Here is a 46121-nt window from a genome sequence, read left to right as displayed (position 1 = left end):
GGAAGCCGAATACCCAGATTCAACCTGCAGACTCTCATTATGAATGAGGGACCAGCAGGGGGCAGGTCAGCGCTGAATGCCATCACTTGGCAGATCACCGGTTTCGGTTTGATGTCGCTTGTCGGCTGGTTCTTTCCCGGCTCTTTAACGGCAGGCGGGGGAATTGCGTTCGTCGGGACTTTGATTGGTTTTGTGTCATATTTCGTACACGATCTTTGCTGGTCCAGAGTGTCCTGGAGCAGGCACCAGAACTGAGCTGCTTTGCCGTTGATGCCGGTGAAACTTGGCGAAACTACGCTTTATCCTTGCAGCCAGAAGGCTACCGTCATCCCGAGTCCGATAACGATGACGATTTTCCGGATCAGCGCCACCGACATTTTCCGCGCGATCCGCGCACCCACATATCCGCCGATGGTTGCCGCCAACATCATGATGACCGCATGTTTCAGGAACACGATCCCCGCCAGCAGGAAGGTCACAACCGATGCCGCAGACAAAATAAACGATAGCGCGTTCTTGAGCCCGTTCATCAAATTGATGTCGCGAAACCCCAGCCCCGAAAACAGGGCCAACAGGACAATTCCCAACCCGCCGTTAAAATACCCGCCATAGGTTGTCACAGCCAGCGTAGCGGCGGTTTTCCCGATTGTTGAACGCCCCCTTTCGGGGCGCATCCAGCTGCGTATCTTTTGGTCAAATGCAAAGAGCACCGTAGCAAAAAGCAACAGCCACGGCACAACAAAGCTAAAAATCTCTGACGGGGTAACCAACAGGAGCAACGCGCCGGCAATGCCTCCGACAATTGAAAGCCCCAGAAAATACGCGAGCTCCCTTCTGTCGATGGTTTTGATTTCCGGCAGGAAGCCAAGCGCGCCACTGAGATACCCGGGAAAGACCGCAACCGTGCTGGTGGCATTCGCCGCGATTGGCGGAACCCCGACAAAGACCAATGCCGGAAAGGTCAAGAAACTGCCGCCCCCTGCCACCGCATTCAATACGCCTGCGAAAAATGCCGCGACGGCAATAACTGTCAGGTCAAACATTCTGGGTCAAAAAGTCGTAGGCTGAAAACGCAAATATATCGACCAGCGTGTGAAGTTCTTTGATCATGATGTGTTCGTCCGGTGCCCCCAGATTATACGGCGTTAGCCCGCAGACCACGGTAGGCACATCCGCATAGCGATACAATCGCGCATCAGAGGCCCCTACCCGCATCGTCACCGCAGGTTCCTGCCCCAAAATCCTGGTGCAATTTGCCCGCAATGTTTCAATGACCGGATGATCCGGCGCAGTCCAGGTTGCTTCGAACCGGCGGGTTATTTCAAGCGTGACACCATCAACTTCTGCGCAAATACGTTGCATCTGCGCTTCGATGTCAGCGACGCTCACGCCGATGGGCAGGCGGACATCGCATGTAAATTCCGCACGATCCGCCACAAGGTTTGGCAACCGTCCGCCCGTGAATGTGCCGAACGTCACGGTCACGCTCTTAAGAACCCGGGTTTCGCCCTCCCCCGAGATCGCTTCGGATTTTTCAGACCAGCGGTCGATGAACGGGATCACATTGTTGCTGCTGTCGTCGGTCGGAAACTCCCGCAGGGACTTCATCGCGTCCATCACGGTGGTGAGCTTTTCAATGGCGCTGTCCCCTTTGTGGACATGCGCGGCATGTGTTGATTTTCCGGTTGCCGTGACCTTGGCCCAGACCATTCCCTTTTCACCGAAACGCAATACATCGGGCGATCCGACATCGCCGCAAATCATTGCGTCCCCCTTTGCATGAGGGACGGTATCAAGAAGGAATTGGGTGCCCCTGAGGCCCATGGATTCCTCATCCCCTGCAAAAGTACAGACAATTTCACCGGCAAAATCCGCGCCAGTTTCTGCCATGCATTTCAGGGCCAAAAGGCTTGCCGCGATGCCCCCTTTCATGTCGGAAATGCCCAGACCAAAGGCTTTGTCATCCACAACTTCGCCTTCGGGTTTGCGTGTCCATCCCGTCAGGTCGCCAACGGGAAACGTATCCATATGGCCGTTGAAAATCAGCCGCTTGCCCGGCGCATTGCCCGGCAAACGCAAAACAAGATTGTGAATCGGTTCTTCGGAAATATGCCGTTCAATTTCCACACCGGAAATCGTAGCCGCAAAGGCTTCGATGGCATCCGCAACACCGCGCACGTCGCCTTCGGGCTGGGGGCTTTTGATCCGCACCAAACTTAGGGCAAGGTCCAGAACCTCCTCGCGGTGCTGGCCCAACCATATCTCGATCCTCTCCCGAGTGGTCGCATCAATCTGAGTTATCGTCATTTTCAGGCCCCTACCAGCTGATGTTCATTGGTTTTCAATCGGCGGCGCTGCATCACAATGGTTGCAAGATAGGCCAGTAGACCGAAGATATAGATAATCTCTTTTGGCATCCGGCCGGATTGTTCCAAACCGACTGCGGTGACGTAATCTCCCCATGTGATACCCAACTTTTCTGCAGGCCCGTTGAACGAGAGGTCAGAGACGCTGAAGCGTCCGTCTTCCTCAACGCTCAGGCTCAGGCCCGTCGCCTGTAACAGATTGTCCGAAGATTCAGCCGCGGTAGCCGTAAACAACTTGTAGCGGTCCCCGTATTCGGTTTCGCGCGTGACATAGAGGCGGATCTTTTGACCTGCATAAACCGGTGTCCCCTGGGCAAACACCTGTTCCAACGGCGCGTCACTATAGGCCGGACTAAACCGGTCCAGCACAAAACCCGGGCGGAACAGGCTGACCACAACAAAGACCAGCAACAATGCCTCAACCAGTTTCAGGCGCACGAACATCCATTGCAGGGTGAGCGATGAAAACGCGAAGATCGCTATTAGCGACACCACAAAAACAAGGATCGCGTGCCAGACGCTTTCGACCCCGACAAGCAGCAGTTCAGGGTTGAAAATGAACACAACAGGCAGGATCGCCGTGCGGATCGCGTATTTGAAAGACTGCACCCCGGTTTTCATCGGGTCGGCGCCGGATATGGCAGAGGCAGCAAAAGCTGCAAGGCAGACCGGTGGCGTTGCGTCAGCCATCAGCCCGAAATAAAAGACGTAAAGATGCACGGCGATCAACGGCAGGACGAGGCCCGAAGCATTGCCAAGCTCGACCATGACGCCAGCCATCAACGAGGCGACGACGATGTAGTTTGCCGTCGTTGGCAGACCCATCCCGAGGACAATGCTGACCACGGCGACCAGACCCAGCAGGATATAGATGTTCCCCTGGCTCAGCGCTTCGACGATGCCCAGCATGGCGTTGTTCAAGCCGGTTGACGACACGATCCCCACGATAATGCCCGCGGCCCCGACTGCCGCCGTGACGCCTGTCATGGATTTGGCCCCTGCCACCAGAGAATAGAATACAATGATCGCGCCGGAGCGGATCCCTTTGAACACCGACAACCCGTGTTGGCGCGCCAGAATGATCTGCTGGGCCACGATGATCCCGGCCATCATCATGATGGACCAGAAAACCGCGCTGCCCGGGCTCCAGCGTTTGACCAGCAATAGATAGACCAGCAGGCCAATGGGAATAAGGAAATAGGCCCCTTCCCGCATCGTTTTTCCCATCGCGGGAAGGTCCGCTTTGGGCAGGCCGACCAAGCCCATTTTCAGGCTTTCAAGATGCGAGATGTAAAACAGGGAAAGATAGGCAATGACGGCCGGTATCATCGCGTGAACGATCACATCATAATAAGAAATGCCGATAAATTCCGCGATGATGAAGGCCGAGGCCCCCATGATTGGTGGCATCAGCTGACCGTTGATTGAGGCCGATACTTCGATGGCCCCTGCCTTATCGCCGGGAAAACCGGTTTTCTTCATCACCGGAATCGTAAAGGCCCCCGTGGTCACTGTGTTGGCGATGGAGGAGCCGGAAATCATGCCCGTCATGCCAGATGCCAGAATTGCCGCTTTCGCGGGACCGCCACGATATTTACCAACAGCCGCGAAAGACAAATCCAGAAAAAACTTGCCCGCGCCGGCGGTATCCATGAACGCGCCAAACAAAACGAAAAGAAACACATAGCTCAGGGACACGGCGATCGGGATGCCAAAGACCGCTTCACTTGTCAGCCAATTGTACCCGACAAGGCGCGAAACCGAGACCCCGCGATGCGAAATAATGTCCGGCATATAAGGACCGAACAGCGCGTAAATCATGAACACGCCACACACGATCACCAGCGGCAGCCCGACACCACGACGCGTCGCTTCCAGCAGCAATCCCATCCCGACGGCAGATATCAGAACCTCGATCGGGATGCTGAAACCCAGAAAATCAATGCTCAGTAATATGCCCGCGCGAAGAACAATTCCGTCATATCCAAAATACACGTAAAGCGCGCTTGCCGCAGCGATACCTGCCAGTACCAAACTGATCCACGATTTACCGGGACTATCTTCTTCAAATTTGGTGGGGAATAGCAGAAAACAAAGGAATAATCCGAATGCAAGATGGATGCCTCGGGCAGGGAGATCGACGAAAATACCCCAACCCAACGTATAGGGCAGCGGTGACGCAACCCAGAGCTGATAAAGCGACCAAAGTGCAGCAAAGGCGATGAACGTCTTTGGCCAGGGACCAAAATAGTTTTGCTGCTCTACTTTCAGCGCCTCATCTACGGCGGCCTGTTGCAGTGTTTTCTGGGTCATGGGGGTTTCCGGACGTTAAGGGAAATGCCCCTGCCCAATCGGGCAGAGGCCAGCCTGTATCTCGCAACGGAGAGACGTCGCTACTCGATCCAGCCTTTTTCGCGGTAGTACCGTGCTGCCCCTTCATGAAGAGGTGCGGAGTTCCCGTTATGGATCATGCTTTCCGGTGTGAGGTTGGCAAAGGCAGGGTGAAGGCCGCGAAAATCATCCAGGTTTTCAAACACCGCACGCACCACTTCATAGACCACTTCGGGGTCGACATCTTCATGGCTGACGATCGTGGCGTAGCCCCCAAACGTGGTCACATCGCCTTTCTGCGATGAATAAACACCTGCCGGAATTTCCGTCTTTGCATAGAACGGGCGCTCGTCGATCAATGCTTGTTCCACCTCTGTGTCCAGACTGACGATCTGCGCACCGCACCCTTCGGTTGCGACTGCCACACCAGAGTTGGGAACACCCACAACATAAGTGAAAGCATCAATATTGCCGTCGCAAAGCGCATTGGCATGCTCGGAAGAGGTCATCTCAGTCACCAGCCCAAAGAAGTCCTTGTCGGTGCCATACCGCTGCATCAGCAGCTCTGTGGTGCCACGCTGGCCTGAACCGGGATTGCCGATATTCAGCCGCTTACCTTCCAGATCCATCCAGGAATTGATGCCGGAATCTGCAGCAACAATCAGTTGGAAAGGTTCGGGGTGAACGGAAAACACGGCTCTGAAACCTTCGTCGTTTACGACTTTGTCGGACTCACCTTTGACCGCAAAGTGCTGCCAGTCAGATTGTGAGACGCCGAATTCAAATTCGCCCTGCGAAATCTGGGCCAGGTTATAGGTAGACCCGTTGCTGGACGGGGCCGCACAGCGATAGCCATGCTGCCGGCCTTCTTTGCGACCCTCGGCAGCTTCTTTATGGATCATGCGACAAATCGCGTTACCGGCGACGAAATAGACCCCTGTAGGGCCGCCGGTTCCGATTGTGATGAATTTGGTTTCCGCTTGCACGGACGCTGTCGCGCCCAATGACATCAAGGCAGAAACTGCACCAGCTGTCAGATATTTCTTCATGAAGGTCCCCTTGGCGATCTTTTTTTGATTCCAGATCAGGGTACGAGAAGAAATTACATCATTTCCAATAATTTTACTTCTTGTCTCTATAAGACTTAGTTATAGCGTGGGGCCATGCAGATCCGAGAGATTGAATGTTTTCAGGCGATCATGACGGCGGGAACCATGACCCGGGCATCGCAGATGCTTGGCATTTCTCAACCTGCCGTCAGCAACACCATCGCGACTCTGGAACACCGGCTCGGCTTTAAACTGTTCCTGCGAAAATCCGGCCGCCTCCAGCCCACACCAGAGGCGTTGATTTTCAACGAAGATGCACAGCGGTTGCTGGAAGCAGTCGTGCGCACCAACGAGGCCGCGCTCAGATTGCGCCATGGCGAACGTGGGCACCTGACGATTTCCGCCTTCCCTGGCGTTTCGATCCGGCTACTTCCAAAGATTATCGGTCGCTTCCTCAAAACCCGCGAGGACATCAAAGTCCGGCTGTTGTCACGCAGCTCCCACATTGTGATCGAACAGCTACCCAGCCAGCTGTTCGACATTGCAATCGCCGAACGCCCCTCTCAGTTCGTCGGAGTCGATGCAGAAACATTCTCCTATGAATGTCGCTGCGTCCTTGCCAAGGATCACCCGCTTGCGACCCATGAGGTTTTGACACCCGAATTGCTAGACGGGGCACCCTTCGCCGCGTTGTTCCGCGATCATATGACAACCTACCAGCTGCGACAGGCCTTTACCGCCGCACAAGCCGTTTGGAATGTGACGTTTGAGGCCCAATATTTTTCGTCCTTGATTGAATATGTAAGATCGGGCAGTGCCGTCGCTCTGATTGACCCGGTCAACAGTCAAGGTTTTACAGACGGGCTGGTGGTGAGGCCGTTCAAGCCAGCGGTGCAATATCAAATTGGAGTACTGACTCCCCAAGACAAACCTCTGTCCAAGGTGGCCACTCAATTTCTTGAACACCTCCGCGTCGAACTGCGGAAACAGGGCAGCGCTTGGTCCGATTAACCCATGCCGTGAATGCATGGCTGCCCTGCCAATTTTGAAGTTCTCATTCAAACAGGCCTCTCCTATGTGGCGGCTAACGCAACAACTTGAATCTTGGGAACACTGCAATGACCAACAACCTGAAAATCGCCGCTCAAGCTTCTGTTCTGATTTCCTTGACGATCGCTGTCGTGGCTTTGAACGTTTCATTGCTAGTACTGTAAGCACAGAAGTTAACTGTGCTGTCCCTGAGGGGATAGCGCTACAGAAAAGGCAGGTTACTGATCGTAACCTGCCTTTTCTGTTTCCAGGGCTCGACTGCCTTTCTTCCAAGAACCAGAACACCAACGCGACGGACCTTGGATGAGCGTTCAACTTCCGCTTTTCCTCTGCCGCAACGTCTTCCTGCACCGGCAATAGCGCCTCATTTCGCGCCTCCGATTCTCTTTTTGGCATGCTGTCTTCTTTGGCTGAAGATGGAAGAAACCGGCACGGTAGGCCAGCCCGAACCCGCGAACCGGGAAATCTCATAGCCCCTGTGAAAAACGACCATCGCGCGCGCGGGCTGTCGCAAAATCAATGCCTTAGCCAATCATGGGAAACGCGCTTGCCTAAGTTTTCCGCGCCTCTCCCGCTATAAATCGCCATTGCGCAAACAATTCCTTGCCAGTTGAGCAAATGGGATCCTATTCTTGACCATAGGCATACCTATGTAAAAGGCGCGCCAAAAGATCAAAGCAAAAAACCAACAGGAGGATCAGATACATGTCATTCACGTCCCGTATCACCATGCTAACCACCACAGCCGCCTTGCTGGCATCCGCAGCAGCAGCCGACACACGCCTGCGCATCGCCGGCACCGTTCCCGCAGAGCATTTTGGCAACGCAGTGCTTGAACAGATGGCAAAGGACATCGAAGACGCGGGCGTTGGCCTTGACGTCAAATATTTCCCCGCCGGCCAGCTTGGCTCTGGCGAAGAATTGCTCGAAAGCGCCATCCGGGGCGAAGTGCAGATGGTTCACGCAACCGTCTATGCGCAAAAGGATGCCCGACTGGAAATCAACAGCCTGCCCTTCATGGTCACCACCAAAGAAGAGCTTGATGCCGTCTATGGCGATCAGAATTCCGAATATAACAAAATTCTGGGCGAAATCCTGACATCCTTTGGCATCCAGCCGCTCGGAACCATTGGCGAAGGGTTGATCGGGATGATCGCAACCCAACGTCCGGCGGACCCGACAAAGATTGGCAGCCAGGGCATGAATGTCCGCGCATGGTCTTCGCAAATCGCAAAGCAGACGATGGAAGAGCTTGGCTATAATGTGACAACGCTCAACTGGGCAGAAGTCTTTCCTGCCGTACAGGCAGGCACCATTGACGGCGCGATCTGCTGCACACCCGAATGGGCGTACACCACCTTTGCGGCTAGCGGGGTCGGCAACACATATGTACCCTACAACGCCTTCATCGAAAGCACGATGATCTATGCCAACAAGAAATTCTACGACGGGCTGACAGAAGAACAGCGCGCAGTGGTTGATAAAGAAACCACCGAAGCCGCTGCTGAAATCAGTAAACTGGCATGGGAACGCAGCCAGGGCTTTATGGATCAACTGAAAGAAGCTGATTGGGAAATCGTCGAGTTTTCCCAGGAAGAGCGTGACGCCATCAAAGCGCATATTCAGGCAACAGTTTGGCCCAATGTGGCCGACGTCGTCGGGCAGGACATTCTTGATCGTTTGACCGCCAACTGAAGCCTTGTGAAGCAGGCCATGCTCCCCGGCCTGCTTCACCCATTCCGGAGCGGACCCCGTGATACAACTTGCCGATCATCTGCCCCCAAAGGTCGGGGCAACCGTAAAAAGCCTGTTGAAGATCAAATCAGCCTTTCTGATCTTGTCGACCTTCATTCTGGCGCTGACCTTTTTCTTGGTTGTTGTTTTTCGCTACATTCTGGAAAGCGATCTGTTCGCTTATGAGGAATGGTTGCTGCCCATGTGTTTTTGGCTGTTCTTTCTAGGAAGCGCCATTGGCACTTACGACGACACCCAGATCAAGGCGGATATCCTCGAAGAGTGGTTCAAGAACCCGCGCACGATCTGGTTGCGGCGGGTCATTCTGACGGCGATCGAGCTGGTTATCACAATCTTCCTTGTCTACTGGGGCGTTCTGATGCTGCGGGATGAAATCGTGTCCTACCCGCAATGGCAGACCACAATTGCACTGCGCATTCCCTTCTTTGTCCCGCGTCTGGGTATTTTCATGGGCCTTGTGTTCATGGCGCTCTACAGCGCGCTTCACCTCTACGTGCTACTGAAACTCGGCGTTGATGCCTTTGCCAAACAGCTTGAGGCAAACGCCGAAGAACAGCGCATCCAAAGGGAGGCCGATCTATGATTATCGCTTTATCTGTCGTGCTGGTCTGTGTGCTGCTTTTTGCAGGCATTTCCGTGCCGCTGGCCTTTGGCGGGGTGCTGATATTTCTGGCCTATACGGGCGGTCATGATGTGTCCGGTTTCCTGCCAACGGGCCATTGGAAGCTGAACACGGTTGTGATCCTCGTGATCCCGCTGTTTATCCTTGCGGGCGACATCATGAAGAACGGCCGCATTGCCGCGCCAATTGTTGATCTTGCCGAAATGCTGCTGGGTCGTATTCGCGGGGGCCTTTCGGGGGCCTCTGTTGTTGCCAGTGCGATGTTCGGTGCGATTTCAGGCAGTGGCGCTGCCACGTTGACCTGTATCGGCGCAGTAATGATGCCGCATCTTCGCCGCGCAAATTACCCCGAAGGATTTTCGGCCGCGCTTTTGGTAGCAGCAAGCCCCCTCGGCCTACTTATTCCACCCAGTTCGGCGCAGCTGATCTATGCATGGCTCACCCAGCAATCCGTGCTGAAATGTTTCCTGGCAACCGTTGTGCCCGGCATTATCGTGGCGTCGCTTCTGGTTGTAATCAATCTCATCATGATGCGTAAACAGACAGGGATCATCCTGCCGGTGCATCAGGAACAATTCGTCAAAGCCTTCAGCAAGAAAACCCTTGTGGCCTTTCCTGCGCTTATGATGCCGATCATTATTCTGGGCGGCATCTATGGCGGGATCATGACGCCAACAGAAGCCGCCGGTGTCGCGGTTATCTATGCCATCCCGATCGGGTTCTTTGTCTACAAAGGGCTGAACTGGAAGATCTTTATGGAAACTCTCAAAGAGTCATCCGTGACCATCGGTGTGGTCATGGTGATGATCTTTATGGTGCTGATCGTCAGCCGTTTTCTTATCTTTGAAGACATCCCCGGACTGGCAGAAGAACTGATTTTCTCAATTTCGAAAAACCCGATTGTGGTGTTGTTGATGATCAACCTGACCATGATCCTGATCGGTATGATCATGGATGACTTCAGCGGATTGATCCTGAGTGCGACATTGCTGTTGCCTATTGCCAAAAGCGTGGGCGTGGACCCTATCCATTTCGCGGCGATCCTCGGGGTGAACCTTGGGATGGGGAACATCACGCCCCCCACTGCGCCCCTGTTGTTTCTTGGTGCGCGGGTAACCGGTGCGCCGGTGCAGAAAATGCTTGGCCCGACCATGATCTTTATCATCTTCGCATGGCTGCCAACGCTTGCCTTGACCACCTTCGTGCCCGGTGTGGCGCTGTGGCTCCCCGACCTGTTGCTCGGCTAATAGATAGAGGAACTGATGACACGACACTTTTCAGCATTCAGCGTTCTGAAAGAAGGTCTTAAGGGGCATACGGGCTGGGCACCGCTCTGGCGCAGCCCGACCCCGAAAGCCGAGTATGACGTGGTGATCGTCGGCGGTGGCGGGCATGGGTTGGCCACCGCCTATTACCTCGCCAAAAACCACGGGGTGAAACGCGTTGCCGTCATTGAAAAAGGATGGCTTGGCGGCGGGAACACAGGGCGCAATACCACTGTTATCCGCTCAAACTACTTCTATCCCGAAAGCACCGATCTCTATGATTTATCCGTGCGGCTGTATGAAGGCCTGTCGCGCGACATCAACTACAATGTGATGTTCTCGCAGCGCGGGATGATGGTGCTGTCCCATTCCGAAGCGGAGATGGAGATTGCCGCCAGAACCGTGAATGCCATGAAGCTGAATGGTGCGGATGCGGAACTTTTGGACATTAAGGATGTCAAAAAGAAAGCACCGATCCTGAACTATCGTGACGATGCGCGCTATCCGATCCACGGTGCCATCTGGCAAGGGCGCGGCGGCACAGGGCGCCACGATGCGGTCGCATGGGGTTATGCCCGTGCTGCAGATCGTTATGGCGTTGATATTATCCAGAACTGCGAGGTCACGGGTTTTGTCATCGAAGGCGGGCAATGCAAAGGCGTGGAAACAACCCAGGGGGTGATCCGCGCAGGGCGCGTCGGTGTCGCAACAGCGGGGCATTCTTCCGTTCTGGCACAGATGGGCGGATACAAACTGCCGCTGGAATCCTATGCGCTGCAAGCCTTCGTCACCGAAGCGATCAAGCCGGTGATGGATACGGTTGCTTTCTCGCCGATGACAGGAAGCTACTTTAGCCAATCCGACAAAGGCGGGCTGGTGATCGGTGGCGGGCTGGACCGTATCCCTTCTTATGCACAGCGGGGCAACACGCCGGTTCAAGAGGCCGTGCTTGGGGGCATCATCGACATGGCCCCTGCCCTCGCCAAGGTCAAACTCCTGCGCCACTGGGCCGGGATTGTGGATGTCAGCCCCGATAGCTCTCCGCTGATCGGCCCATCGGGCACCGACGGCATTTTCGTCAACTGCGGCTGGGGAACCGGCGGGTTCAAGGCGATTCCCGCAGGCGGCTATCTGTTTGCGCATTTGCTGGCCAATGGTGCCCACCACGACATCAGCCGCCCCTTCGATCCCGACCGGTTCCGGCGCGGCCAACTGATTGATGAGGCTGCCGGTTCCGGCATCGCCCACTGACAAAGAGACAAGAATGCAAATATTTCCTTGCCCCTTTTGCGGCCCGCGCGACGAACGCGAATTCCATTTCGCGGGCGAAGCCGGAAAAACCCGCCCCGACACGACGAAGGACATCAGCGATGGTGACTGGGCGGACTACCTCTTTCTTGCAGAGAACCCCAAAGGCGCATCCAGCGAAATCTGGGTGCACACGACCTGTCAGGAATACTTCGTCATGACCCGCGACACCGCGACCATGGAAGTCCTGGACACAACCCAGATGAGAAAGGAAAACGCATGAGCGGACGGCGCATCACCCGCACTGGGCTTGTCGATCGCAGCAAGGCGATTTCTTTCAGCTACGATGGTCAATCCTACACCGGTTTCGAAGGCGACACGGTTGCCTCGGCGCTGCTGGCGTCAGGGGTGCGTATCCTTGGCCGCAGTTTCAAATATCACCGCCCCCGCAGCGTTTGGGGCGCATGGTTTGATGATCCCAACGCGATTGTTGATATCCGCGTGGGCGATGTGTCCTTTCCCAACTGTCAGGCGACCACAACCCGCCTTGCAGAAGGGATGCGGGTGCGCTCTGTCAACGCATGGCCAACGGCACAGAATGATGTGAAAGGCGTGCTTGATCTGGCACAGCGGTTTTTGCCCGCAGGTTTCTACTACAAGATGTTCATGTGGCCCAACTGGCACCTGTTTGAACCCGCGATCCGCAAACTGGCCGGTCTTGGCACGCTCAGCGACGAGGTGCAGGAGAATTTCCAGTCGCTGATCATGCACGATACTTGCGAAACGCTTGTGGTCGGCGGCGGTGTCGCCGGTCTGGCAGCAGCATCGGCCGCGTCCGAAGCCGGACAATCCGTTCTGCTGATCGACGACCACGCAGATTTCGGCGGCAGTGTTTACCGCAACGGCGAAACGCTCGGGCAACCCGCGGATGAGTGGGTTGCAGAGAAGTTAAACGCGATCCAAAAAGCAGGAGGCCGGGTTCTGGCGAACACGACAGCCACCGGTATTTACGATCACAATGCGGTTTCTGTGGTGACGGAACGCGGCCTTGGCACCGCGCCCGTCGTGCGCAAGCTGCGCCCGCGAAAGTTGATTCTTGCGACAGGGGCCATAGACCGGCCTGTGACCTTTGCCAACAACGACCGCCCCGGCGTTATGTCGTTGGAAGCGGGCGCAGAGTATCTTGCCCGATATGGCGTTCTGGTTGGCAAGGAAATCGCAGTTCTGACAAACCGACCAGAGGCCGAGACGCTCTCAAACGTCTTGGGCGATGCCGGGGCCAATGTCACCTTGCTGGATGCGTCGGGCAAAAAGGCTGAGGCCATCGGCTCCAAAACCCTCAAAGGCCTTCGGCTGAACGGGCAGTTGCACAGCTGCGATACCATCCTTGCCTCTGCCGGTCTGACGCCGGTCATCCACCTGTGGCGTCATGCAGGGGGCAAGCTGGACTGGGACGCGGGGCGACAGACCTTTGTGCCCTCCACTGGCCCTGATTGGATGCAGGTGATCGGTGCCGCCAACGGTACATTTGATCTGACCGCCACACTGGAAGAAGCCCAAAGCGCCGCATTGGATACACCCGCCCCGCCGCGCGCGGCCTATGACATACCGGCCATGCTACCGGAGGCATTCGGCTCCAAACGCCAGTGGGTCGATTTCCAACATGATGTGACCCTCAAGGACATCACGCTGGCGCACCGCGAAAACATGGTCTCGGTCGAGCATCTCAAACGCTACACGACCCTTGGCATGGCGGGCGATCAGGGCAAGACCTCAAATATTGCGGGCCTTTCAGCGATGGCCGAACTGAAGGGTCAGTCCATTCCCGAAGTCGGAACAACCACATTCCGCCCGCCCTTTGTGCCGGTGCCGCTTGAGGCCTATTGTGGTGCCAAGCGCAATCGCCAGCTGGCACCGCTGAAACGGTTGGCCCTGGAACCCGAACACCGCGCGCTTGACGCTGCATTGGGCGAATACGGCGGCTGGCTGCGCCCCGCGTGGTATGGCGGTCCGGACGAGGCAACCGCCGTTGCCCGCGAGCACAAAACAGCACGCGACGCTGCCGCGATCATGGATGGTTCCGCCCTTGGCACAATCGAAGTCATCGGGCCGGATGCCCGCGCTTTCGTCAATTTCGTCTATTACAATACGATGTCGAACCTGAAATCCGGGCGTATCCGCTATGGGTTCATGCTGACGGAATCGGGATTGGTTTTTGATGACGGGGTTATGGCCTGTGTCGATGACACAAGGTTCATCATTTCCTGTTCGTCCTCTCATGCGGATGCGGTTATGGCGCATCTGGAAAACTGGCGACAAGACAGCTTTGATCCTGACCGTGTCCATATCCATGACGCCACGCAAAACTGGTCAACGGTCACCGTGGCAGGCCCCAAGGCAAAGCAGATCGTAACCGAATTGGGGGTTCTGGAAACACTGGATGATTTTCCGCATATGTCGTTGAAATTCGGCACATTTCAGGGCCAGGAAGCACGCGTAGCGCGTGTAAGCTTTACAGGGGATACAAGTTACGAAGTATCCGTTCGCAGCACGCTCGTCGCGGCGCTTTGGAAACAAACCATCCGCATCGGCAAGCCACTCGGTGCCGGTCCTGTCGGGGCGGAGGCGCTGACCATCCTTCGGGCCGAAAAAGGGTATATCCTTGTTGGTAAAGATACCGACGGGGAAACCATGCCACACGATCTTGGCTTCGCTGCGCCGCGCCTCAAGAAATCAGCGGCATTTGTTGGCGACCGTAGCCTGCACACAGAAAACGCCAATCGAAGCGACCGCAAGCAACTGGTGGGTCTGGGCGTTGACGCGGGTCATGCCCCATTGCCGGTTGGCGCTCATATTGTTGCGGATGCCAAAGGCAAGAAAAAGTCCCTTGGTTATGTCACGACCAGCCATGACAGCCCGGCGATTGGCAAACCTGTGGCGCTCGCATTGATGAGCGGCGGAATGGACGCCGTCGGACAAACAGTAACTGTTTGGCATATGGGAAAATCGTGGCAGGCCACGGTGGAATCCTCCTGTGCATTTGACCAAGAAGGAACACGAATAGATGCGTGACGATCGAAACAGATGGCCCCCCCTTCAGGGTGACGGGCGCGCGCCGCTCTTTGGTCAGGGGGTTCAGGCCCAGGTTATCAAGCTGCAGCAGCAGACCGTCATTAGTGGTGCCTTCAATGATTGCCTTTCGGCATGCGGCCTTGATACCGCAGCCGGAAGTGGGCCGGATATTGCAACCGGAGACACCTACGCGGTCCGCCAAAGGCGTGACCGCATCGTCGTTGTTAATGGTCCCGCTTTGACCGATGGCTGGAACGACAAACACAACGTTGCCGTTTCGGACATGACAGCGGCCTATTGCGTGATCTCCCTTTTGGGACCAAACGCAGAGCGGGTGATCGCGACCGGAACGGAATTTGACAGCAACCTGCCCTCTCCCTCAGTCTCGCGGCTATGGCACGGGTTCGGCATATTACTTTATCAACACGAGAAGCCGAACAACTACCGGATCCACATCCGCTCTGCGCATCTGGAATCGCTGTGGGAAATGCTGGCCCGCCAGATTTCTGCGCTTGTTGGTCTTTTGGACAAGCCCGCTGCATATGCTGATCTGGAGCAGAAACGAACTGGCACCAAACGTGAAAATGCAAGAGTAAGTTAAAGAGCCAAACAAATGAACGGACAGTAGATTGAGCGAAAAGAAGAGAGCCCCGAAGGCAGGTTCGATCTCTGCCGAAGACTGGATCGCCCAAGCGCGGAACATGATTATCAAACGTGGAATATCCGCGGTCAAAATTGAACCGATAGCGCGTAAGCTGGGCGTGACTCCGGGAAGCTTCTACTGGCATTTCAAAAACCGGGATGCGCTTTATCGGGCTTTGCTTAAGGAATGGCTGGCGACCAATGTTCATCCCTTTCTGGATGTACTTGAAGAAGCCGCAGATGATCCCAAAGCGCAATATCTTGCCCTCGCCTATGTCTGGGTTCTAAGCCCGCAGTTCGACGCGCAATTTGATGTTGCTATTCGCGAATGGGGCAAGACATCAAAGCTGGCCGCGCGCACCCTGCGGTTTATCGATCGCAAACGTATCTCGCTTTATCAATGGGTTTTCGAGGGTTTTGGACACGACCCGATGTCGGCCTTGGTCAGAGCGCGCACGATGTATTATCATCAGATCGGCTATTTCACGATGCGCATTGACGAAGCACCGGTCGATCGCCTGCTCCAGATTCCGCATTACGCAGAAATCATCGCGGGCGACAGCTGGCTGAAAGAGCTGACCACGGCTGACGAGATCAAACACGCATTGGCGAATTTCCCTCGAAGAGAGCGTCTGACGGATCGTATCGCACGCCGCCGTATCGGCGGGTTCGGTTAAGCTTCGATTTCGGGAAAGACATGGGCGTGTTTGACCACCCCATATACAAAGCTCGTGTCGATTGACCTGATGTGGCCGATCTTGTGCAGACGCTGTCTGACAAAACGTTCGTAGTCTTCAAGATCTGATGCAACAACGCGCAGCAAATAATCCGCAGCACCAGTCATAACATAGCATTCCAATACTTCGGGAATGCTGCGCACTTCTGCCTCGAATTGACCAACGATATCACCCGTGTGACCATCAAGCGCAACCCGCACAAAGATCGTAACAGGAAGCCCGTAAGCGGCCGGATCCACGTCCACGCTATAGCCCTGGATCACCTTGTTCTTTTCAAGATTGCGCAGCCGGCGCAGGCAGGGTGAGGGCGACAGGTTCACGCTTTCAGCCAGCTCCAGATTCGTCATTCGACCATTCTTTTGCAGGGCGCGGATCATTTTGCGATCTGTGCGGTCAATTTTCGGATGTTTTGGCATATTATTCCAAATTCACTTCTCACAGGGGTCACCTTAGCAACCAAATGCCCGCTGACCTATCCCAATCTACCCTTAGCTAAGGAGAGTGGTGAGAATGAAAAACGAGACTGCTGGCTTTTCCACACGCGCGATCCACCATGGATACGACGCCCGTGAACACCAAGGCGCGTTGAACCCGCCGGTCTATATGACATCGACGTTCACCTTTGAAACGGCCCAGGCCGGCGGACAGATGTTTGCAGGTGAACAGGAAGGGCATTTTTACAGCCGCATTTCCAACCCGACCCTCGACCAGCTTGAAAAGCGTATTGCGAACCTCGAAGGGGCCGAAGCCGGCCTTGCAACTGCGTCAGGCATGGGGGCGATTAGTTCGGTCTTCTGGACCTTCATTGAAGCGGGTGACGAAGTCATCATCGACAAGACCCTTTATGGCTGCACCTTTGCCTTCCTTAGCCATGGCCTGACCAGGTTCAACGTGACGGTCAAACCGGTTGATATGACGGACCCAGCGAACCTTGAGGCGGCGATTTCCCCCCGTACCAAGATCGTGTATTTCGAAACACCGGCCAATCCCAACAACCGCCTTGTCGATATCGCTGCGGTCTCTGCGATCGCGCATTCGGCCGGCGCGCGTGTCATCGTCGATAACACCTATGCCACACCGGTCCTGACCCGCCCGCTGGAACATGGCGCGGATATCGTGCTGCACTCCGCAACCAAATACCTTGGGGGGCACGGCGATCTGGTGGCGGGGCTGATTGTCGGATCCGCCGAAGATATGCAGCAGGTGCGGCTTGTTGGTCTGAAGGACATGACCGGCGCGGTGATGGCACCGCTGACGGCGATGCTCATCTTGCGGGGCCTCAAAACGCTCGAGCTGCGCGTGGAGCGCCATTGCCAGTCCGCCCGCAAAGTCGCCGAAGCCTTGCTGGCGCATCCGGCCGTGTTGAATGTCTCATATCCGGGGCTCGACTCCTTTCCGCAGGCGGCACTTGCCCGCAGGCAGATGTCGGATTTCGGCGGCATGATCCCCTTTGAGGTCAAAGGCGGCAAAGCAGGTGGCATCGCTATGATGAACCGCCTGAAGCTGATCCAGCGCGCCGTCAGCCTGGGCGACGCTGAAAGCCTGATCCAGCACCCCGCCAGCATGACCCATTCCACATACTCCCCCGAAGAGCGTGCAGAACATGGCATCGCCGAAGGGTTGGTGCGTCTTTCAGTGGGTCTGGAAGCCGCTGATGACATTATCGACGATTTGATGACTGCCTTGTCCCAGCACAACGCGATTGCCGCCTGAGCCACCCCAGAACGGGAGACAAAAATGACCAAGAAACCGCTATATGGCGATGCCACCAGCCAATCATCTACCCGCCTTGCCGGCGGATGGATCAATGACCTTGACCGGTCACGAAAGTCCGGGCCATTCCTTGCGGCGCATCCGATGGGCGGCATGGGCATGTCCACCAAGGCGGTACATGCAGGCACCCATGACGATCCGCGTACCGGCGCAGTTGGCACTCCGATCTATCAAACCTCGACATTCATCTTGCATGAAGAAACCTATGGGTCGATCGAAGAAGGCTTCGGGCGCGACCGGTTTATCTACACCCGCTATGGCAACCCGTCACAATGGGCCGTGCAGGAAAAGCTTGCTGCATTGGAAGGTGCCGAAAGCGCGCTGGTGTTCAGTTCCGGCATGGCGGCGATTTCTGCAGCGGTTCTGGCCCTGGTCGACAAGGGCGCGCATGTTGTCGCGGCCAGTGACCTTTATGGCGGCACCTACAACCTGTTCAATCAGGAATTCCCGTCACTTGGCATGTCCGCAACCCTCGTTGACAGCTACGACATCCAGGCCATCGAGGCCGCAATCCAGCCCAACACCCAGATCCTGTATTTCGAGACGATCACAAATCCCGTGCTCAAGGTTGTGGACATCCCTGCCCTGGTGGACATCGCGCGTCGGCACAATCTACGCCTGATCATGGATTCGACCTTTGCCCCGCCTCCGGTGATGAAGCCGCTGGAAATGGGCGTCGATCTGGTTGTGCATTCCGCCTCGAAATACCTCAACGGCCATTCCGATCTGATTGCAGGCGTGGTCTGTGGGCCGCGCAAGCTGGTTGATATGATCTGGCCGCGCTTGTTGAACTACGGCGGCCAGCTTGACCCGCACGCGGCATTCTTGCTGGAACGGGGGATCAAGACACTCGACATCCGGATGCGCGCGCATGAACAAAGCGCAACGGCGCTGGCAAAGTTCCTTGAGACACACCCCGGCGTGGACAAGGTGCTGTACCCGATGCTGCCCAGCCACCCCGATCACGCCCGTGCCAAAGAGCTGATGAAGATGGGCACCGGCAACGTGACCTTCTTTGTCAAAGGGGGCGATCAGGCGGCACTGCGTCTTCTGGATCATCTGCATTTGCCCAAACAAGCCACAAGTCTGGGCGGCATCGAAAGCCTGATCAGCCTGCCATTCAACTCTTCACAGGCCAGCATGACCGCCCGGCAACGCGCGGACATCGGCATCCATCCCGGCTGTGTCCGGCTCTCGGTCGGCATCGAAGACGCTGACGATCTGATCGCCGATTTCGACCAGGCCCTGAACGCCGTTACAGATATGAAAGGTGCCGCATAATGCGCAACTCCATCCCCACCGCCGCCCTCAGCGAGTTCGTCAATGAAGTCGCAGCCAACCCCGAAGAAGGCCTGATGAGCTATGGTATTGAGATCGACTGGGAAAGCGGCACGCGCGCGCGCACCTCGACCAAGCCGATGTTGGTCGGGCCCCACAAGGTCAGCCGTTCCTTTGTCTGGAAGGCGGATGAACCGCGCCAGTTGATGGGCAACAATCATGGGCCAAACCCGCAGGAGCTACTGCTTTCGGGCCTCGGTTCTTGCATGATGGTGGCCTTTGTTGCCGGTGCGACAACCGAAGGCATCCAGCTTGAATCCGTGAAAATCGACTTTGACGGCACGCTGGACCTGCGTGGTTTCATGGGGCTCGGCACCAACGCGCCCGTGGGCTTCCCGGAAATCCGTTACACGATCCATGTGACCGGTGATGGCACACCCGAACAGTTTGAAGAGCTTCACAAGAAGGCCGTCAAACACAGCCCGAATGCCCAGACGATTATCAATCCTGTCTCTTTGTCAGGCGATATCGTTGTGAGCCAGATCAAAGACTAAGACCCGACCGGGAGTCCCGCCATGACCGTTTCGCGCACCCATCTGAAGACCGTAGAACAACTGTTGCTGTGGCATTCGCATTGGATGATCCACCACGCCAACCATATCCGGCCCAAGGTCGACGGGATCAAGATCGGCGGGCACCAGGCCTCGTCGGCGTCCATGGTGTCTATCATGACGGCGCTCTATTTCTCAGCCCTGCGGCCCGAAGACCGGGTGGCTGTCAAACCCCACGCGTCGCCCGTGTTTCATGCTGCGCAATACCTGATGGGCAACCAGACCCGCGAGAAGATGGAAAACTTCCGGGGTTTGGGGGGTGTGCAAAGCTATCCCTCGCGCACCAAGGATATCGATGATGTGGATTTCTCCACTGGGTCCGTTGGCCTTGGCGTGGCGATCACGTCCTTTGCCTCCATCATTCAGGACTACATCGCGGCCAAGGAGTGGGGCAAAGGCGCGCCAATGGGGCGCATGGTTGCCCTGGTTGGCGATGCGGAGCTGGATGAGGGCAACATCTATGAAGCCCTGCAAGAGGGCTGGAAGAATGACCTGCGCAACACATGGTGGATCATCGACTACAATCGTCAGTCGCTGGACGGGATCGTGCGCGAAGGGCTGTTTGAACGTATCGAAAAGATCTTTGATGCCTTCGGCTGGGATGTGGTGCGCGTCAAACATGGCGCTTTGCAACGCGCGGCCTTTGAGGAACCGGGCGGTGACAAGCTGCGCGACTGGATCGATGCCTGCCCCAATCAGGAATATTCCGCACTGACCTTCATGGGCGGCGCTGTCTGGCGCAAACGGCTTATGGATGATCTGGGCGATCAGGGAGACCTTTCATCTCTGATCGACCGCCGCAGCGATGACGAATTGGCTGCGCTAATGGAAAACCTTGGTGGGAACTGCGTCTCCACGATGGCAGACACCTTCGATGCCATTGACCACGACCGCCCGACCTGTTTTTTGGCCTACACGATCAAGGGCTGGGGCACGCCCATCGCCGGGCACAAAGACAACCACGGCGGCCTTATGAACAAAACCCAGTTCGCTGAGTGGCAAAAGCACATGGGTGTGGCCGTGGGTCAGGAATGGGACCGCCTTGCAGGCGTGAAGGACGTCGCGGCGATTGAGGCCTTCCTCAAAGATGTTTCCTTTTTCGCCGACGGACCGCGCCGTTTCAACGATGCCAAGGTTGCCGTTCCTGCAATCGACTTCAGCAGCGACCGCGAAATCTCCACTCAGGCTGCCTTCGGTAAGATCCTTGATGATCTGTCCAAGGGCGACAGCGATTTGGCCGCACGGATCGTGACCACATCGCCGGATGTGACGGGCACGACTGGCTTGGCGTCCTGGGTCAATCGTCGCAAGCTGTTTGCACGCGCGGAACAGGCGGACGCCTTCATCGAACACCGCATCCCTTCCACGGCGAAATGGGCCTTCACACCGGAAGGACAGCATATCGAGCTTGGCATCGCCGAAATGAACCTGTTCCTGCTTTTAGGGGCCGCAGGTTTGTCTCATTCGCTCTTTGGCAAGCGCCTTTTGCCCATCGGCACGGTTTATGACCCGTTCGTGCATCGTGGTCTCGATGCGCTGAACTATGCCTGTTACCAGGACGCGCGGTTCATGATCGTGGGCACGCCTTCGGGCGTAACGCTTGCGCCCGAAGGCGGTGCGCACCAGTCCATCGGAACACCACTGACCGGCATGAGTCAGGATGGTCTCGCGAGCTTTGAGCCGGCCTTTGCTGATGAACTGGCCGTGATCATGGAATGGGCCTTTGACTATATGCAGCGCGACGGCGAAGGCGATCCGGATGAGCGCACATGGCTTAGGGATGAGACCGGCGGCAGCATCTATCTACGCCTGACGACAAACCCGATTGAGCAGCCTGGCAAACGTCACGACGATGCCTTCCGGCAAGGTGCCATTGATGGGGCCTACTGGCTGCGCAAACCCGGGCCGAACTGCGAAGTTGTGATAGCCTATCAGGGTGCGGTGGCCTCTGAAGCGATCAAGGCGGCGGGAATGATCGGCGAAGGACGACGCGACATTGGCGTTCTGGCCGTGACCTCGGCAGACAGGTTGAATGCAGGTTGGACGGCTGCGCAACGCGCGCGGTCGCGGGGTAACTACCGGGCAAAGTCACATATCGAAACACTTATGGGAGACCTACCCCCTCACTGCAAGATCGTCTCGGCGATTGATGGCCATCCTGCGACACTAGCCTGGCTGGGTGGAGTGGCCGGTCATCAGACCATTTCACTGGGTGTGGAGCACTTTGGTCAAACCGGGACAATCGGCGATCTCTACAAACATCACGGGATTGATGCCGCCTCCATCGTGGAGAAAGTACAAGGGCTGACGGACGGTCGCCATATCCAGATTTCCGCGGCTGTTTAAGCGCGCCTACATCATTGCCTGTTGGCCTAGGGGAAAGGGGGGCTGTTTGAACCGCGCTGGGTTTGCCGGTGGCTCCAACTCTTGAGTAGGATGGAGAATCATGAGCAAGACAACGAACAAGTATTCCTCCAAAGTCCGCGAACGCGCTGTTTGTGAACAGGCGTGCAATTTTGAGCTCTGACTCAGAGTCGATGCACTTTGCTGATTGTGATGCGGTGACGGGGCGGGCCCTGAGCAGATCGATGTTCGCGCGACCATACATCTGCCCATTCGACCATGGTTCTCGCAAGGCGGCGGCAACGGCGGCGTAGTCACGCCGGAGCCCGAACTCTGCGCAGAAACGTGTCTTTGCTCACCGGCAACACAAGCCGTCTTGCAAGCGCCTGCGCGGGGCGTCCACCAAGAGCCAGGCCGCGGTGACGCACCAGCCCCTGAGGGCGCGACCTGCGCCGCGAATGCGGCCGGGTCACGTCTGGCGGAAAACGCTCCGCAAATATCTTGGCTGGGCAATGCAGAGCACGACAGCGAAAGCGACGATAGGCGCAGCGCCATTGGCGCGATCAGTGGAGCCTTAGGTCGGGCCGTTGTTGTCCATGTCGAGGAACATCTTCCACGCGCCCGTTTCATCGCGTTTGTAGCCAAGTACCAACCGGCCTTCGGGGCTTTTGACCTCGCCGGAATCGCGCATTTTCATCGTGCCGTAGAAGCGACCGGACACGATGACGGTATCGCCATAGTCCTGAAGTTCTTCGATATCATAGCCCGAGGTGATTTCAGCGGCTGCGATGCGCGGGCTGTACTTGTCGCGAATGGCTTGCGTGCCAACTGTGACAGGCTGGCGTTCGTTGATGGTCATAACGTCCGGATGGCAGGACGCCACCATGCGCTCGATGTCCCCGCTGTCGAGGCCATTGTTCCACTCATTAATTGCGGCTTGGATTTCGTCACGTACAGTCATTGTCTTACTCCGATGGTTTGGGTTGATAGGCAGTGAAGAATTGGCCAACGACGATTTCTTCGATTTGACCAAGGAAAGCCTGGGTCGCAGGACGTTTGGCGAACTCCGGCGTCACCCGCTTGGCTGTCTCGTGATCTGGAAATGTGAAGATGTCTGCATAGAGGGTTTTGCGAGATTCATCTGTCGTCACCAAGGTTTCCCATGATGTCACGCCATCAAGGGCGACAAAGTCTTTGCGGGCAGCTTCGCGGATCGCATCGACTTGTGGGTCATCTTTCATCTTGAGAATGAAAATCTCGGTGATCTGCGCCATTGGTTTGTCCTCGTTTTGTGTCTTGCTGAGAACTTATGACGCTGCTACCGTAAGGATAACCCACCTAATACCTAACTTAGTGATCGGAAAATCGAACAATGGCCCGTGATGGTTTTGGCGATATCCGCGTCTTTGTTGAAGTGGCGCGGCGCGGCGGTTTCCGCGCGGCAGCAGAACACCTTCAATTGGCCCCGGCATCGGTTAGCGAAGCTGTGCAACGATTTGAGGATCGTCTTGGCGTCCGGCTATTGGAGCGATCATCTCGGTCGGTTGCACTCACACCCATTGGCGAACAGTTCTACGCAAAAAGCCTTCCGGCAATCATCGAGCTTGAAGGGGCGATGAATGACTTGGATGAACAGAAGGATGAAGTCACGGGCACTCTTCGCCTGACAGCCCCGTATAGCGCAGGTCCGTTCTTTCTGGATGATCTGGTCGCGCGGTTTGCGCTTGAGTATCCGGGCGTCAATGTTGAGCTCATTTATGACGACAAGAAAGTTGACCTTCTTGCGTCCGGCGTTGATGCGGCCATTCGGTCGAATACGCTGCTTGGGCCAGACACCCACGCCGTACCGGTCGGGCCAGAGTTGGCAATGACCATTGTCGCATCGCCGCAATATCTGGACGAGAACGGCAGGCCGGAAGAGCCGAAGGACATCTTGAATCATGACGCGATTTGCTACGCCTTCGGTATGGGAGGACAAAACGCGCCCTGGGGCTTTGATGGGCCGGACGGGGCCTATACGATGCAACCGAAACCACGGATGGTGGCGAACGATATGCGGTCCTTGGTCCACTATGCAAAGCAAGGGCTTGGGTTGGCCTACCTTTATCGAGAAATTGCCGTGCCACATCTGGGCGAAGATGGCTTGACCGAAGTGTTAAGCGATCACCTCGTTCAATTGCCGCGATACTCTCTGAACTATCGCAGCAAACGCAATATGACGCGTCGGCTCAGAGCTTTTGTGGATATGGCAAAGGCATCGCCAGCAGGGAGATAGCGGACATTACCGACCTCGGTCCGTTTTGAATAATGGGCTGGTTTTGATTGGCTTTATGCTGAGGTCGAATTTTACTCTGCATTTGACACTAGAACCGAAATCGTTAGCATCAAGCGCACAACAGGGGCATCCGGCATCGGTCGGGTTGAGACGTACCCTTTGAACCTGAACCGGCTCATACCGGCGTAGGAAGTTGTGTTTGCCCCTGTGATTAATTGGGTCAAACCGATTCCCTTCGTCTTAGAAAGGGATGCATATGAACCAACCTTCACACGATCTGAACGCCATGCGTGCGGCGGCACCGCTGGTGCAAAACATAACCAACTATGTGGCCATGAATGTGATGGCCAACATCATGCAGGCGGCGGGGGCCTCGCCTGCCATGGCCCATGCGCGGGGCGAGGCCGCTGAATTCGCAGGCCTGGCGTCTTCGTTGAGCATTAACATTGGCACACTTGATGATGAATGGGCCGCCTGCATGCAGATCGCGGCCAAGGCGGCTGGTGAAAATGGAAAACCGTGGGTTCTGGACCCTGTTGCCGTGGGCGCGACAGAGTTGAGACGCGAGCTTGGCACACGCTTGCTGGCATTGGGCCCAACGGTGATCCGCGGGAACGCGTCTGAAATTCTCGCCTTGTCAGGCGCTTCGGCGCAGGGACGAGGTGCCGATGCCGCTGATCCCGTCTCTGCCGCCGAGATTGCCGCGCGTGATCTGGCAATACGCACAAACGCCGTTGTGGCGGTGACAGGAGAGGTCGATTTCGTCACGGATGGTACACAGTCAGCACGTATCGCGAACGGCGATCCGATGATGCCCCGCGTCACTGCTTTGGGGTGTTCGTTGACGGGCGTTGTGGCCGCGTTTTGCGCAGTTGCCCCACCGTTTCAGGCAACAGTTTCCGCGCTGGCCTATTACGGTGCCGCAGGCGAAGTGGCGGCGCAAACTGCCCGTGGTCCCGGCAGTTTTCAGGTGGCGTTTCTGGATGCCTTGTTCGCAATGACCGGCGACGAGCTGGATGCAATGGCGCGGATCGAGGCCGCATGATCCCGCCCCTTTGCTTCATCACCGATGCCGATGCACCGTTGCCCATTGTGGATCAAGCCGAACAGGCCGCGCGCGGTGGGGCGGTCTGGGTTCAGTTGCGCCATAAGACACTTGACGACGCAGGTTTTGCCGATCTTGCAAAGGCCCTGCGCGCGCGGCTTGATCCTTTGGGTGCGAAGTTGATCTTGAATGATCGTTTGGAGATCGCCTGCACCTTGGGGTGTTTTGGCGTGCATGTCGGTCAATCTGATGGCGACCCTGCCGAAATTCGCGCGCGGATCGGGCCGGATGCTGTACTTGGACTGTCGATTGAAACGCCGGCGCAGATGGCGGAAGTCCCTCTTGATTGTGTCACGTATCTGGGCGTCGGTCCGGTGCGCGCAACAGCCTCCAAGCCCGACCATGCCCACCCGTTGGGCTTTGATGGTCTGGCGGATATCACCCGTGCGGCGGCGTTGCCCTGCATGGCCATCGGCGGGCTGACCGCAGCGGACGTGGCCAGCGTGCGTCGCGCGGGATGCACAGGCATCGCAGTGGTATCGGCTATTTCCCGCGCGCGAGAGCCGGAACGTGCAGCCCGTGGCTTTCTTGATCAATGGAGCGACATATGATCCCCAATATCCTGACCATTGCGGGATCGGACCCTTCAGGCGGGGCCGGCATTCAGGCTGACATCAAAGCGATTTCCGCCAACGGCGGCTACGCAATGGCGGTCATCACTGCGTTGACGGCCCAGAACACAAAGGGCGTGACAGCGGTCGAAATGGTGTCCGGCCCAATGATCGCAGCCCAGATTGCCGCGCTCCGCGCGGATATCGACATTCACGCGATCAAGATCGGGATGCTGGGGGATGTCGCGACAATCGAAACCGTGGCGAACGCGCTTGAAGGATTGGATGTACCCATTGTGCTGGACCCCGTCATGGTGGCCAAAGGCGGTGACAGGTTGCTGGCGGCAGATGCCGTTATGGCCCTACGCGAACGCCTTTTGCCGCGCGCCAGCGTGTTGACGCCAAACCTGCCCGAAGCTGCGGACCTTTTGCAAACGACTGAGGCCACAACCCTGGAAGAGATGAGAGACCAGGCTTTCCAGCTCAGGGCGACGGGCTGTGATGCCGTTTTGATCAAAGGCGGGCATCTGGCGGGTGCTATGGCGACGGACCTGCTGATCACGTCACTCGGCGAAACCGCACTGCCTGCCGAGCGGTTTGAGACGTCAAACACACATGGCACCGGCTGCACATTATCTTCTGCGTTAGCGACACAAATCGCGTTTGCCCACGCGCTGCCCGACGCGGCCCGTCGTGCCAAGGCCTATATCACGGGTGCGATTATGGCCGCCGGCGACCTCTCGGTCGGTGGTGGTCACGGCCCGGTTCATCATTTTCACCCCCAAGCCGAGAACCAGACATGAGCTTTACCCAAGACCTGTGGTCCATGACTGCCGACCTCCAAGACGCAATCCGCACGATGCCGTTCAATACTGAATTAGCGCAAGGTACCCTGCCACCAGAGACGTTTCGTGAATACATCATTCAGGATGCACATTACCTGGAAGGTTTCGCACGTGCGCTCGCCCTGGCGGCCTCTCGTGCGCCGGATGCAGAAAATATAGCAAGACTGGCAGGGTCCGCCAACGGGGCGATTGCGGTGGAACGGCAGTTGCACGGTGAATACATGAGGCTATACGGCGTCTCCCCCGCAGATTTCGCGACAACTCCACCCTCGCGGGCCTGCGATCACTACGTCAGCTTTCTCATCCGCACGGCGGCAGTTGATCCGTTTCCGATCGCGGTCGTGTCGCTATTGCCATGCTTTTGGATATATCAACGCGTTGGCGCCGCGATCCACGCACAAGCGGCGGCAGATCATCCCTATCGCGCCTGGATTGATACCTATGCCAGCGAAGCATTCGAGGCCTCGGTTCAAGGCATGCTTGATCTAACGGACGTTCTGGGAAAGACCGCCGACACGTCAACACGAAACGCCATGCAGAAAGCCTTTGCAAAAGCGTCTTGGCATGAGTGGAAGTTCTGGGACAGCGCATATCATCGGAGTGGATGGTGATCGCCGAACAGCACGCATAGAACCAAACCACATGCGTCTGTTTGCAAGTGTTGACCGATTACATCTGACCTGGGTCTAAACTGGGACTACAAATATCGCCCTTCACGCACTGCGCGACGTCGGTCGCTTTTGGCTCAAAGCCAACCTGCGGCGGCGAGGCTTGCATCGCAAGCCCCGCCCTCAGACCGTCAGGAACGGCCCAGATCGTACATTGAGCCTGGTGTACGAATGCTGCAGAACCAGCCCCGTGTTACGCTTCTGTCTGGTTTTCAAAAATTCGACCGATGGCATTCAGCAGAATTTGTGCGGCCAGAATACTGGTTGTGCCTGTGTGGTCATAATCCGGCGCAACTTCGACAAGATCAATTCCAACGATTTTCCCACGTTTGGAAAGACCGTCCACAAACTCCAAGACCTCATAGTACAAGAAGCCACCGTGACTCGGTGTGCCCGTTCCTGGCGCAATCGAAGGATCAAATCCGTCAATATCAATCGTCAGATAGTAACGTTTCCCCTCTGGAATGCGCTCCAGCATCGCCTCCACGCCCATGGTTCGGAACTGGCGCACGGACACGATATCTGAACCCATTTTGCGCGCGTCATCGTACCCTTCTTTAGCGGTGGAAGAGACATTGCGTATACCGACTTGAGACAGGCCCGTGACCCAGGGGCGCTCGGCGGCGCGGCGCATCGGGTTGCCGTGACCATTGCGCACACCGTGGCGCTCATCGACGAAATCCAGGTGGGCGTCGATCTGTACGATGTGGATTGGATCCTGGTCCGAAAATGCAGCGACGCAAGGAATATTGATCGAGTGATCGCCGCCTAGAACAACCGGTAACGCGCCGGCATCCAGAATAGCGCGTACGCCTTTTTCGATATTGGCATGGCTGCTCTTGGTATCGGTGTGCACGATGTCGGCATCACCAATGTCCACAATCCGTGTGTCTGCAAGATAGGTCACGTCATCTTCGTGATCATAAGCCCCAGCATGGCCAAACGAGAACAATGTGGAGGCATCACGAATGCCGCGTGGGCCAAATCGTGCGCCTGCACGCCACTGGGTGCCAAAGTCAAAAGGCGCACCCAAAATGGCGACATCGGCGTCAATTCTGGACCAATCCGGCTCATAAGGGGATTTTGCAAACGTCGCGATTCCGACAAAAGGCAGGTCCAAGCGACCGGTTTCGTATCCGTGGCTCATTTCTATTCTTCTCTTGTTGTTGAAGACGCCCCGATGGTGGGACACACTGTTCAGATCGCGCGCTCACGCGAGGTTTCCAAAAATTGGCGCAGTCGTTCGCTTTTGGGATTGCCAAAAATTTCGGCTGGTGGGCCGTCTTCAACGACGGTGCCATGATCCATGAACACCACACGGTTTGCCGCCTGAGCAGCGAAGCCCATTTCGTGGGTGACAATCACCATTGTCATACCGTCATCGGCCAGAGCACGCATGACGTTCAGAACTTCCCCCACCAGTTCAGGGTCCAGAGCTGAGGTAGGCTCATCAAACAGGATGGCCATGGGAGAGACCGCAAGTGCACGTGCGATGGCAACACGTTGTTTTTGACCGCCGGACAATTGATGGGGATGTTTGTAGGCATGTTCGCCAAGACCAACCTTTTTCAACGCATCAAAGGCAATGGTCTCTGCTTCCAAAGCAGATTTTCCGTGCACCAGTTTCAACGCCAAAGCCACGTTGTCGATGGCCTTCATATGTGGCCATAGATGAAAGTGCTGAAAGACCATACCCAGAGGCGCACGTGCCTCGGCCAGCTCTTTTTCACTTTGCTTGACCTTTTGCTCTGCGCCACCGTTCCAGCCGATCTCGCGTCCGAAAATGTGGATATCTCCACCGTCGTGAGGGGCCAGAAACGCAAGCGTTCGCAGCAGAGTGGATTTCCCTGAACCGGACGGGCCGATAATACAGACCACCTCGCCCTCATCGACTGTCAGATCGACATCGCGAAGAACGGTCTTGGTTCCATAGGCCTTGGTGACTTTGCGGGCACTGATGGCATGTTCGGTATTGGGCATCTCAGTGGCCTCCTATTTGGTAGTGCCGCTCAGCGGCGAGTCCAACCTGTGCAATTGCTTCGACGAGCGCCCAATACAGAAGCGCCGCGACGATAAACGGTTGCACAGAAAAGGTGAGGGTCGCCAATTCGCTGGCCGCTTTGGTGAGTTCGGCGATGGTTATGACGGATAAGACGGCAGATTCTTTAACCAGGATAATAGTTTGGCCAAAGATCGGTGGAATGACGGTTCGGGCGGCCTGTGGGATCTCAATATGCACAATACATTTGAGGCGATTGATGCCCAACATGGATGCCGCCTCGACATCTCCGGTCGGAACTGCATTCAGGCCGGCCCGCAGGATTTCCGCGAATGCCCCAGCTCCGAAAAAGCCCAGGCCGACAATGCCGGCCACCGGTGCAGATAGGCGCAATCCAATCTGTGGCCCCCCGTAATACAGCAAAAACAACAACAGAACGAGCGGAGCCCCGCGCATCACTTCGACGTAGATGCGTGCGGGTGCACTGATCCAGAAACGGTTGGAACGCAGGCACAACGCAAGGGGAACTGCGAGCGCCAGAGCAAGAAGCGTGCCCCACAGCGTCATCCATGCCGTGAGACCAAGCCCCTGAACTAGGAGCCCTAAATCTGTAGAAGTAAGGCTCATCAATGCGCCTCCTGTTGTTTCAGGCGGCGCTCCAGCAACATGCCAATGGCCGATAGAACCAAGGCGATCGCGACATAGAGGATCAATGCGATCATGTAGCTGTCCAGCGGCTGAAAGGTAGACGAAGCGATTTGCTGCGCACGTCGTGTCAGGTCGGTGACGGCGATGACGGAAATCAGTGAGGAATTTCGCACCAATGCCAGCGTTTCACCAACCAATGCAGGCAGCATGATGCGGATGGCCTGAGGCGCTTCAATTTTCGCAAGGATTTGGCGGCGGGACAATGCCAGCATCTGGGCGGCTTCTACTTCGCCCTCAGGCACAGCGGCAAGTCCAGCGCGATAGATTTCAGACTGGAAGGCAGCGGTATTGCAGGCGAGCGCCACCACCGCAGCCAGCGTTGGCGGTAGGTTGATGCCAATTGCTGGCAGAAGATAGAAAATCAGCAGGAGCTGCACCAAAATTGGCGTGCCCCGCCAAAACGAAACGTAGACTCGTGTTGATCGACGCACCAGCCCGTTATTCTGGCGACTAGCAGTCGCCAGAATAAGACCAAGGGGGGCGCCAAGCGCGATAGCAAGAAAGCTGACCCCAAGGGTTGTCAGCACGCCTTCGATCAGGACAGCCTGGTTGTCGATCAGCAGATCAAGCATGTCGATTTACTGCGCAGGGAGTGCGCTTGGCAGGTTCATCGCACCGCCGAACCACTTTTCTTGCAGTTGGGCCAGAGTGCCATCTTCAATCAGGCGTTTCAGTTCGGCGTCAAACAGTGCGTTCAAGCTGGCACTGTCTTCGTCGGTGCGTCCGGCCCAAGAGAAATACTTTGGCTCACCAAAGGTCGGCGCAACAACTTCAAAGATGTCAGGACGTTGGCGCGCGGCTTCCAGCAGGTTTGGCAGCGAGTTCACCACGGCATCAATGCGGCCAGCGGCAAGATCGGCGTAAGCTTCGGAGAAGTCGGTGTAGGTCGAAATCTTTGGCGTATCACCCAGAGTGTCAGCATACCCTTCCAAAGCAGCCAATTGTGCAGAACCCGCCTGTGACCCCACTGGTTTGCCTGCCATATCAGCAGGGGCACCAATGCTGTCATCACCTGCGCGTTTAAGGACAGCCATGGTTGCATCCGCAATTGGCACAGACAGGTAATAGGCGTCGCGACGCTCTGGCGTCACAGTCACCGAGGTGACAACATAGTCAAAACGCTCTGCCGCAAGACCAGGAAGAATACCCTGCCATGGCAGATCCAGACGCTTCAGCTCCACCTCGGGCAATGCAGAATCCATAAGGATTTCCATGATGTCCGCCGAATAGCCAACGATCTCGCCATTCTCGACAAATTCGAACGGTGGAAAACGCGCTTCGGTGCCAACGGTCAGGACACCGTCCGCTTTGATGCGGGATAGCAAATCTTCGGCAACGGCTGAAACTGGATTCAGCATCAGGGTGGCAGCGGCGGTCAGGAGAAGGTGTTTCATGGAATCCCTATTTCATGGTCAAAGCAGTGTTGAGTTGACCGTAGGGCTTCTAAAGCATCAGTAAAATAGCTATGAGTTAATCTTCATATCGAAGGATTAGATGTATTGAATTTCGCAAATTCAGATCTAAGATCACTGGCCGTCTTTCGCGCGGTTGTTGAACGGGGCGGTTTTGTGGGGGCGCAGGCGGAGCTTGGCATGTCTCAATCGACGGTCAGCTTCCATATGAAGGCCCTGGAAACGCGCCTTGGGTTTACATTGTGTGAACGCGGTCGTGGCGGGTTTCGCCTGACGGAACGCGGGAAGCTTGTTCATCAGAAATCTACAGAACTCTTCATTGCTCTTAACGATTTTGAAGGCGAGATTGGCAGCTTGAGAGATCGGGTGGTTGGCACCCTACGGCTGGGTATTATCGACAACACCTTATCTTTTGATGGCCTTCCGTTGCCAAGGATCATCAATCGGCTGCGCAGACTGGCCCCTGAAGCTGAGATCCAGATTTCTGTGGATGACCCACAGGTGCTGGCGGCCGATGTTTCAAGCGGGAATATTGATGTGGCCATCATGCCGCAAACACGGCCTGTCGCCGGTGTGAAAATGTCCAAACTCTATGTCGAACGGCACTCGCTATATTGCGCGAAGGGTCATGCGCTGTTTGATGTCCCGGATCGTGAAATCTCTGAAAGCTTGGTGGCAAATCAAACCTTCGTTGCCCGCAACTACGGGAATTTGATCGAACTGGATCGCTTCCCAAATGCACATGTCGGTACCTTGGCAGATCATATGGAAGTGCAGGCCATGTTTATTCTTTCAGGGGACTACATAGGATACCTTCCCGACCACTTTGTGATGGATCGCCTGGACCGTGGCAATTTGAGATGCCTACTGGGTGAGGAGGCGGCACTGAATTCTCAGTTCGTCCTCGCGACCCGGATCGGTCGGCGCTCAACCGGGTTGATGGATCTGTTCGTACGAGAATTGGTAGGATCGCTGTCAGAAGTGTACCATCGTGCCACGTGAGGGCGCGTAGGTGTGCGCGATGAGGAACTCACTTGGAATAAGTTTCCTTCGTGAAAACAGAGTGCCGCATTTTGCAGTTTGACCCGCCGCGGGTTTACCGGAGAGGTTTTAGTTCAATGGTTAGGCTGCTTTTTCGTCCTCGTTCAAGCTGTCGTAGAAAGCCTGCTCTGCTTTTTGTGGCGTGACATATGCGATAGGGCTATGCAGCCGGTCGGTGTTGTACCAGTCGACCCATTTCAGGGTTTCCCATTCGACCTGACCCACCGACTTCCAGGGGCCGAGGAACTTGATGACCTCGGTCTTGAACAGGCCGATGATGCTTTCGGCCAGAGCATTGTCATAGGAATCCCCGACGGCCGCCGAGGAACGCCATCGGTCCGAGAGACGATGGCGGCGACCGACGTGTCGATCCCGGCCTCGGCCAAGCGCTCGGCGTACCTGATCGACAGGTATTTCGACCCGCGGTCGAAGTGATGGATCAGATTGCCTCCTCGGACGGTGCCCGCTGGCAGATGGCCTGGTTCAGAGCGTCCAGCACGAAGCCCGTTGTCATCGAGGTTGAGACCCGCCAGCCGACAATCTTGCGGGCGAAGACGTCGATGACGAACGCCACATAAACCATGCCCTTCCAGCTTGAGACATGGGTGAAGTCGTCACCCATTGGGCTCGGACCAATGGCGCCGCAATGAACGACCCCAGAGCTGGTTGGGCATCTGTGCCACGAAGGCCCGGTTCACCTTGTCGTCCGGGCATGGCTGGGCCGCATCGGGATTGGTGGTGACCACCTTCTTGCCCCGGTCAACGCCTTGTATTTGCAAGACCTGCATCAGTCGTTCCACCGTGCAGCGGGCAATGTCCTGGCCCTCCAGGCGCAAGACGTGCCAAACCTTGCGGGCGCCATAGCGTCCCCGGCTGGCTTCATGGACGCGCTTGATGGCATCTTTGTCCAACAGGTCGCGCTTTGCCCGTGCCGATGCCCGATCCGGGTCACGCTCGACAGCTTTATGCGCATAGAAGGTCGAAGGTGCGATCCCCAGAACGCGGCAGATCGGCCCGACACCAAAGACCCCACAGTGATCGTCGACAAAGGCAATCATCGCTTGAACGGGCGGTCGAGCTCCACCGCCGCAAAATATGCGTTCGACCATTGTCCTCGGACCAATGGCGGAAAATGGTCTCACCCTTCTTCAGGGTCTCATTGGCAGTGCGAAGTTCACGAACCTCCCGCTCCAATTCCTTGATCCGATCCTTCTCGGCGCTTGTCAGCCCCGCCCGCTGCCCAGCTTCGGCGCGATCGCGCGGTACGCTGCGGTATCGCTGGTGTAATCTGCGCGGTTCTCTCGAAACAGCCGAACACCGCGTTCGCGAAGCTCAACCGGAGAGGCGGGGGTGAATCGTCTCTTCGTCATGGGGCTCATCCTTTGAGTGTTTTACTCTCCGGTAAACCCGGGGCGGTTCAATATGGCGAACTGACACACATTCAAACGTGCTGAAACGCTTCAGCATGACAAAGACCAGATACCAAATCAGCCAGTCATTCCGCGCATAGGACGTTGTCCGACCTGATGTAGGCTGGAGTACCGCGTAGGATAAATAGGCCTGTCAGAACGTCGATGACCTCAGTCGCGTTTAGCTTTCGATTCACCGGTTCGCCAGGCATTCCCGGCTGTGCTCATCCAGAATGTTCAGTGCTCTGAATGCCCTGCCATCGTCTGTCCGGTGGTGTACGAAGTCGTACGACCAGACGTGATTACGATACTCAGTGCGCAGCCGGACACACGACCCATCGTTCAGCCACAGCAGCCCCTTCTTCGGTTGTTTCATCGGCACTTTAAGCCCCTCACGTCGCCATAGCCGTTCGACACGCTTGTCGTTGACCTGCCAGCCAGTATCTCCCAAGGGGACTGTTGCATTAATCGGACTGAAACTGCCGATTTCTGTTCGCGAAATGTAAAATGCGCCCTGTCCGTTGGACAGGGCGCTTCGGCCAGCTGGAAGAAATCTGACCGGCAGTTCTTAGAAAGCTTCCGGCAGAAGGGCGTCCGGGAAGTTTTGATAGCTGACCGGGCGCAGGAAGCGTCGGATCGCCAGCGTCCCGACGGACGTCGCGCCGAAGTTTGTCGAGGCGGGATAGGGGCCGCCATGAACCATGGAATCCGCGACCTCGACCCCGGTCGGGAAGCCATTGACCAGCAAGCGTCCGGCTTTGCGTTCGATGATCGGGACCAGTGGCTTGGCGGCCTCGATGTCGCCCTCATCCATGTGCAATGTCATGGTCAGCTGGCCTTCGAAGCCTTTGGCCAGTTCCAGCATCTCTTCCACGTCAGAGACCCGGACCACGAGACCCAATGGGCCAAAAACCTCTTCCCCCAACGCATGGTCCTGAAGATAGTTTTGCGCGTCCGTCTCGTAGAGGTTCGGCGAGGCGTTCCGACCTTCATCAGTGTTGGTCAGCACCGGCTTCACGGCGTTGCGGCCCTCAAAGCGGGATTTTCCGTCTTGGTAGGCTTGCGCAATGCCATCTGTCAGCATGGTCTGGGCGGCAACCGCCTCCAATGCGGCTTTGGCCGCAGCGACAATAGCGTCACCTTCCGCGCCCTTCTGAATCACGGCAATGCCGGGGTTTGTACAGAACTGACCCGCGCCCATGGTCAGCGACCCGGCCCAGCCGGTGCCGATGGCTTCACCGCGGGCTTTGGTCGCCTCTGGCAGCACAAACATCGGGTTCACGCTGCCCAATTCCCCAAAGAAGGGGATAGGCTCGGGCCGTTGAGCGCAGAGATCGAACAGAGCGCGACCACCACCGAGCGAGCCAGTGAAACCCACCGCCTTGATCAGCGGATGTTGCACCAGACTGGTCCCGACGTCACGCTTGCCGCCCTGAATCAGGCTGAAGACGCCCGGATGCTGGCCGGTCTTCTGAATGGCTGCGTGGATCGCTTCGGCCACAATCTCGCCCGTGCCGGGGTGGGCCGAATGGCCTTTGACCACGACAGGGCAGCCCGCTGCAAGCCCGGCGGCGGTGTCGCCACCAGCGGTGGAGAACGCCAGAGGAAAGTTGGATGCGCCGAACACGGCCACTGGACCTATGGGCCGCTGCACCATCTTCAGGTCGGGACGCGGCAGGGGCGCGCGATCCGGCAGCGCATCATCATGGCGTTTGTCCAGATAGGCACCATCGCGGATATGCGATGCGAACAAGCGCAGCTGGCCAACGGTTCTTCCGCGTTCGCCTTGCAAGCGCGCCTCCGGCAAACCGGTTTCCTGTGTTCCGATCTCGGTGATCGCGTCGCCGCGCGCGTCGATTTCGTCGGCAATGGCCTCCAGAAATACGGCGCGTTCTTCGCGCGTGCTGTTACCATAGCTGAGAAACGCATCCTCAGCCGCTTGACAGGCCTGGTCCACCAATTCGACCGTGCCGACCGAAAACGCGTGAGAGGGGCCATGGGCCGGGCTGCTGTCAAACGTGGCATCATTGGCGACCCATGCGCCGGCGATGAGATGTTTTCCATGAGGTGTGAATGTCATATCTTGCTTTCTCTTTCCGCTTAGTAGGAGTCTTCCAGCATTGCCATGTAGTCATCGGCGCTGGCATCTATTGGATTTGTCTTGTGGCTGTGATCCGCCAGCGCACCTGCAATGATCCGGTCAAACAGGTCTTTGGTGACGCCCATTTCAGACAGTGTTGTGGGCAGGCCAATGGCGGCGGTCATATCCTTGATGGCCATCTCGATGTCATCGCCCGAGGACAGGTTCATGGCGTTTGCCATGATGGCATATTTGTCTTCAGACACCGAGGTCGGCGCGGCTCGGTTGAACTTTAGGACCGCTGGCATGAAAACGGCGTTGAGCGTGCCGTGATGCAATTTCGGGTTAATACCGCCAAGCGCATGGCTGAGACTGTGCACACATCCCAGACCCTTTTGGAACGCCATGGCGCCCATGGTTGCGGCGATGGCCATATTGCCGCGTGCGTCTTTGTCATCGGGGGATTCAGTGGCCTTGCGAATGTTCGCCCAACTGCGGCGCAAACCTTCCAGTGCAATTCCATCCGCTGGCGGATTGAAAGACGGGGCAAGGTAGGTTTCGATGCAATGCGAAATCGCGTCCATCCCAGTGGCCGCGGTCAGCATGGGCGGCAAACTCATGGTCAGCGCCGGGTCAACGATCGCGGTCTTCGGGATCAGATAGGGCGACAAAAGACCCACCTTGCGGCCATCATCCAGAATGACGATCGCCGCGCGCCCCACCTCGCTGCCTGTCCCGGAGGTTGTCGGAACGGCGATCATCGGGAAGGTTTTTGCGGTAATCTTCTCCAGCCCGCCTTCGATCAATGCATAGGTCTTCAGTTCGCCGCCATGGGCCGCCAGGATTGCGACACCTTTGGCCAGATCCAAAGCAGAGCCACCACCAATGGCAATGATACCGTCTGCATTGGATGCGGTGAAAGCTTCGGACGCGGCGCGCACCGCTGCTTCGTTTGGGTTGCCAGGGGTCTCGTCATAGACGCCCACAGGCGACGTCGAGATTGCGGCTTCTATCTTGTCAAGAAAGCCAAGAGCGCGCACGCCCTTGTCCGTGACAATGAAGGGGCGTTGAATGCCAGCCAGGGCAAGCTCTGCCTTTAGAGTGGCCAGTTCGCCAAACCCGAATTGCACTCGGGTGATGTAGTTGATCAGCCCCATGGGCTACTCCCTGTTTCCAAAAAGAGATGCCGGATTTGCGATCCGGGCCTCGTCTGCGCCAGAATCACGGCGCCCAATTGCTTCGGTCGCCGAAAATATGGACTGAATCCGGCTTGTAAATCCGATGAGTTGGGATAGGCATATAACAAAAAGGAAACCCCTCATCGTGACGAAGCCCAGCAAAAGCCTGCGCCAGCTGTCTCTCAGGCATCTCTCTTTGATCTCTGCCATCGACGACACTGGCTCGCTCAAGCAGGCGGCGGACAAGATCGGGATGAGCCAGCCGCGCGCCACCAAAGCCCTGCAAGAGGCCGAAGAGACATCCGGGCATATGTTGTTTCACAGGTCGAACCGGGGACTCAAATCCACTGTCGCCGGTGACATGGCAATCCGACATGCCAAGAACGTGCTGGCACAAATGCGCAGCATGGAACGGGAATTCCGCAGTTTGTCTTCTGGATCAGGGGTGCGTTTGCGCGTCGGCACAATCATGGGCGCGGTGCCATATGTATCGGAGACGCTTCAACGGTATTTGCAGACCTATCCGCAATCGACCGTTGAGATACAGGAAGACACCAGCGCCGCCTTGCTGCGCCAATTGGATCTGGGCGCATTGGATGTTGTAATTGGTCGCCACCTTTTCGGCGAAAACCCGGACGATTACGTCGCCACGCCCTTTCATGACGAGATTCTGCGTGTCGTCACCAGCCCGGACAACCCGTTGATACGAAAGTCACGAGTCGCGCTGGAGGATTTGTCCGAAGCGCGCTGGATCGTGTACACGGAAGGCATGCCCATGCGGCTGTCGCTCGAACGAGAATACCGGACAGCGGGATTGCCTCTGCCGACATCCCTGATCGAAACACAGTCCGTCCTGACGACCATTTCACTGATGCGCGGCGATCCACATGCGGTTGCGCTTCTGTCCGGGGATGTCGCAGAGTTCTTTTCCAATGCATCGCTTGTTGTCCCGATGAGCGTTCATTTGCGGACGAAAAGCGAACCTTATGAGGCTATCGTTCTGAAAGGCCGGGACCGGACAGAGCATGTGCAAAAGTTCCTCGACGATCTGATTTCCTGGGCTTCAAACTAGCTGTCGCGCAGCCCCAATTTGGGAATTGATGCTGTAACCGTCCCGGCGGCACACCTCGGCAGTTTCAGCCCGGCCCATAAACTCAGTCGCTAGGTGACAAGGTATCCTCCGTCGATTGGAAGTACCGTTCCGGTAATGTACTGGGCAATCGGAGAAGACAGAAAAACGGCACCACCAGCAATGTCTTCTGGCGTACCCCAACGGTTCAAGGGCGTTCGGTCCAGAATGGCCTTGCTTCGAATTTCATCAGCTTGAAGCGCCGCCGTCAGAGGGGTCGCAATCCATCCCGGCGCAATGGCGTTCACCCGGATCCCATCGGGGGCATAGGCGATGGCAAGCGATTTGGTCAGCTGGGCAATCCCACCTTTGGATGCAGAATATGCAGGAACCAATCCCCCGCCAAAAAACGACAACATCGAAGCCATGTTCACAATGGTTCCTTTCGATGTTTTCAGAAGGTCACGGGCGGCGGCGCATACGCGCATTGTGCCCGTGAGGTTGATATCCACCACATCGGCAAAGACCTCGGGTTGGTGCTCATCATTGCGGCGAATAATACCGGCACAGTTTACCACATGGTCCAGACGCCCGAACGACCCTATCAACGCCTTCACTTGCCCGTCGTCGCGCACATCCAATTGCCGCACATCAAACGCAGGGTGTTTGCCCTGCGCCGTGTCGACTTCGCCCTGGATCGCCCCCGTGACGGTCACGCGCGCACCCGCCTGTGCAAAGGCCTGCGCGATCCCCTCACCGATGCCGGATGTGGCACCGGTGACAAGGACATTGGCATCTTCAAAACACTTATCTGGCCAGATCATCTCAGCACCCTAACGAATGAATTGATCAACATAATCCCCGCCGAGGCCAACCGCCTCATAGTGTTTGCGGCAAAGGTCTATTTTGGTGAAGACATCTTCATATCCGATGCCTTTGCCCCAGGGATCAACGTAGTACATCACGCCCTGAACCTGAAACAGAGTGATCATTTCCTCCACATCGTCAGGCACAATCAACGTGTGCGTCTCGCCGGGAGGTTCGTAGACAAACCCGCCTTCGCGCGCTTCCCAGTCGTGCTCAAGATAGTGCCAACGGCCCTTGAGAACCCAACCATGTACCGCTTGTGGGTGGCGGTGGCGCGACAGAACGCCGGATTTGCGCACGCGCAGCAGGTTCATCCAATACCCCTGGCTGCGGTTAAGGATCAGCGGCCTGAATGAGACGTTCTCGGCTTGTGGAACCCAGACACGTTCATCTTCGGGAATGCCATCAGGGATGACGATATCGGGCAGACATTCTGCCGGATTGTCGTACTGATAGGGCATCCGTGGGTCGGTTCCTGTGTCTTCGATCGGCATTTGATTTCTTTCATTTTGGGGCCAAAACCTGTCTCACTGCAGGCTCTGACATTTTGAAGTATTCCGAACTGGGTTGGCTGGATGTGCGGCGTCAGCCCCGCGTCACACCCAGTCGATAAACGCGGTCAGCAGTCCCGATAAACAGATCGTTTTGCTCATCGACAGAGAGGTCCGCCACGGCCGCCTCATAGGCCGCGTAATAGGCGTCAAAGCTGTTGTACGCCTTGTCGACGGGGAAGTTGCTGGCAAACATGGTACGGTTTGGGCCAAAGATTTCAATGATGTCGCGCACCATTGATCCCATGGAGTGCGGCGTCCAATTCCAGTCGGTTTGCCCCAATCCCGAAGCCTTGATCGTCACGTTTTCGTTTTCGGCAAGCGTGCGAAGACCAGAGCGCCAAAAGGCAAGCCCCTCGGCGCTGCGATCATGGGGCATTGCGCCATGCTCCAGGATGATCTGCGTATCCGGGAAGGCCGCAGCCAGATCTGCCGCATCGCCAAGCTGATGTGGGTAGACCAAGAGATCAAAGGTCAGCCCAAGCCCTTCAAGCCGGCCAAACCCCTCTCGCCACTGGGCGTCGCGCATCAAATCCGCGCGGTCAATGAAGCTATAGGCGGGGTTCTCGTGGTTGCACAGAATTTGACGCACGCCTCTGATCCGATCGCCAAAGCCAAGATGTTGATCCAGCACCTCCTGGACATTCGGGGCCTCCAGCGGCGCATAGACAACAATGGCCTCGGGGCCGCCAAATTCATCGGCAACTTCTGTGAGCCATTCGGTTTCTTCCACGGGAACAGAGCGGTCAAAATGGGCCTCGACATGCACCGAAGCGAGCAGGTTATAGGTCTTCGTATCCTCGCGGTAATCGCTCAGAAGGTAGTCTTTCGAAATGCTGTCGATATTGCCATAAACCCCGCGCGCCATTGGTTTTCGCAGCCAATGATACTTGTCCTTGTCCAAGGACCAGATGTGGTGATGTGGGTCGATGATATCCCGTTTTGTCATATTCAGATCCTCTTGATTCAATGGGTCAATGCGCGGCCAGAACGGCCAGCTTATCCATGCAAAGCGTGACGTTCGAACGCGGCCCAAGCGCTGTCTGACACGGGTTCGGCAAGGGCGTTGATGTTGCTATGAAGCTTGTCGACACTATCAACCCCAAGCAACATGCTGGCCACTTCCGGCGCTTGAATTGGGAACTGGAGGGCCGCCTGGACGAGGCTATGACCATGCGTCTCGGCGATAGCCCCGATGGCCTCAACACGTGCTTTGACGTCAGAGCTGGCGGGCTGATAGTCGAAATGGGCCCCATCCGTCGCCCCCGTCGCCAAGATACCGGAGTTGAAAATCCCGCCGGCGATAATTGCCACATCACGGGCACCGCATTGGGCCACAAGCTCTGCCCCCGACCGATCCAGCAAGGTATAGCGCCCGGCCAAAAGGATGCAGTCCAAATCTGCGCGCGCCATAATGTCGTGGCACACGGCAACCTCATTGACCCCAATGCCCCACGCCTTGATCGCGCCGCCAGAGCGCAGTTCGTCCAAAGCCCGAAAGCCACCGCTTTCAAGTTGGGCGATGTAGTGGTCGTTCATCGCGGCGGAATGCGCAAACCGACCGATATCATGCACATAGGCCACATCAATTTTGGCCAACCCCAGACGCGCATAGCTGTCTTCGATAGAGCGCATGATCCCGTCATAGGTATAGTCGAACACCGCCCCGAATTTCAGCGCATTGACGAAATCCGCGATCTCGCCCGCAGGGCCAGAGCCCGGCTTGAGCAGCCGCCCGACCTTGGTCGACAAGGCCCACTCGTCGCAGTTCTTGCCTTGCAGGAAATCCCCAACCCTGCGCTCTGCCAGGCCGAAACCGTAAAATGGCGCCGTATCGAAATAGCGTATGCCGCTTTGCCAGGCAGCCTCCAGGACTGCCATGGCTTGATCGCGCGGGCTCTCTGCATAAAGCCCGCCCAAGGGGCCCGTGCCCAAACCAATCTGAGACAAATCAAGTCGACCGTTTGCGATTGTGTTGACCTTCATCTGAACCGCTCCCTAACCCGAAACCGCAGCGTTGACGTGGTGCAATTCGTCCTCTGTATGATGGATATGTTCCATCACAGATTGGCTTATCTCCTTGTAATCCCCTGTATTTCTGATGTCGCCCTTGATGACGAATTCATCCATCACCAAGATCCGATCCGCGAGCGAGATCATTTCCGGCAAATCGCTTGTGATCAGCAAAACAGCCGTTCCATCATTGGCAAGTTCGTGAAGCAGCTCATGCAGATAGGCTTTGCTTTTGACATCAATGCCGACTGTGGGCTCATCCACAATCAACACTTCCACCCCCGCCGCGAGCCATTTGGCCATGGCGATTTTCTGTTGATTGCCGCCGGAAAGATTGCCGACCTTTTGGGTCAGAGAGGGCGTTTTCACCGCGAGTTTGTCCAGGAACGGAACCGTTCGTTTCTTGACCGCTGCGCGCGTCAGCCATCCCAAACGGTTGGCGGATTTGCGCCAAACCGTGATGCCCGCGTTTTCCAGAACGGAATGCTCCAGGATCAGCCCCTCGTCTTTGCGGTTCTCACTGACGTAGCCGATCTTGTGCCGATGCAGCGCGTCTGTTGGATTGTCGATCCTGACGGTGTGACCGTTGCGAAGGACCTCTCCTCCGGTGATCGTCGCAGCCCCCATGATCGCCTTGGCCAACTCTGTACGTCCCGCACCGACCAGCCCGTAAAGACCGACGATTTCGTGGCGTTTGACATCCAGATTGATGTTCTTGTGCCCTAGGGCGGTCGACACTTTCTTCAGCTCCAGAGCGACCGATTGCCCCGCTGCCCGACTGTGACGTGGCTTTGCTGCGCTTTCTTCACGCCCGATCATCAGCCGGATCAGGTCTTGCCGTTCGAGGCTTTCCATCGCGATGTTTTCACCCGCATTTACCCCGTCGCGCAGGACGCTGACCGTGTCGCAGATCTCTTTCACTTCTTCGAGCTTGTGACTGACGAACAGCATGCTCACCCCATCGTCGCGCAGACGGTGCAACACATCGAACATGGCTTTCGATTCCATCGGCGTGAGCGAGGCTGTCGGCTCATCGAGCAGCAACACACGCGTTTGCAACGAAAGCGCCTTTGCGATCTCGACCATTTGCCGCTGGGCAACGCTAAGCCGCGAAACCTGTGTTGTTGGGTCGATATCAATGCCGAGCATATCGAGCCAGGGTCTGGCTTGCGCGTTCAGGTCGGCATAGTCGATGGGTGTGATCAGGCGGTCGGCAAGCTGGCTCAGGGCCATATTTTCGGCCACTGAAAACCGGGGGATCAGGTTGCGCTCTTGGTGAACGACCCCCACACCTGCGGCGATGGCGTCATGCGGGCGGGTGAAATTCACCGGTTCAGAGCCTGCAAACAATTGCCCTTCATCCGGGCGATACACGCCCGTGACCAGTTTGATAAGCGTGGATTTACCGGCACCGTTTTCCCCCAACAGCGCATGGATGGATCCTTCGCGCATTTGCATGGAAACGTTTTGCAACGCCTTCACGCCCGGGAAAAACTTGCTCACAGAGCGCGCTTCGAATGCGATATTGGACATGATTTACCCCTGCCCTGCGCGCTGCAAACGAAGCTCGCGCCATTGGTTGACACTGACCGCCGCCAAAATCATCAGACCCAAAACCACCTGAACGAAGAACGGATCAATGTGAAACAGGACAAGCGCCTGTGTGATCTGGGCCACGATCAGAACCCCAAATACGGTTGCGACCGTACTGACATGACCACCCGCAAGGATCGCGCCGCCGATAATGGGCGCTGCGAAGGACATGATGAGCCAATCGTCCCCGATTGTCGGTTGTCCGAGCTGCAGACGTGCCACCAGCAAAACACCGGCGCAGGCCGCCAAAACCCCCGAGAGACAATGGGCGATGACCACGGTCTTGATCGTCGAAATGCCAGATAATTCCGCCGAATGGGCATTGCCGCCCACAGCAAGAAGCCAACGGCCAACCGGCAACCGATTGAAGAACACCACCAACAGAACCACGATCAGGGCCGCAGGGACAAAGATGATCGGGAAAGGCCCAAGAAGCGTCGCATTACCAAAAAGTTTCACCGCGTCTGGAATTTCATAGAACGGCTGGGCCTGCGTTATCGCGAGATTGAGACCTTTGAAAATCGACAAGGTCGCAAGCGTTATCACAAAGGCGGAAATCCCCGTCAGCCCGATAAGCAATCCGTTCAGCAACCCACCCACAAGCCCAACGCCAAGCGCCAAAGCGCCTGCCAAAATCGGTGGAATGCCAAAGACTTCCATCAATCCGGCGAAGATCACCGCAGCCAATCCGCCCAAGGCGCCAACCGAAAGGTTCATCTGGCCAATCGCAATGATTACCATCTGGGACAATGCGATCAGCACGTTGATGGAAACGGCTTCCAAAAGCACCTGGATGTTGAACGTAGAGAGAAAGGCCGGATTGAACAGGCTGATGAGCACACCAAGTGAAAACGCCACGATCATGGGCGTCACCCAGTCGCTTTGTACAAACAGACGAGACATTATTGTGCTCTCCTTTCAATGAATTTCCGGCGCGCCAGATCAAGAAGCACAGCAAGCAGCAGCGTGGCACCAAGGGTGGCCTGAAGCCAAAAATCACCGATTTGCATCAACAACAGACCGTTGCTGAGAACCGTGACAAGCACTGCGCCCAGAAACGCGCCAACCACCGAAATTTTGCCGCCCGTCAGAACTGCGCCACCAAGCACCGGGCCGAGGAATGCAATGAGCAGCCAATCCTGGCCTTGTTGGCCCGCCATCGACGGAATGGCCGCGCCATTTCGGGCGACCAGCAAAAGTGCGGCAATCGCGGCCAATCCGCCGGAAAGCGCGTGGGCAAGCACAATCATGCGCCCGACACGCACACCAGAGAGCATGGCCGCCTGCGGCTTTGCGCCGGCCGCCAGCATCTCTTTGCCGACGCGAGTGAAATTATACAAAATGATGAGTGCTACAGCGACAATCAAAGTCGGCCCAAGCGTCGCCGACAGCCCCATGACCTTCATGCGGCCAAAACTGACGAAGGACGCGGGGATGCCGCGATAGGTCTGGGCCTGCGTCAAAAAGATCATGATCCCGAAAAAAAGGCTCATGGTGGCCAGCGTCACGATAAAACTATGGAGCCGTGTTTTCACCTCGATCATGCCGTTGATCGCGCCCAAAAGCGCGCCCGCGGCAATTGCCGCGACGAGGGCAAGGGGCCAAGGCAGGTCGATTTCCTGCAACAACCACCCGCAAACCATTGCCGAACACACGCCGATCGCCCCCACGGCCAAGCTCAACCCACCCGTCGCGATGACCGCCATCATGGAAAACCCGATCATGACATTGATCGCGGCTGCGCGGCTCATTGAATTGAGATTGAAAGAGGACAGAAACCCGGACGACACCGAATAAAACAGCGTGCCAAACACCACAATCAGCAAGAGCAGGCCAAACTCGTTCGTCAACAGAAGGCGCCTCAATTCGGGCCATCGCACCGGTCTTGGAGCGTCAGAAGTTACAAGGGACATTTGATTATCCTAGTCTTCGGTCTGGAACGACCGCGTGAAAGAGCCTTTGCTCTTTCCTCCACATTGCACAGAGAAGGACGGGCACCCAAGCGCCCGCCCCCGTCGATCATCAGCTACAGCTCAGGAAATCTGCCTCGACCTTGCGCATCAACTCTTCGGTCATTGCGCGATCAACATCTGCACGGGTTTCGACATTGCTGGCGTTGACGTATGGCGCCCCGGAATCGATGAACCGTGCCGTCAACGGATGGCTGCTAAAGGGCGCATTGGCGCTGACTTCGCAGCCATTCAATAGCTTGTCCGCAGCAAAGGCCGCGACGTAGGCTTGGCCAAATGGGTTTTGCAACATCGAGCCAACGACATAGCCATCGCGGATCGCATCCATCACCACTTCGTCGTGGTCAATCGCAACCATCTTGATCCGCTTGTCCCCGATGCGCCGCATGGCGTTGGACGCCACAACGGCAGGAACCCAAGCCGTGGTGATCACACCGTCAATCTCTGCGCCATGTGCGGCGAGATACGCGCCAATCTTTTCCTCGGCAGGCTCGGGCGCATCAATATCGGCGATGACTTGCACGACTTCCACACCGGCCTCGGCGGCGGCCTTTGCCACACCATCAATACGCAACTGCGTATTTGGCTCGACCAGCCAACCGGTGAAATGCGCGATCTTTTTTGTGCCCGGGCCCATGGCTTCGA

Annotated in this window: 43 protein-coding genes, 2 pseudogenes, 1 riboswitch and 1 other annotated feature (1 of these 47 only partly in view); of the genes and pseudogenes, 21 read left to right on the top strand and 24 right to left on the bottom strand. The window is 56.7% G+C overall.

The features are described from left to right. Positions 1-255, top strand: a 255-nt coding sequence (locus Q4577_RS17725) for a DUF2061 domain-containing protein (protein ID WP_303471264.1), incomplete at its 5' end; no start/stop codon positions are given. Positions 256-299: 44 nt separating this feature from the next. Here the strand turns inward: Q4577_RS17725 and Q4577_RS17720 are convergent. The 4 genes from Q4577_RS17720 to Q4577_RS17705 form a co-directional block, all read right to left on the bottom strand. Continuing rightward, on the bottom strand, positions 300-1043 hold the full coding sequence (locus Q4577_RS17720; protein WP_303471261.1) for a sulfite exporter TauE/SafE family protein: 744 nt from the start codon (positions 1041-1043) through the stop codon (positions 300-302). Beyond that, positions 1036-2307: a M20/M25/M40 family metallo-hydrolase gene (locus Q4577_RS17715; protein WP_303471258.1), complete on the bottom strand. Its 1272-nt coding sequence runs from the start codon at positions 2305-2307 to the stop codon at positions 1036-1038. Before Q4577_RS17715 ends, Q4577_RS17720 begins: the two co-directional genes overlap by 8 nt. Before the next feature lie 2 nt (positions 2308-2309). Next, the gene (locus Q4577_RS17710) at positions 2310-4679 is read right to left on the bottom strand and encodes a TRAP transporter fused permease subunit (RefSeq protein ID WP_303471255.1); all 2370 of its coding nucleotides are present in this window, start codon (positions 4677-4679) and stop codon (positions 2310-2312) included. 80 nt (positions 4680-4759) lie between these two features. Further along, a complete protein-coding gene (locus Q4577_RS17705; RefSeq protein WP_303471253.1) occupies positions 4760-5746 on the bottom strand; it encodes a TAXI family TRAP transporter solute-binding subunit in 987 nt (328 codons plus the stop codon). Between the two features lie 114 nt (positions 5747-5860). On the opposite strand from Q4577_RS17705, the gene Q4577_RS17700 reads away from it, so the two are divergent. The 9 genes from Q4577_RS17700 to Q4577_RS17660 all read left to right on the top strand — a co-directional run bounded on the left by Q4577_RS17700 (position 5861) and on the right by Q4577_RS17660 (position 16077). Beyond that, a complete protein-coding gene (locus tag Q4577_RS17700) occupies positions 5861-6757 on the top strand; it encodes a LysR family transcriptional regulator (protein WP_303471251.1) in 897 nt (298 codons plus the stop codon). 744 nt (positions 6758-7501) lie between these two features. Further along, positions 7502-8491 (top strand): TRAP transporter substrate-binding protein DctP, encoded by a 990-nt coding sequence (gene dctP / locus Q4577_RS17695; protein WP_303471248.1) that lies wholly within the window; start codon positions 7502-7504, stop codon positions 8489-8491. A gap of 58 nt (positions 8492-8549) precedes the next feature. Continuing rightward, entirely contained in the window at positions 8550-9134 is a 585-nt protein-coding gene (locus Q4577_RS17690) for a TRAP transporter small permease (protein ID WP_303471245.1), read from the top strand. Beyond that, positions 9131-10420 carry a TRAP transporter large permease gene (locus tag Q4577_RS17685; RefSeq protein WP_303471243.1) on the top strand — a complete coding sequence of 430 codons (1290 nt, stop codon included), beginning with the start codon at positions 9131-9133 and terminating at the stop codon, positions 10418-10420. Before Q4577_RS17690 ends, Q4577_RS17685 begins: the two co-directional genes overlap by 4 nt. A 15-nt stretch (positions 10421-10435) precedes the next feature. After that, positions 10436-11689: a sarcosine oxidase subunit beta family protein gene (locus tag Q4577_RS17680; protein WP_303471240.1), complete on the top strand. Its 1254-nt coding sequence runs from the start codon at positions 10436-10438 to the stop codon at positions 11687-11689. Positions 11690-11702: 13 nt separating this feature from the next. Next, positions 11703-11969 carry a sarcosine oxidase subunit delta gene (locus Q4577_RS17675; RefSeq protein WP_303471238.1) on the top strand — a complete coding sequence of 89 codons (267 nt, stop codon included), beginning with the start codon at positions 11703-11705 and terminating at the stop codon, positions 11967-11969. After that, positions 11966-14758: a 2Fe-2S iron-sulfur cluster-binding protein gene (locus Q4577_RS17670; protein ID WP_303471236.1), complete on the top strand. Its 2793-nt coding sequence runs from the start codon at positions 11966-11968 to the stop codon at positions 14756-14758. The genes Q4577_RS17675 and Q4577_RS17670 overlap by 4 nt, the downstream gene beginning before the upstream one ends. After that, entirely contained in the window at positions 14751-15359 is a 609-nt protein-coding gene (locus tag Q4577_RS17665) for a hypothetical protein (RefSeq protein WP_303471233.1), read from the top strand. The genes Q4577_RS17670 and Q4577_RS17665 overlap by 8 nt, the downstream gene beginning before the upstream one ends. Positions 15360-15387: 28 nt before the next feature. Beyond that, positions 15388-16077, top strand: coding sequence for a TetR/AcrR family transcriptional regulator (locus Q4577_RS17660; RefSeq protein WP_303471231.1), 690 nt, complete (start codon positions 15388-15390; stop codon positions 16075-16077). Here the strand turns inward: Q4577_RS17660 and Q4577_RS17655 are convergent. After that, on the bottom strand, positions 16074-16553 hold the full coding sequence (locus Q4577_RS17655; RefSeq protein WP_303471229.1) for an Lrp/AsnC family transcriptional regulator: 480 nt from the start codon (positions 16551-16553) through the stop codon (positions 16074-16076). The genes Q4577_RS17660 and Q4577_RS17655 overlap by 4 nt on opposite strands. 94 nt (positions 16554-16647) lie before the next feature. Between Q4577_RS17655 and Q4577_RS17650 the strand changes: the two genes are divergently transcribed. From Q4577_RS17650 to Q4577_RS17635, 4 genes are read left to right on the top strand one after another with little or no spacing between them, the layout of a single operon-like run. Further along, positions 16648-17850, top strand: a complete 1203-nt coding sequence (locus Q4577_RS17650) for a methionine gamma-lyase (protein ID WP_303471226.1) — start codon at positions 16648-16650, stop codon at positions 17848-17850. Positions 17851-17874: 24 nt separating this feature from the next. Then, the gene (locus Q4577_RS17645; RefSeq protein WP_303471223.1) at positions 17875-19191 is read left to right on the top strand and encodes a PLP-dependent aspartate aminotransferase family protein; all 1317 of its coding nucleotides are present in this window, start codon (positions 17875-17877) and stop codon (positions 19189-19191) included. Then, entirely contained in the window at positions 19191-19742 is a 552-nt protein-coding gene (locus Q4577_RS17640; RefSeq protein ID WP_303471220.1) for an OsmC family protein, read from the top strand. The genes Q4577_RS17645 and Q4577_RS17640 overlap by 1 nt, the downstream gene beginning before the upstream one ends. Before the next feature lie 21 nt (positions 19743-19763). Next, positions 19764-22145, top strand: coding sequence for a 1-deoxy-D-xylulose-5-phosphate synthase N-terminal domain-containing protein (locus Q4577_RS17635; protein WP_303471217.1), 2382 nt, complete (start codon positions 19764-19766; stop codon positions 22143-22145). 571 nt (positions 22146-22716) lie between these two features. Here the strand turns inward: Q4577_RS17635 and Q4577_RS17630 are convergent. Together Q4577_RS17630 and Q4577_RS17625 are read right to left on the bottom strand one after the other, a co-directional pair. Then, positions 22717-23103 carry a DUF4440 domain-containing protein gene (locus tag Q4577_RS17630; protein WP_244689245.1) on the bottom strand — a complete coding sequence of 129 codons (387 nt, stop codon included), beginning with the start codon at positions 23101-23103 and terminating at the stop codon, positions 22717-22719. Positions 23104-23107: 4 nt separating this feature from the next. Next, the gene (locus Q4577_RS17625) at positions 23108-23416 is read right to left on the bottom strand and encodes a hypothetical protein (RefSeq protein WP_303471213.1); all 309 of its coding nucleotides are present in this window, start codon (positions 23414-23416) and stop codon (positions 23108-23110) included. A 98-nt stretch (positions 23417-23514) separates the two neighbouring features. On the opposite strand from Q4577_RS17625, the gene Q4577_RS17620 reads away from it, so the two are divergent. From Q4577_RS17620 to Q4577_RS17600, 5 genes are all read left to right on the top strand, one after another. Continuing rightward, entirely contained in the window at positions 23515-24417 is a 903-nt protein-coding gene (locus Q4577_RS17620; RefSeq protein WP_303471210.1) for a LysR family transcriptional regulator, read from the top strand. A gap of 112 nt (positions 24418-24529) precedes the next feature. After that, a riboswitch (TPP riboswitch) is annotated at positions 24530-24626 on the top strand. Positions 24627-24673: 47 nt separating this feature from the next. Next, positions 24674-25462 (top strand): hydroxyethylthiazole kinase, encoded by a 789-nt coding sequence (thiM, locus tag Q4577_RS17615; protein ID WP_303471208.1) that lies wholly within the window; start codon positions 24674-24676, stop codon positions 25460-25462. Next, the gene (gene thiE / locus Q4577_RS17610; protein ID WP_303471205.1) at positions 25459-26073 is read left to right on the top strand and encodes a thiamine phosphate synthase; all 615 of its coding nucleotides are present in this window, start codon (positions 25459-25461) and stop codon (positions 26071-26073) included. Before thiM ends, thiE begins: the two co-directional genes overlap by 4 nt. Next, the gene (gene thiD / locus Q4577_RS17605; RefSeq protein ID WP_303471203.1) at positions 26070-26876 is read left to right on the top strand and encodes a bifunctional hydroxymethylpyrimidine kinase/phosphomethylpyrimidine kinase; all 807 of its coding nucleotides are present in this window, start codon (positions 26070-26072) and stop codon (positions 26874-26876) included. Before thiE ends, thiD begins: the two co-directional genes overlap by 4 nt. After that, entirely contained in the window at positions 26873-27529 is a 657-nt protein-coding gene (locus Q4577_RS17600; protein ID WP_303471201.1) for a TenA family protein, read from the top strand. The genes thiD and Q4577_RS17600 overlap by 4 nt, the downstream gene beginning before the upstream one ends. Before the next feature lie 250 nt (positions 27530-27779). Here Q4577_RS17600 and speB read toward each other — a convergent pair whose 3' ends face one another. From speB to Q4577_RS17575, 5 genes are read right to left on the bottom strand one after another with little or no spacing between them, the layout of a single operon-like run. Beyond that, positions 27780-28733, bottom strand: coding sequence for an agmatinase (speB, locus tag Q4577_RS17595; RefSeq protein ID WP_303471199.1), 954 nt, complete (start codon positions 28731-28733; stop codon positions 27780-27782). 50 nt (positions 28734-28783) lie between these two features. Further along, a complete protein-coding gene (locus Q4577_RS17590) occupies positions 28784-29566 on the bottom strand; it encodes an amino acid ABC transporter ATP-binding protein (protein WP_303471197.1) in 783 nt (260 codons plus the stop codon). A gap of 1 nt (position 29567) precedes the next feature. Further along, positions 29568-30212: an amino acid ABC transporter permease gene (locus tag Q4577_RS17585; RefSeq protein ID WP_303471195.1), complete on the bottom strand. Its 645-nt coding sequence runs from the start codon at positions 30210-30212 to the stop codon at positions 29568-29570. Further along, positions 30212-30865, bottom strand: a complete 654-nt coding sequence (locus tag Q4577_RS17580) for an amino acid ABC transporter permease (RefSeq protein ID WP_303471193.1) — start codon at positions 30863-30865, stop codon at positions 30212-30214. Before Q4577_RS17580 ends, Q4577_RS17585 begins: the two co-directional genes overlap by 1 nt. A gap of 6 nt (positions 30866-30871) precedes the next feature. Continuing rightward, entirely contained in the window at positions 30872-31687 is an 816-nt protein-coding gene (locus Q4577_RS17575; RefSeq protein WP_303471190.1) for a transporter substrate-binding domain-containing protein, read from the bottom strand. A gap of 105 nt (positions 31688-31792) precedes the next feature. Between Q4577_RS17575 and Q4577_RS17570 the strand changes: the two genes are divergently transcribed. Continuing rightward, positions 31793-32707 (top strand): LysR family transcriptional regulator, encoded by a 915-nt coding sequence (locus Q4577_RS17570; RefSeq protein WP_303471187.1) that lies wholly within the window; start codon positions 31793-31795, stop codon positions 32705-32707. A gap of 120 nt (positions 32708-32827) precedes the next feature. On the opposite strand, the pseudogene Q4577_RS17565 reads toward Q4577_RS17570, so the two are convergent. The 4 genes and pseudogenes from Q4577_RS17565 to Q4577_RS17550 form a co-directional block, all read right to left on the bottom strand. Then, positions 32828-34116, bottom strand: a pseudogene (locus tag Q4577_RS17565) (IS3 family transposase). Continuing rightward, positions 33730-33846: a sequence feature (AL1L pseudoknot), on the bottom strand. It overlaps the preceding pseudogene by 117 nt. A 143-nt stretch (positions 34117-34259) precedes the next feature. Further along, positions 34260-34594: pseudogene (locus Q4577_RS17560) on the bottom strand (DDE-type integrase/transposase/recombinase); the annotation flags it as partial. Between the two features lie 129 nt (positions 34595-34723). Continuing rightward, complete coding sequence (locus Q4577_RS17555; protein WP_303471182.1) at positions 34724-36235, bottom strand: aldehyde dehydrogenase (NADP(+)); 1512 nt, start codon at positions 36233-36235, stop codon at positions 34724-34726. A gap of 20 nt (positions 36236-36255) precedes the next feature. Further along, positions 36256-37392, bottom strand: a complete 1137-nt coding sequence (locus Q4577_RS17550) for an iron-containing alcohol dehydrogenase (RefSeq protein WP_303471179.1) — start codon at positions 37390-37392, stop codon at positions 36256-36258. A 166-nt stretch (positions 37393-37558) separates the two neighbouring features. On the opposite strand from Q4577_RS17550, the gene Q4577_RS17545 reads away from it, so the two are divergent. After that, the gene (locus Q4577_RS17545) at positions 37559-38485 is read left to right on the top strand and encodes a LysR family transcriptional regulator (protein ID WP_244689100.1); all 927 of its coding nucleotides are present in this window, start codon (positions 37559-37561) and stop codon (positions 38483-38485) included. Between the two features lie 89 nt (positions 38486-38574). On the opposite strand, the gene Q4577_RS17540 is transcribed toward Q4577_RS17545, so the two are convergent. The 8 genes from Q4577_RS17540 to Q4577_RS17505 form a co-directional block, all read right to left on the bottom strand. Then, the gene (locus tag Q4577_RS17540; protein ID WP_303471173.1) at positions 38575-39306 is read right to left on the bottom strand and encodes an SDR family NAD(P)-dependent oxidoreductase; all 732 of its coding nucleotides are present in this window, start codon (positions 39304-39306) and stop codon (positions 38575-38577) included. Between the two features lie 9 nt (positions 39307-39315). Next, the gene (locus tag Q4577_RS17535; RefSeq protein ID WP_244689096.1) at positions 39316-39843 is read right to left on the bottom strand and encodes a 2,4'-dihydroxyacetophenone dioxygenase family protein; all 528 of its coding nucleotides are present in this window, start codon (positions 39841-39843) and stop codon (positions 39316-39318) included. Positions 39844-39934: 91 nt separating this feature from the next. Next, positions 39935-40849, bottom strand: coding sequence for an amidohydrolase (locus Q4577_RS17530; protein ID WP_303471169.1), 915 nt, complete (start codon positions 40847-40849; stop codon positions 39935-39937). Between the two features lie 50 nt (positions 40850-40899). Continuing rightward, complete coding sequence (locus tag Q4577_RS17525) at positions 40900-41886, bottom strand: aldo/keto reductase (RefSeq protein WP_303471166.1); 987 nt, start codon at positions 41884-41886, stop codon at positions 40900-40902. 12 nt (positions 41887-41898) lie between these two features. Beyond that, positions 41899-43446: a sugar ABC transporter ATP-binding protein gene (locus Q4577_RS17520; protein WP_303471163.1), complete on the bottom strand. Its 1548-nt coding sequence runs from the start codon at positions 43444-43446 to the stop codon at positions 41899-41901. 3 nt (positions 43447-43449) lie between these two features. Continuing rightward, a complete protein-coding gene (locus Q4577_RS17515; RefSeq protein WP_303471159.1) occupies positions 43450-44409 on the bottom strand; it encodes an ABC transporter permease in 960 nt (319 codons plus the stop codon). Further along, on the bottom strand, positions 44409-45356 hold the full coding sequence (locus Q4577_RS17510) for an ABC transporter permease (protein ID WP_303471156.1): 948 nt from the start codon (positions 45354-45356) through the stop codon (positions 44409-44411). The genes Q4577_RS17515 and Q4577_RS17510 overlap by 1 nt, the downstream gene beginning before the upstream one ends. 172 nt (positions 45357-45528) lie before the next feature. Then, a protein-coding gene (locus Q4577_RS17505) for a sugar ABC transporter substrate-binding protein (RefSeq protein WP_303471153.1) crosses the window boundary here: on the bottom strand, positions 45529-46121 show its 3' portion. 424 nt of this gene lie beyond the right edge of the window; the window shows 593 of its 1017 coding nt (coding positions 425-1017); the start codon falls outside the window, past its right edge; the stop codon is at positions 45529-45531.

Origin of the sequence: Marinovum sp. 2_MG-2023 (assembly GCF_030548265.1) — a bacterium.
Classification (GTDB): Bacteria; Pseudomonadota; Alphaproteobacteria; order Rhodobacterales; family Rhodobacteraceae; genus Marinovum.
Note: the sequence above shows the minus strand (reverse complement) of the source record. Positions and strands in the feature narration are given on the sequence as shown.

Excerpts from the sequence above, each read along its gene's own strand:
- Q4577_RS17720 (WP_303471261.1), bottom strand. The coding sequence starts at position 1,043 with ATGTTTGACCTGACAGTTATTGCCGTCGCGGCATTTTTCGCAGGCGTA.
- Q4577_RS17715 (WP_303471258.1), bottom strand. The coding sequence starts at position 2,307 with ATGACGATAACTCAGATTGATGCGACCACTCGGGAGAGGATCGAGATA.
- Q4577_RS17710 (WP_303471255.1), bottom strand. The coding sequence starts at position 4,679 with ATGACCCAGAAAACACTGCAACAGGCCGCCGTAGATGAGGCGCTGAAA.
- Q4577_RS17705 (WP_303471253.1), bottom strand. The coding sequence starts at position 5,746 with ATGAAGAAATATCTGACAGCTGGTGCAGTTTCTGCCTTGATGTCATTG.
- Q4577_RS17700 (WP_303471251.1), top strand. The coding sequence starts at position 5,861 with ATGCAGATCCGAGAGATTGAATGTTTTCAGGCGATCATGACGGCGGGA.
- dctP (WP_303471248.1), top strand. The coding sequence starts at position 7,502 with ATGTCATTCACGTCCCGTATCACCATGCTAACCACCACAGCCGCCTTG.
- Q4577_RS17685 (WP_303471243.1), top strand. The coding sequence starts at position 9,131 with ATGATTATCGCTTTATCTGTCGTGCTGGTCTGTGTGCTGCTTTTTGCA.
- Q4577_RS17680 (WP_303471240.1), top strand. The coding sequence starts at position 10,436 with ATGACACGACACTTTTCAGCATTCAGCGTTCTGAAAGAAGGTCTTAAG.
- Q4577_RS17675 (WP_303471238.1), top strand. The coding sequence starts at position 11,703 with ATGCAAATATTTCCTTGCCCCTTTTGCGGCCCGCGCGACGAACGCGAA.
- Q4577_RS17670 (WP_303471236.1), top strand. The coding sequence starts at position 11,966 with ATGAGCGGACGGCGCATCACCCGCACTGGGCTTGTCGATCGCAGCAAG.
- Q4577_RS17665 (WP_303471233.1), top strand. The coding sequence starts at position 14,751 with ATGCGTGACGATCGAAACAGATGGCCCCCCCTTCAGGGTGACGGGCGC.
- Q4577_RS17655 (WP_303471229.1), bottom strand. The coding sequence starts at position 16,553 with ATGCCAAAACATCCGAAAATTGACCGCACAGATCGCAAAATGATCCGC.
- Q4577_RS17650 (WP_303471226.1), top strand. The coding sequence starts at position 16,648 with ATGAAAAACGAGACTGCTGGCTTTTCCACACGCGCGATCCACCATGGA.
- Q4577_RS17645 (WP_303471223.1), top strand. The coding sequence starts at position 17,875 with ATGACCAAGAAACCGCTATATGGCGATGCCACCAGCCAATCATCTACC.
- Q4577_RS17640 (WP_303471220.1), top strand. The coding sequence starts at position 19,191 with ATGCGCAACTCCATCCCCACCGCCGCCCTCAGCGAGTTCGTCAATGAA.
- Q4577_RS17635 (WP_303471217.1), top strand. The coding sequence starts at position 19,764 with ATGACCGTTTCGCGCACCCATCTGAAGACCGTAGAACAACTGTTGCTG.
- Q4577_RS17630 (WP_244689245.1), bottom strand. The coding sequence starts at position 23,103 with ATGACTGTACGTGACGAAATCCAAGCCGCAATTAATGAGTGGAACAAT.
- Q4577_RS17625 (WP_303471213.1), bottom strand. The coding sequence starts at position 23,416 with ATGGCGCAGATCACCGAGATTTTCATTCTCAAGATGAAAGATGACCCA.
- Q4577_RS17620 (WP_303471210.1), top strand. The coding sequence starts at position 23,515 with ATGGCCCGTGATGGTTTTGGCGATATCCGCGTCTTTGTTGAAGTGGCG.
- thiM (WP_303471208.1), top strand. The coding sequence starts at position 24,674 with ATGAACCAACCTTCACACGATCTGAACGCCATGCGTGCGGCGGCACCG.
- thiE (WP_303471205.1), top strand. The coding sequence starts at position 25,459 with ATGATCCCGCCCCTTTGCTTCATCACCGATGCCGATGCACCGTTGCCC.
- thiD (WP_303471203.1), top strand. The coding sequence starts at position 26,070 with ATGATCCCCAATATCCTGACCATTGCGGGATCGGACCCTTCAGGCGGG.
- Q4577_RS17600 (WP_303471201.1), top strand. The coding sequence starts at position 26,873 with ATGAGCTTTACCCAAGACCTGTGGTCCATGACTGCCGACCTCCAAGAC.
- speB (WP_303471199.1), bottom strand. The coding sequence starts at position 28,733 with ATGAGCCACGGATACGAAACCGGTCGCTTGGACCTGCCTTTTGTCGGA.
- Q4577_RS17590 (WP_303471197.1), bottom strand. The coding sequence starts at position 29,566 with ATGCCCAATACCGAACATGCCATCAGTGCCCGCAAAGTCACCAAGGCC.
- Q4577_RS17585 (WP_303471195.1), bottom strand. The coding sequence starts at position 30,212 with ATGAGCCTTACTTCTACAGATTTAGGGCTCCTAGTTCAGGGGCTTGGT.
- Q4577_RS17580 (WP_303471193.1), bottom strand. The coding sequence starts at position 30,865 with ATGCTTGATCTGCTGATCGACAACCAGGCTGTCCTGATCGAAGGCGTG.
- Q4577_RS17575 (WP_303471190.1), bottom strand. The coding sequence starts at position 31,687 with ATGAAACACCTTCTCCTGACCGCCGCTGCCACCCTGATGCTGAATCCA.
- Q4577_RS17555 (WP_303471182.1), bottom strand. The coding sequence starts at position 36,235 with ATGACATTCACACCTCATGGAAAACATCTCATCGCCGGCGCATGGGTC.
- Q4577_RS17550 (WP_303471179.1), bottom strand. The coding sequence starts at position 37,392 with ATGGGGCTGATCAACTACATCACCCGAGTGCAATTCGGGTTTGGCGAA.
- Q4577_RS17540 (WP_303471173.1), bottom strand. The coding sequence starts at position 39,306 with ATGATCTGGCCAGATAAGTGTTTTGAAGATGCCAATGTCCTTGTCACC.
- Q4577_RS17535 (WP_244689096.1), bottom strand. The coding sequence starts at position 39,843 with ATGCCGATCGAAGACACAGGAACCGACCCACGGATGCCCTATCAGTAC.
- Q4577_RS17530 (WP_303471169.1), bottom strand. The coding sequence starts at position 40,849 with ATGACAAAACGGGATATCATCGACCCACATCACCACATCTGGTCCTTG.
- Q4577_RS17525 (WP_303471166.1), bottom strand. The coding sequence starts at position 41,886 with ATGAAGGTCAACACAATCGCAAACGGTCGACTTGATTTGTCTCAGATT.
- Q4577_RS17520 (WP_303471163.1), bottom strand. The coding sequence starts at position 43,446 with ATGTCCAATATCGCATTCGAAGCGCGCTCTGTGAGCAAGTTTTTCCCG.
- Q4577_RS17515 (WP_303471159.1), bottom strand. The coding sequence starts at position 44,409 with ATGTCTCGTCTGTTTGTACAAAGCGACTGGGTGACGCCCATGATCGTG.